Source organism: Chloroflexus sp., from assembly GCF_056331925.1.
Genome location: NZ_JBWGQH010000018.1, coordinates 57,672 through 101,078 on the forward strand (window position 1 = coordinate 57,672; position 43,407 = coordinate 101,078).

The 43,407-nt window shown below is 55.3% G+C and carries 37 protein-coding genes (1 of these 37 cut by a window edge); 15 read left to right on the top strand and 22 right to left on the bottom strand.

The window, feature by feature from the left end:
• Together AC01ZF_RS10970 and AC01ZF_RS10975 are read left to right on the top strand one after the other, a co-directional pair.
• Positions 1 to 747: the 3' portion of an ArsA family ATPase gene (locus AC01ZF_RS10970; RefSeq protein ID WP_428113661.1), read on the top strand. It extends 378 nt beyond the left edge of the window; 747 of the gene's 1,125 nt are visible here — the last part of the coding sequence; the start codon falls outside the window, past its left edge; it ends in the stop codon at positions 745 to 747.
• Between the two features lie 28 nt (positions 748 to 775).
• Positions 776 to 1,576 carry an SDR family NAD(P)-dependent oxidoreductase gene (locus AC01ZF_RS10975; protein WP_424677243.1) on the top strand — a complete coding sequence of 267 codons (801 nt, stop codon included), beginning with the start codon at positions 776 to 778 and terminating at the stop codon, positions 1,574 to 1,576.
• 29 nt (positions 1,577 to 1,605) lie between these two features.
• On the opposite strand, the gene AC01ZF_RS10980 is transcribed toward AC01ZF_RS10975, so the two are convergent.
• The 6 genes from AC01ZF_RS10980 to AC01ZF_RS11005 form a co-directional block, all read right to left on the bottom strand.
• The gene (locus AC01ZF_RS10980) at positions 1,606 to 4,137 is read right to left on the bottom strand and encodes a sensor domain-containing protein (protein ID WP_476575356.1); all 2,532 of its coding nucleotides are present in this window, start codon (positions 4,135 to 4,137) and stop codon (positions 1,606 to 1,608) included.
• 139 nt (positions 4,138 to 4,276) lie between these two features.
• Positions 4,277 to 5,821 (bottom strand): circadian clock protein KaiC, encoded by a 1,545-nt coding sequence (kaiC, locus tag AC01ZF_RS10985; RefSeq protein WP_476575357.1) that lies wholly within the window; start codon positions 5,819 to 5,821, stop codon positions 4,277 to 4,279.
• Between the two features lie 40 nt (positions 5,822 to 5,861).
• Entirely contained in the window at positions 5,862 to 6,143 is a 282-nt protein-coding gene (locus AC01ZF_RS10990) for a circadian clock KaiB family protein (RefSeq protein WP_424677240.1), read from the bottom strand.
• Positions 6,144 to 6,182: 39 nt separating this feature from the next.
• Positions 6,183 to 7,355, bottom strand: a complete 1,173-nt coding sequence (locus tag AC01ZF_RS10995; RefSeq protein ID WP_424677239.1) for a PAS domain-containing protein — start codon at positions 7,353 to 7,355, stop codon at positions 6,183 to 6,185.
• Between the two features lie 191 nt (positions 7,356 to 7,546).
• The gene (locus AC01ZF_RS11000) at positions 7,547 to 8,815 is read right to left on the bottom strand and encodes a cystathionine gamma-synthase family protein (RefSeq protein ID WP_424677238.1); all 1,269 of its coding nucleotides are present in this window, start codon (positions 8,813 to 8,815) and stop codon (positions 7,547 to 7,549) included.
• 34 nt (positions 8,816 to 8,849) lie between these two features.
• Complete coding sequence (locus AC01ZF_RS11005) at positions 8,850 to 10,088, bottom strand: DUF445 domain-containing protein (RefSeq protein WP_476575358.1); 1,239 nt, start codon at positions 10,086 to 10,088, stop codon at positions 8,850 to 8,852.
• A gap of 118 nt (positions 10,089 to 10,206) precedes the next feature.
• Between AC01ZF_RS11005 and AC01ZF_RS11010 the strand changes: the two genes are divergently transcribed.
• On the top strand, positions 10,207 to 11,220 hold the full coding sequence (locus AC01ZF_RS11010; protein WP_476575359.1) for a mechanosensitive ion channel family protein: 1,014 nt from the start codon (positions 10,207 to 10,209) through the stop codon (positions 11,218 to 11,220).
• A gap of 113 nt (positions 11,221 to 11,333) precedes the next feature.
• Here the strand turns inward: AC01ZF_RS11010 and AC01ZF_RS11015 are convergent, their stop codons facing one another.
• Genes AC01ZF_RS11015 through AC01ZF_RS11030 form a run of 4 tightly spaced genes read right to left on the bottom strand, consistent with a single transcriptional unit; the run spans position 11,334 to position 13,758 of the window.
• Positions 11,334 to 11,813, bottom strand: coding sequence for a protealysin inhibitor emfourin (locus tag AC01ZF_RS11015; protein WP_424677235.1), 480 nt, complete (start codon positions 11,811 to 11,813; stop codon positions 11,334 to 11,336).
• 36 nt (positions 11,814 to 11,849) lie between these two features.
• Entirely contained in the window at positions 11,850 to 12,791 is a 942-nt protein-coding gene (locus tag AC01ZF_RS11020) for a CPBP family intramembrane glutamic endopeptidase (protein ID WP_476575360.1), read from the bottom strand.
• Positions 12,792 to 12,809: 18 nt separating this feature from the next.
• Positions 12,810 to 13,454: an SdpI family protein gene (locus AC01ZF_RS11025; RefSeq protein ID WP_424677233.1), complete on the bottom strand. Its 645-nt coding sequence runs from the start codon at positions 13,452 to 13,454 to the stop codon at positions 12,810 to 12,812.
• The gene (locus tag AC01ZF_RS11030) at positions 13,447 to 13,758 is read right to left on the bottom strand and encodes an autorepressor SdpR family transcription factor (protein WP_424677232.1); all 312 of its coding nucleotides are present in this window, start codon (positions 13,756 to 13,758) and stop codon (positions 13,447 to 13,449) included. Before AC01ZF_RS11030 ends, AC01ZF_RS11025 begins: the two co-directional genes overlap by 8 nt.
• Before the next feature lie 173 nt (positions 13,759 to 13,931).
• On the opposite strand from AC01ZF_RS11030, the gene AC01ZF_RS11035 reads away from it, so the two are divergent.
• The 3 genes from AC01ZF_RS11035 (at position 13,932) to fabG (ending at position 16,403) form a co-directional block, all read left to right on the top strand.
• Positions 13,932 to 14,411: a hypothetical protein gene (locus AC01ZF_RS11035; RefSeq protein WP_424677231.1), complete on the top strand. Its 480-nt coding sequence runs from the start codon at positions 13,932 to 13,934 to the stop codon at positions 14,409 to 14,411.
• Between the two features lie 12 nt (positions 14,412 to 14,423).
• Positions 14,424 to 15,530, top strand: coding sequence for a PHA/PHB synthase family protein (locus AC01ZF_RS11040; RefSeq protein WP_012615932.1), 1,107 nt, complete (start codon positions 14,424 to 14,426; stop codon positions 15,528 to 15,530).
• A gap of 132 nt (positions 15,531 to 15,662) precedes the next feature.
• Positions 15,663 to 16,403, top strand: coding sequence for a 3-oxoacyl-ACP reductase FabG (gene fabG, locus AC01ZF_RS11045; protein WP_424677229.1), 741 nt, complete (start codon positions 15,663 to 15,665; stop codon positions 16,401 to 16,403).
• Between the two features lie 201 nt (positions 16,404 to 16,604).
• Here fabG and AC01ZF_RS11050 read toward each other — a convergent pair whose 3' ends face one another.
• Positions 16,605 to 18,368 carry a 5'-nucleotidase C-terminal domain-containing protein gene (locus AC01ZF_RS11050; RefSeq protein WP_424676820.1) on the bottom strand — a complete coding sequence of 588 codons (1,764 nt, stop codon included), beginning with the start codon at positions 18,366 to 18,368 and terminating at the stop codon, positions 16,605 to 16,607.
• Positions 18,369 to 18,802: 434 nt separating this feature from the next.
• On the opposite strand from AC01ZF_RS11050, the gene AC01ZF_RS11055 reads away from it, so the two are divergent.
• The 4 genes from AC01ZF_RS11055 (at position 18,803) to AC01ZF_RS11070 (ending at position 22,296) form a co-directional block, all read left to right on the top strand.
• Complete coding sequence (locus AC01ZF_RS11055; RefSeq protein WP_428113801.1) at positions 18,803 to 21,124, top strand: transketolase-like TK C-terminal-containing protein; 2,322 nt, start codon at positions 18,803 to 18,805, stop codon at positions 21,122 to 21,124.
• A gap of 176 nt (positions 21,125 to 21,300) precedes the next feature.
• Positions 21,301 to 21,459, top strand: coding sequence for a hypothetical protein (locus AC01ZF_RS11060; RefSeq protein WP_424676822.1), 159 nt, complete (start codon positions 21,301 to 21,303; stop codon positions 21,457 to 21,459).
• A 5-nt stretch (positions 21,460 to 21,464) separates the two neighbouring features.
• The gene (locus AC01ZF_RS11065) at positions 21,465 to 21,770 is read left to right on the top strand and encodes a hypothetical protein (protein ID WP_424676823.1); all 306 of its coding nucleotides are present in this window, start codon (positions 21,465 to 21,467) and stop codon (positions 21,768 to 21,770) included.
• The gene (locus tag AC01ZF_RS11070) at positions 21,736 to 22,296 is read left to right on the top strand and encodes a TerB family tellurite resistance protein (RefSeq protein ID WP_424676824.1); all 561 of its coding nucleotides are present in this window, start codon (positions 21,736 to 21,738) and stop codon (positions 22,294 to 22,296) included. The genes AC01ZF_RS11065 and AC01ZF_RS11070 overlap by 35 nt, the downstream gene beginning before the upstream one ends.
• Before the next feature lie 130 nt (positions 22,297 to 22,426).
• Here AC01ZF_RS11070 and AC01ZF_RS11075 read toward each other — a convergent pair whose 3' ends face one another.
• The 4 genes from AC01ZF_RS11075 to AC01ZF_RS11090 are packed head-to-tail and all read right to left on the bottom strand — an operon-like array spanning position 22,427 to position 26,815.
• Positions 22,427 to 23,302: a nucleoside/nucleotide kinase family protein gene (locus AC01ZF_RS11075; protein WP_424676825.1), complete on the bottom strand. Its 876-nt coding sequence runs from the start codon at positions 23,300 to 23,302 to the stop codon at positions 22,427 to 22,429.
• A gap of 9 nt (positions 23,303 to 23,311) precedes the next feature.
• Positions 23,312 to 23,965, bottom strand: coding sequence for a fructose-6-phosphate aldolase (fsa, locus tag AC01ZF_RS11080; protein WP_012615939.1), 654 nt, complete (start codon positions 23,963 to 23,965; stop codon positions 23,312 to 23,314).
• 12 nt (positions 23,966 to 23,977) lie between these two features.
• Positions 23,978 to 24,736: an SDR family NAD(P)-dependent oxidoreductase gene (locus AC01ZF_RS11085; RefSeq protein ID WP_424676827.1), complete on the bottom strand. Its 759-nt coding sequence runs from the start codon at positions 24,734 to 24,736 to the stop codon at positions 23,978 to 23,980.
• A 15-nt stretch (positions 24,737 to 24,751) separates the two neighbouring features.
• The gene (locus AC01ZF_RS11090) at positions 24,752 to 26,815 is read right to left on the bottom strand and encodes a M15 family metallopeptidase (protein ID WP_428113795.1); all 2,064 of its coding nucleotides are present in this window, start codon (positions 26,813 to 26,815) and stop codon (positions 24,752 to 24,754) included.
• Between the two features lie 551 nt (positions 26,816 to 27,366).
• Here AC01ZF_RS11090 and AC01ZF_RS11095 point away from each other — a divergent pair.
• The 3 genes from AC01ZF_RS11095 to AC01ZF_RS11105 all read left to right on the top strand — a co-directional run bounded on the left by AC01ZF_RS11095 (position 27,367) and on the right by AC01ZF_RS11105 (position 31,245).
• Entirely contained in the window at positions 27,367 to 28,251 is an 885-nt protein-coding gene (locus tag AC01ZF_RS11095; RefSeq protein WP_424676829.1) for a CAP domain-containing protein, read from the top strand.
• 204 nt (positions 28,252 to 28,455) lie between these two features.
• A complete protein-coding gene (locus AC01ZF_RS11100; RefSeq protein ID WP_424676830.1) occupies positions 28,456 to 29,628 on the top strand; it encodes a DUF3048 domain-containing protein in 1,173 nt (390 codons plus the stop codon).
• Between the two features lie 267 nt (positions 29,629 to 29,895).
• Positions 29,896 to 31,245 (top strand): golvesin C-terminal-like domain-containing protein, encoded by a 1,350-nt coding sequence (locus AC01ZF_RS11105; protein ID WP_424676831.1) that lies wholly within the window; start codon positions 29,896 to 29,898, stop codon positions 31,243 to 31,245.
• A gap of 105 nt (positions 31,246 to 31,350) precedes the next feature.
• Here AC01ZF_RS11105 and AC01ZF_RS11110 read toward each other — a convergent pair whose 3' ends face one another.
• Both AC01ZF_RS11110 and mnmE read right to left on the bottom strand, forming a co-directional pair.
• Positions 31,351 to 32,553, bottom strand: coding sequence for a phosphoglycerate kinase (locus AC01ZF_RS11110; protein ID WP_428113773.1), 1,203 nt, complete (start codon positions 32,551 to 32,553; stop codon positions 31,351 to 31,353).
• A 54-nt stretch (positions 32,554 to 32,607) separates the two neighbouring features.
• Complete coding sequence (mnmE, locus tag AC01ZF_RS11115) at positions 32,608 to 33,966, bottom strand: tRNA uridine-5-carboxymethylaminomethyl(34) synthesis GTPase MnmE (protein WP_424676833.1); 1,359 nt, start codon at positions 33,964 to 33,966, stop codon at positions 32,608 to 32,610.
• A gap of 9 nt (positions 33,967 to 33,975) precedes the next feature.
• Here mnmE and AC01ZF_RS11120 point away from each other — a divergent pair, with 9 nt between their 5' ends.
• Positions 33,976 to 35,070, top strand: a complete 1,095-nt coding sequence (locus AC01ZF_RS11120) for an alpha/beta hydrolase (protein WP_424676834.1) — start codon at positions 33,976 to 33,978, stop codon at positions 35,068 to 35,070.
• Here the strand turns inward: AC01ZF_RS11120 and AC01ZF_RS11125 are convergent.
• From AC01ZF_RS11125 to AC01ZF_RS11145, 5 genes are all read right to left on the bottom strand, one after another.
• Entirely contained in the window at positions 35,056 to 35,643 is a 588-nt protein-coding gene (locus tag AC01ZF_RS11125; protein WP_424676835.1) for an ATP-dependent Clp protease proteolytic subunit, read from the bottom strand. The two genes, AC01ZF_RS11120 and AC01ZF_RS11125, sit on opposite strands and share 15 nt — an antisense overlap.
• On the bottom strand, positions 35,643 to 37,214 hold the full coding sequence (locus AC01ZF_RS11130) for a response regulator (RefSeq protein WP_428132319.1): 1,572 nt from the start codon (positions 37,212 to 37,214) through the stop codon (positions 35,643 to 35,645). The genes AC01ZF_RS11125 and AC01ZF_RS11130 overlap by 1 nt, the downstream gene beginning before the upstream one ends.
• Entirely contained in the window at positions 37,207 to 40,041 is a 2,835-nt protein-coding gene (locus tag AC01ZF_RS11135; RefSeq protein ID WP_424676837.1) for an ATP-binding protein, read from the bottom strand. Before AC01ZF_RS11135 ends, AC01ZF_RS11130 begins: the two co-directional genes overlap by 8 nt.
• Before the next feature lie 98 nt (positions 40,042 to 40,139).
• A complete protein-coding gene (locus tag AC01ZF_RS11140) occupies positions 40,140 to 40,505 on the bottom strand; it encodes a response regulator (protein ID WP_424676838.1) in 366 nt (121 codons plus the stop codon).
• Positions 40,480 to 42,417, bottom strand: a complete 1,938-nt coding sequence (locus tag AC01ZF_RS11145; protein ID WP_424676839.1) for a histidine kinase N-terminal 7TM domain-containing protein — start codon at positions 42,415 to 42,417, stop codon at positions 40,480 to 40,482. Before AC01ZF_RS11145 ends, AC01ZF_RS11140 begins: the two co-directional genes overlap by 26 nt.
• Before the next feature lie 182 nt (positions 42,418 to 42,599).
• On the opposite strand from AC01ZF_RS11145, the gene AC01ZF_RS11150 reads away from it, so the two are divergent.
• Positions 42,600 to 43,202: a CDP-alcohol phosphatidyltransferase family protein gene (locus AC01ZF_RS11150; protein ID WP_424676840.1), complete on the top strand. Its 603-nt coding sequence runs from the start codon at positions 42,600 to 42,602 to the stop codon at positions 43,200 to 43,202.
• The last annotated feature ends 205 nt before the right edge of the window (positions 43,203 to 43,407 follow it).

A 43,407-nucleotide genomic window follows, 5' to 3' on the forward strand; every position in this document is an offset into this window, starting at 1 on the left:
GCCGGCCCACCCGATGTCCTCTTGCGGGCCTTGTCCGTCCCTGACACCTTCCGCTGGATCGTGCGGCAACTGTTTGGTCTCGACCGTGGCCCCGGTCAATCAAGCGAATCGTTAGCACGGGCTGCATTACCGGCCAATCTCTTACCATTCGAGCAGATTGGCCGGATGCAAGAGGCGCGGGTGCGGTTTGAGCAGTTGCGCGACGCTGCGCTCGACTCGGCACGGGTACGAGCACGTTTGGTCATCCATCCCGATCAGGCCGGCTTGCGGTCAGCAACGGTGTATGCACCGGCGTTACCACTGTTCGGTCTTACCTTCGATGCCTTGATTGTCGGCCCATTACTACCGACGGTCAGTGATGGGCATGGGTTGGCTGCATCGGTGCTCGAGCAAGAAACGGTACTAGCAGCGCTAGCAGCGCGTTGGCCGAACGTACCACTCTTCCACTTACCGCTGCTGGCGACTCCTGGTAGCGTGGCACATTTCGCTACCATCGGGCAGAGCTTGTTCCACCCACCTATCCCTCTCCCACCACCGATCACGATCGGTCCAATCCACGATCCATTCATGAGCCTGTATTTACCCGGCGTTGCCCGCGAAGACCTCAGCATTAGTGTTAGCGGCGACGAATTGATCGTATCGCTTGGTCCATACCGACGCCATTTACTACTCCCGACAACGTTACGTGGTGTACCGATCCGTGCAGTACGTGAGGGAGATCGACTGACTATTCGCCGACGAGAGTAGTACTCGTTTTGTGTTAAATGAGGGAATCATGGCGCACAACACCACCGATCTGAGCAGAATGAAAGCTGTTGTCACCGGGGGCAGTCGCGGCATCGGGCGCGCAATTGCCGAAGCTCTCGCGCGCGCCGGGGCAGAGGTCGTTATCTCATCGGCCAACGCTGCCAATCTGGCTGAGGCCGAACACGCGCTACAGGCCGCCGGTCTCAAGGTCAGCGGTGTACGCTGCGATGTCAGCAATCGCTTAGCAGTTGAAGCGTTAGCTGCTACCGCGGCTGAACGCATGGGACGGATCGATCTGTGGGTCAATAACGCCGGGATTTCAGGACCGTTCGGCTATGCGCTCGACGTACCGCCGGAAGCGTGGGAACGGGTCATTCAGGTCAATTTGCTCGGCACGTACTACGGTTGTCGGGCAGCATTGCCGTACATGATTAAACAGCGCAACGGTCAGATCATCAATCTTTCAGGCGGCGGTGCCAAACGCGCCCAACGTTTTCTTTCGGCGTACAGTACCTCAAAAGCGGCGATTGTTCGTCTAACCGAAGCCTTTGCCCGCGATTACCAGGATCACCCCTACCTACGATTCAACGTACTGACGCCGGGCATGGTACCAACCGATATGATCAATCACTTCGAGACGGTTGGCCCCGGCGGCGAAGCGATCAAGCAACTACCACGGGTGTTACGCATCTTTGGTACTACTGCTGAAGAGACGGCTGCATTAGCACTGCGCATCGTCCGTGAGGGCAAAAACGGTCAGATTTTTGAAGTGATGCCGCGCCACCGTGCAATCTGGCGTCTGTTGAAAGCCGCAGTTCGCCGATCGTAAATCCATCGGCGTGTGGCTGCGGCAGAACGTTACACCTTCCGCCGCAGCCATGCCACCGTCTCATCTGGCGGTAACGGTTGCCCGATGTAATAGCCCTGAAACAGATCACAACCGGCGCACAGTAATAGCTGAAACTGACCTTCTGTTTCAACTCCTTCAGCGACCACCTGCATCCCAAGATGATGCCCCAAAGCGATAATGGCATCGATGATGCTACGCTCAACGGTTGCATCGCGCTGATCAAGGCGCATTACGAACGAACGGTCAATCTTTAAGATGTTGATCGGCAAGCGGTGCAAATAAGACAACGATGAATAGCCGGTACCAAAGTCATCAATTGCCAGCGTTACACCTAATCGCCGCAACTCCGTCAATTGACGGCGTAGATCTTCGATCTGTCCCATTAACATCGTTTCGGTGAGTTCTAACTCGAGCCAGCCGGCGGGTAGCGCGGCCTGTGCCAAAATATCAGCCACCTGTCGGACAAAATCGACGTGGGCAAATTGCAACGCCGACACATTAGCCGCCACCGGAACGAGCGGCAACCCTTGTCGTTGCCATTCACGCACCTGGCGAGCCAGTTCAGTTAGTACCCATATACCAATCGGGATAATCAAACCGGTCTCCTCAGCCACAGAAATAAAGCGCACCGGTGAGACCATCCCCAGCTCGGCACTATTCCAGCGCAAGAGCGCCTCAAAGCCGGCTATGTTACCACTGCGATCAACCTTAGGCTGGTAATGCAACAGTAACTCGTTGCGCTCGACTGCCCGTCGCAAGAGTGTCTCGATCTGCAATTGTTCGAGCAATGTGTTCGTGATCGTCGCATCAAAAAATTGAAAACTGTTCCGCAAGGTATGCTTGGCCCGATACATCGCGATATCAGCAGCCCGTTGCAGCGACACCACATCACTTCCATCAATGGGGTAAAGGCTCGCCCCAATACTTGCACTCACGAAAATCTCGTGGCCGTTGATAAAAAAGGGGTGATCGAGTGCTTCGTGCAACCGGCGGGCAACGGTTGCAACATGTTGGGGTGATGTTATTTCGGGCAGTACCAATAAAAACTCATCACCTCCATGGCGGGCCAATGTGTCCGTCGCTCTTAAGCATAACTCAAACCGACGCGCAACCTGTATGAGGAGCAGATCACCAATTGCATGACCAAGCGTGTCATTGACATGCTTGAAACGGTCGAGATCGATAAACAGCACGGCTACCAATGAGTTATTTCGGCGGGCTAGATCAATGGCTTGTTGCAAACGATCTTCAAACAACAACCGGTTGGGTAAACCGGTGAGTGCATCGTGATGCGCCTGATAGGCCAATTTATGGAGCGTGGTATGCTGTTCGAGCGCAATAATCGTCAATTGCTCAATCTGATCGATAGCTTGTTTCTCATCGGTGGTTAGCGGCGTATCGTTCCGTCGGCACAGCAACAACCAACCATCCGCCTGATCGCGATTGGTACGGACAACCGCAATCCAAGCTCGATTCACGACATGGAGCTGTATGAGTTCCTGCATGCGTTGCCCGACCGGCGAATCGAGCGGTAACTCAGCGATCCGCTGACGAGAGTACGGTGACATCGTCAGTATCTGCTCGGCCAACCGATCAAGGTTTGGTTGATCGTCATGCACAATCTCGTGATGATAACTCACAAAAACACCTGCGGAGCGTATCGCATACGCCGCATAAACCAGATCGGGCATCTGCTCACCGATAAGCTGTAACAACTCACGCGCAATCGTGCGCAAATCGTACTGACGTGCGATCAGTTCGAGCACCCGACGACGGACCAGAGCAATCTGGTCAGCCTGATGCCGCGCCGATACATCTTCGAGCACAATGACTACACGCACCCGTGAACCGGCACCAAACCGCACCGCCCGCACCGACAACCAACGTCGCGTGGAATCGACCGCAGCAACCTCGCTCTCATATCGTTCCTGCGCGCTCGCCAACAGTTGCTCAATCGCGGCAGCGATCACAACTGCCGGTCCCCGACCCAATTGGCACGCCGCCAGGAAAGCAGCGCCGACAGCACAATCAAACGTATCAACCCCTAGTAACGGACCGAGCTGGAGCCAGCGTACATTCGCTGCCAACACCCTGCCGTAGCGGTCGAGAATTGCAATCGCCGACGGCAGCGCATCGAGTGCTGAATGAAGGAGCTGCTGGGTCTCAATTAACAACTGCTCGGCCTGTTTTCGCTCGGTAATGTCGTGCAACACTGCCAGCATTGCCGGCAAACCATACCACTCGATCGGTTCAACCCGCAGATCGACAATAACAACCGATTGATCAGGACGCACAATCTCTACATCAACGGTGAGGTCAGGTTGGAGGGGAAAACCTAACGAACTACCTTGTAGTTGCTCGGCACGGCGACCAAACAAGCGCAGCGCAGCATCGTTGGCGAACAAGACGGTACCGGTCATATCCAGTACCAATAACGCATTGACATTATTGGCAACAATTGTTTGTAACGAGCGTTGGTCGGGATACGGTGTTGGATCAACAGTACCGTCTTGTTCGCAGTCAGATTGATCAACCTGCACTGGATCAACTCCTATGCCCGTTCATACTCATAATCATCTCGATGATATGGGGATAACAGTACCGAACCACTGGTATAAGAAGACCGGTATCGTTCAGGATATTCCTCAACCAATACGGTACTACAACGTGCAACATGCATTAGCTTGAGGAAGAAGATTCACTGTTGGAACTGTCGCTTTCACTATCTCGAAACATGGCACTCAGCCGCTCAATTTCACTCGGTGCAATATGGGTAAACTGACCAGACAGAATACCAGAGATGTTACGGAATGGACGCCCGATATGCATCCCACGACTATCTATCGTAAACTCACGGATATCTTTGTCATGGCTGGAACCACGCATCTTGAGCACGGTTATCCCACGGCGCATTTCACCGAACAGCTCGACATAGCGCAGCAGAATGATCGAGTCGGTGATGGTAGAGATATGCGCCTCAGTAATCGACGAGCCACCGAGCAACGTTGGCGTAGTCGCCGTATAGAGACCGGCCATCTCTTGATGTTTGATAAACGAGGTCAGACCAATCACAAACTCGCGGAAACCTTTAATCGTCGCGACTCGTTCGAGGGCCGAAAGGCTATCAACGGCTACGCGCTGCGGGCGGAAGCGATCGATCTCCGCCTTCATAAAGATCAGTTGATCTTCCAGACTGGTCACTTCAGGATAATTGCAAATGACGCGCAGCAACCCATCGCGCTCCATCTGCTCGAAGTCAATCCCCCAACCGATTGCATTACGGAAGAGCTGATCGCGGCTCTCTTCAAAGGCAAACAACAGCGAGCGCTCATTCTGACGGACACCGGCAGCCATAAAGGTCGTTGCCATCAAGGTCTTACCGGTACCGGTTGCACCGCTCACCAACACAATCGAGTCACGGAAAAATCCGCCGCCGCACATCCGATCAAGCTCGGCATTCCCCGACGTTGTGCGGACACTTGACGAGCGCTGCTTCAACTCGATAGCCGAGAGCGGAATAACGTGAATACCCTCGCCGGGGATGACGGTAAAGGGGAAACTGCCCTTCTGATGCGAGGTACCGCGGAACTTGAGAATCTCGACCGTGCGCCGACGCTTCTCGTCTTCAAGCAGGTTCCGCAAGATCACCACATCATCCGAGACAAACTCCTCGACGCCATAGCGAGCGATTTCACCGTATTCTTGCGTGCGTTCGGCGGTGAGCACGGCGGTCACCCCTAAACGACGCAGCGTACTCACAATGCGGAATAGCTCATTCCGCACCACACGCGAATCGTTGAGGCGGGTAAAAATCGCACCGAGCGAATCCATCGATAAACGCACGGCACCGATACTACGCACCGCGTGCTCGATCCGAGCCAGCAATGCCCCAAGATCATACGCTCCCAGTTCAACCAGCTCTTCTTCGGGTTGTGGCGACACATCGACAAACGCCCACTTACCCTCTGCCTCCCAGCGGGCAATATCCCAGCCAAAACCGAGCATGTTGCGTCGCAGCGCCTCAGGTGTCTCTTCAAAGGTGACAAACACTCCCGGCTCACCACGTTTGATCCCGGCGGCCAAAAATTGCGCGGCGAAGACGGTCTTCGCGCTACCTGCCGTCCCCGAAACGAGGGTAGTACGGCCCTTCGGTAAGCCACCGTTGGCGATATGATCAAAACCGGTAATACCGGTTGGGAGCCGTTCAATCTGATCAGCGCACACCAGTGTTCTCCTTTATCAAAAGCCTATTGGCGAACGTGGTTCAAGCTCGTGGCGGTAAGTTTAAGACATTGAGCAAATCGGCTACACTCGACAGATCACCGATCACACGCCGGTATGGTGGTGGTGAACTTTTGATCAGGGTTGGTGTAGCCAGAATCTTTTGATTCTCAGCTTGCTGAGGGTCAGCAAGCACATCAATGATCGTCAACTCACACTCATACTCGGCCAAATCGTGATCGATCATGTGGCGGAGCGTATGAATGGCTCGCTCGGCACGTGGTGTCTGACCGGCGATATAAAGATGCAAAACAATCTTACTCACAGTCTATCATCCCGACAGCAGGCACGATTGTCACCACCGCTAACGTTCTAGATCGTGAGACGCCACGTCACCGGCGGCTAACGTGCGATAGTACGATGCCAAATGCCCCATCAATTCAAGCAATATGAGGCGACCTTCTTCAAAATAGGCTTGCAATTTCTTCGGTGTGTGGTACTGACTCCGATCACGCATTGCTTGTAAATGTACCTCGATCAAATCGCGTGGTGTCGCCCAAACCGAACCAAACCATTCACCCAACATACGCACCGACCATGACGGCATCGATGTGCGATGGATACGACTAGATAATGCTTCTTCCAGCAGCACACCATACCGTTCGAGACCTTGGTTGAAGAGATGGGGAGCCCGTAGGCGTAGCGGTTCGAGCCGCGAACGCACCAGATCGTCGGGACGCGACATTGCCTCAACGTTGATCAATTCGCGCTCCATTTGGCGGACCTGCTCACGCAGCAATGCTGCCTCAGCAGCCATTTGAGCCGCGCGGCGTTGGGCTGTAATATCTTGGTGAGCCACGACTAAACCGCGCTGTTCACCGCGCAACGGCACTGCCCGCAAGGCATACCAACGCTCACCTTGTGCTCCCGTATCGGCATACTCATAGGTAAACTCGGCTTGCTCACCGGCAAGCACCGTCTGCAAACCCTGAACTACCTCCGGAGCAGCAGTACTCAACCCAATCGCTGCGCAGGCCGCTGCGTATTCGACGCCCACCCCAACTGCCGTAACGTCGGTACAGCCATGCTGACGCGCCAACGCGATCCATGCATCATTCACGGCCACAATTTTACTATGCTCATCGAGGACCACAATTTCACTAGATAGGGAATTGAGAATGGCAATGCTGAACGCTTCAGCAGCTCGCAATGCCGCTTCAGCCTGTCGCTCGAACGTCACATCACGCAACGTGATCAAGAGCGCATCCTGTCCCTCCCAAACAATCGACAGCACCCGCATTTCAGCAACAGCAAAATCACCGTTGGGACGTAACACTTCAACTTCTGCGCGTTCTCCAAGGACGAGCGGGAACCCAAACAGTTGCCCGTGTAACTCTGCACCGTGACGGTTGAGCAACTGTTCGGCTGCCCGATTGAGGAAGCGTACTGTACCGCTCCGATCAACAATGATCACGCCATCAGCATCGTGGCTAACAACTGCGCGTAGGTTTTCTTCGGCTGTCGAGGGTGAGAACATCTCGATGTCGCCTACCTCCGTGCTTTCATTCGATACAAAGCTATCAATTCCCAAACGTGTTTATCTGCCGAAACTGCCAACGTTCGTACAATGGCCGGCTGACATTCCGCAATAGCATGATGAAACTATCTGCAATTTGTGTCAAGCCAGCCATTGTGAAAATGATCACTGTATTCGTAATTTTTTATACTTCAGACTACACGTAGCGCTTGATTCAGATCGGCTATTAAATCTTCAGGATGCTCAACCCCAACCGATAGTCGAATCATCGCCGGGCCGATCCCGAACACGACCCGCTCTTCCGGGTCGACATCAGCATGGGTCATGGTTGCCGGATGCTCGGCCAACGACTCGGTCCCTCCCAAACTCACCGCCAAACGGATCAGTTGCAGATGGTTAAGAAAGCGAAACGCTTCGGCTTCACCCCCATGCAGATCGAACGAAATCATCGCTCCCGGACCCAAACACTGCCGCCGGTAAATGTGATATTGGGGATCATCACTGTCGAGATGACCCAAATAATAGACCCGTGCCACTTTGGGATGGCCGGCTAGAAAATCGGCTACACGCCGTGCCCCGGCCTGTTGCGCCTCCATCCGCACCTTCAGCGTTTCCAGCGACCGCAAGAGCAGCCAGCCGGTGTGGGCGCCCGCCATCGTGCCCATAATTGTGCGCATACCCTTGACCTGTGCGATCAGCTCGCGGCTACCGAGACACACACCGGCAATCACATCACTATGCCCACCGATGTATTTGGTCGCCGAATAGAGCACCAGATCGGCGCCGTGCGCCAATGGATGCTGCCAGAGTGGGCCAAGGAAGGTGTTGTCAACCGCTGTCAACACCCGGCGCGGCGCCCGTTTCGCCAACGCCGCGAAGCCAGCAATATCCACCAGCGCATTGGTCGGGTTGGCCGGCGTTTCGAGGTAGATCATCCCCACTGCGTCAAACAACCCGGCCCGCCGGAGCTGAGTCTCGACCTGTTCGGGTGAAACGCCTGAGACAAAGCCGTACCGCCGGATACCAAAGGCCGGCAAAATGTGTTTGAGCAGGTAATCGGTGCCGCCATACACTGGCTCGCTATGCACAATCACATCACCGGGGCGCAGAAATGTCAGCAGGGTCGTTGTAATCGCTGCCATTCCGCTCGCGAACACTGCTGCCGCTTCAGCTTGATCCCACAACGTTAGTCGATCTTCCAGTATTTCGAGATCGGGATTGTTATGTCGACTATAGATCAGCCCAATCTCCTCTCCTTCGTGGGGAAGGCGCAGACCATAGGCAATCTCGAAAAAGGCTTTTCCCTCTTCTGCCGACTGAAAAACGAACGTTGATGTTTGAAAAATCGGACACTTAATCGCGCCTTCTGACAGTGCTGGCACATAGCCATAGCTCATCATCAGGCTTTCCGGATGCAGCCGATGGCCGTCAATAGTGGTTTGTTTGCTCTGTTTGGTCATACACGCCTCCCTGCGCATGAGCACCATCGCTCGGTTACGGTAGCAATTGTGCAATACTGTAGATGATGAGACCAACTAAACCCCCTACAATGGTACCATTAATGCGGATAAATTGCAGATCGCGCCCAAATTGTAATTCGATCTTGCGCGTCACTTCCGCCGTATCCCAGCTATGTATGATCTGAGTCACGAATTCACCGATTGCCCGCCGGTAACGTCGGACCAAAGCTGCGACTGCCGCAGTGAGCCACCGCTCGATTTTTGCCCGCCATTCAGGATCACGTTCAAGGATGTCGGCAAATTGGGTAACGGCCGGCGCGATTGAACGACGCAACGGTGAGGCAGGCGTCACGCTTTGCTCGAGCAACGTCAGTTTGACATCACGCCAACTCGCCTCCGCCCATTCACGGAGGAGTGGATGCACCAACACTTCGCGCTTCAACGCTTCGCCTTGTTGCTGAATCTGCGGATCAAATTGCAGATTAACGATCCAACGATCGATCAGCGCGGTAAATTGCTGGTAGAGCGGATGATCAGGATCTTCACGCAATTCGCGTAACAAACGCTGTACACCCTCCAATAACCGTTCGTAGATGCGTTGGTCGACGATCCGCGGGACCCACACCGGCAACTCACCGGCGATACGACGCCGGATTTCTACTTCGTTGCTCGCTATGACCTCAGCTAATAAACTCACAATCTGCATGAGCACATCGCGCTGATGCCCACCGGCCAGCAATACGCCTAATAAACGTCCGAGCAACGGTGCCACCGGAATCGTTTCTAACCAACGGCTCAAACCGTTCGCCAGCGCCTGACTCACATCCTCATCGTTCACCACCCGCAACACGCCACTCACCGCCTCCGCAGCGAGATCGGCTACCTGTTCACCCCGTTTGGGGTTCCGCAACCAATGCGCAAGGCGAGTCGCCGGGTCGTGGCGACAGATGCGCTCGGTAATCTGATCGGGATCGAGAAAGTTCGTCTCGATAAAACGACCAAAACTCACCGCAATGCGTGTTTTGCGGGCTGGAATGATTGCCGTATGCGGGATCGGTATGCCTAGCGGATGACGAAAGAGCGCCGTAACCGCAAACCAGTCTGCAAATGCACCGACCATCGCCGCTTCGGCAAAGGCACGGACATACGGTATCCACGGCATAGCATCACGCCAGATACTGGAACCCACAAAGAGCATGCCCGCCATAACTAAGAGACCGGTCGCTAGTAGTTGCATCCGGCGCAGATCTCGCAAACGTTGTTGATCCTCCATACCGGTTTCCTTGCATCAGAGCGGAGAGACATGCAATGTATTATAGAAGCTGTTATTCACTCACCGCTAACGCCTGCGCTCGACCGATCACATCCTGCAACTATGATATGATAACCGTATGATTACTAACGAAATCAATGGCTTTGCACCTGTCATTCTCGTCGGTATTGCCCTTGTCATCAGCATTACCGTTGACTGGATCGTCCGACGGCGTATCCAACGGTGGGCCGACGCTCGTAACCGGATCGTTATCGAAGCCATTGCCATCGCACTCGGCGGACAATTCACCTTCTGGACCTTGTTTCTGATCTTCCAACAAGTTGCCAACCACTTCCTCGCCGAGTCGACCATCACCGCCATCCAGCCTCTTCTCGATCTCGCCGGGATAATGGCGATCACAATCTTGATCGTGCGTTTGATCACGAATCTGGTCGACTCGTACCTTCGTCATCGCCAAATCGGTAACATTTCGCTCATCCAGAATCTGCTACGCGGGTTAGGCGCACTTGCGGTCGGTGGCACCCTCTTAATAAGCTATGGTGTGCCGCTTAGCCCGGTGCTCACCGTTATTGCCGGTTCGAGCCTTGGTCTGACCCTTGCCTTACGAGAACCGTTAGCAAACTTTTTCGCCGGCGTACAGATCATCGTCTCGAACCGGGTCAAGCCCGGTGATTACATTCGGCTCGCTTCCGGTGAAGAGGGATTTGTCACCAATATTCGCTGGTCCGACACGTACATTCGTCAGCTCGCTAACAACATCATCATTATTCCTAACGCACAGATGATTACACAGATCGTGACGAATTTTAGCCGCCCTGAACCGGAGCTAGCGGTGCTGGTTGATGTTGCTGTGAGTGCAGAGGCCGATCTGGAGCGTACCGAAGCTATTGCTTTGGAGGTGGCTCGTGAGGTGTTAACCACGACGACCGGTGGAGTCGCCACGTTTGAGCCGCTGGTGCGCTTTAACACGATCGACGCTACCGGCATCCGCTTCACCGTCGTCTTACGTGGACAAAGTTTTACCGATCAGTTTCTCCTGCGCCACGAGTTCATTAAACGATTACACACCCGTCTTCACCACGAGGGGATCGCTACGCCTACCCACATGGTACGGTTGTTCGCAGAAACATAACGGGCGGGCCGGCATGTATCTGCCAACCCACCCGACACCAGGCGACGATCTACCGCACGGAGTAGAGCAACCTGTGACCATCATCGCGCCGTCGCATACGCTCCCTCTCTGTGCTAAGACAACGGTAACGAACGATGTGAGGTGATATCCGAAATGATCGCGTTCAATACTTCAAGCAATGACCGGCACTCGGTAGGAACATTGGCGTCGGTGAAGCGCATAACTACAGTATCGATCTGAATGAGATAGTTCAACCGATCGCAACAGGGTGACGTAGGGACAGGTGTTGTTGCGAGACGTTCTCCATTCAGGGCAGCGATGATTGTCTGCAATCTGTTACGTTGCGCAGTGCTGAGTGTTGCGGTCATCACCGTTTTCCCCCGCTGGAGACGAACGTTCCCTGTTTCCAGATCGACCGTTAACCGATCATCAAACCCGGCAAATCCTCCACTGCACTCGAAGACGAGCAGCTTGTGAGAGGGTGAACCAGAACTACAAGCAGCAACGAACACAATGCTGTACAAAAGAACAACAAACGGGATGAGACGCAGACGTAAGAATCTACGCTGCATATAACGATAAAACTTGATCATTGCAGATCGACCTTCTTTGCGCAACGTACAATGATGTTAATACGTCGGTTTGACCGTCATCACTCCTTGCAAAGCTCGATCCGGTGGATCGGCAACCGGCAACCGATGGGTCAAAACAAGCGCCACAATGATGACCACCCACAACGGCCAACCGGTGATGCCCAGCGCCGTCGCCCAGATCGTGTCAACTGTCGCCCCTTCGCGGGTAAACAGCGCAATTGCGCCACCAAAGGCATTGATGCTGCCATGCCCGATCACCGCCGGCCAGACGCTTCCTGTCGCCAGCCTCGTCCACCCCAGTATGATGCCTACCAACACGCAGAACGCCGTCATCATCACCACGCCAAGCGCCGGATTAGTCGGGTAGTTGTAGCCGAGCAGGATGATCGGCGCGTGCCACAAGCCCCAAATCACGCCGCTGATGATCAACGCCGGCCATTGGCCGAGCGGCAACAACTGCGGCAAGAGATACCCCCGCCAGCCCCATTCTTCGCCAAACACTGGTGCCGCGTTGAGCAATGGCCCGGCGACCAATGCCACCCCTAGTTGCGCGATCACGATCGGCCATAACGAAATATTGGTTAGCGCCTCACCCGCACCCGCTGCGTTGAGCAGGGCGCGAAATCCAGACAATGACAAATCGAGATCGTAGACGCCGAACAATGCGCTGACAAACGGTGAAACGACCATCATGAGTCCGGGTACCGTCCACGCAAACAGCCAGTACCAGCCCCAGCGCCGGCCTTTGCCGATCCCCAACCCGGTCGCTTTCACGATTCCTCCCGGCGGCGGGCTAATCCAGCGGGTTACGATCAACGTCGCCAATGCCGGCGTGACCATCATCGCCAGCATCAGCGGCAACGCCAGCGGATTGGCCAGACCGGCCTCGCTCAGCCACAATGGCGCGCAGCACAACCACGCCAAGCCCACACTTAAACCAACAAACCAACCTAACCCACGCCAATTCAGCGCAGCCATCAGTGTTTCCTTTCGCGGCTAGCCGGCCCGGTGCAGCCGCCGCCACACAATGTACGAATACGGGATGGTCGCCAACGCCGGCACAATGATCAACGGAAAACTGGTCGCAAACAGCCAATCTTCCGGCACGAACAGGCTGACCAGCGCCGACGCCAAGCCGCCGGCCACGAACAAGCGCGCACCGACCCGGTGCGTGATCCGCCACACCTCCGGATCGGCCAGCGTCCACGGGGTGCGAATGCCGACAAAATAGTTTGGCGTCACCCGGCCTAACTCGTTTCCTAAGACCGCAATCAGCAGCGCCGCCCCAATGCTGATCAGCCGCGGGACGCTGATCGGCCAAGCGACCGCTCCACCAACGGTGATGACATGAATCACAGCAAAAAAGATGATGAGGCTATTCATAATCAGCGCGTATGTGCGCGCAAAGGCGACATACCCCTGCCCGTGCGGATCGATCCGCGGCAAGATCGGCGCGAGTGCGGCCATGAGCGTAGCGATCGCCGGTGGAAAGAAGGCCACAAACCACCGGCTGCCATAGCCATCAATTTCACCGGCTGCATTCCAGTGAATTGGCGCCGGATCGGGGATGAAGGGTAGCATCACTGCGCCAAACACCCACATCAGCGCCGTGATGACAATCATGAACCGCAGATTACGCATGGCCGCCCTCCTTTCGTTGTGTATCGGCATCTGCGCCAACCTTGAACAGGTCCATCAACAGAGTCAACACCTCTTGCAACACGGTTGTATTCAGGCGATAGATCATATGTTGGCCATGCCGCTCGGCAGTCACCAGATCCGCCGCCTTGAGCACGCTGAGATGGTGCGATACGCTCGGCGCCGAGATCGCAAACCGTGCCGCAATTTCGCCCGCTGTCATGTCGCGCTCGTTCAGCATCTGGAGAATCGCTCGCCGGGTCGGATCCGACAAGGCGTGAAGCGTGCGGGTGATGGCTTGTTCCATAGATAGTTAGCCAATCTTCTAAATACTCTCAACCCTTAGTATAGATAGCTTCACTGCATCATGTCAAGAGGAATGTATACTATATGTAACCATGCTGTAACTACGTTGACTACCCTACGCACAGAACCGCGCATTTACGCGCCTTGATGGCGCGCCATCAAAGGAGATTGGCAATGACACAGCCACCGAATGGCTTCGACCCAAATGACCCGATTGGGACGTGGCGGGCATGGCGTGACGCCAGCCTCGACGCATGGGCCAAGAGCCTCACCGCAATGGTCAATACCGAGACCTTCTCACAAGCAATAGGCGCCCAACTCGATGCCCTTCTCGCCGTCTCTGGCCCAATTCAGCAAGCAGTACAACAGTACATGGAACGGTATCTGGCCCAAGCCCAGATGCCTTCGCGCAATGAGGTAATCTCATTAGCCAGCCGGCTCACCAACATCGAGTTTCGGCTTGATGATATGCAAGCCCAACTCGATGAGTTGACCGATATGGTCCGAGCCTTGGCCGCTGCTGGTCCAATGACACCGACCGATGTGAGCATGATCGGTGAAAAACTCACCGCAATTGAAGAGCAATTGACCGCCATCGCGGCTGCCCGTCCGACTGCTCGTAACCGCAAGACGACGACTGAAGATAAAGAGTAGGAGTGTTTTGCCATGACTAGTGCAGATGCTGCACCGATCGATTTCGAGCGGATGACCGAGCAGTTGCTGAAGGAGATTGAGCGCACCACGAAGAGCAGCGATATGGCTGCCCGGATTGCGACCAATCGTATCAAAGTCGCGGTCGGTCAGACGCCAAAAGAGCAGATTTGGGCGCTGAATAAGATGCGCCTGTACCACTACTATCCGCAGGTGCCGCCGGAGCAGCGCAAACCGATCCCACTGCTTTTGGTCTTCGCGCTGATCAACCGGCCATATATCTTCGACTTGCGTCCCGGTAACAGCTTCGTCGAGTTCATGCTTAAGCATGGCTACGAAGTCTATCTGCTCGACTGGGGTACCCCCGGCCCGGAAGATGCACATTACGATTTTGAGGACTTCTCGCTGAAGTTTTTGCCCCGTGCAATCCGGGCTATGAAGCGTCACAGCGGCAAGAACGAGTTTAGCATGTTGGGTTGGTGCATCGGAGCGACAATCGTCACCATTTATGCAGCGATGCGCCCCGATGATGGGCTGCGTAACCTGATTTTGCTGACTGCGCCAATCGATTTTAGCGACAAAGAGGGGAGTACCTTCAGCCGCTGGCTCAATACCGAGTACTACAACGTCGATGAACTGGTGCGCCAGTTCGGGAATGTGCCCGCCGCTATCATCGAATACGGCAATAAGATGCTGAAGCCGGTCGAGAATTATATCGGCACCTACTTGAAGCTGTGGGATAACCTCGATAACCCGGCTGTGGTCGAGGCATGGCTTGCCATGAATACATGGGTGACCGATAATGTTGATTTTCCCGGCGCTGCGTTCCGCCAATGGGTCGTTGAGTTCTTCCGCGAAAATCGGCTGATGGAAAATAAGCTCATGATGGAAGGGCGCGTCGTTGATCTTGCCAATATCAAGGCAAACTTGCTTAATGTGATCGCCGACAAGGACCATATCGTCCCCAACTGCCAGTCGCGCTCGGTGATGGATCGCGTCGGAAGTAAGGATAAGAAGCTGATCGAACTGAAAGGTGGTCATATCGGCATTATGGTCGGTAGTGGTGCCAGCAAGCGAGCATGGCCTCAGATCGAATCATGGCTGAGCGAGCGTAGCAACTAGCATTCCCGTCACGTCAGTCAGACACTGTTTGGCATCGTCGTTGTCTGCTAACGACGATGCTAGGGCTCTTTGTTTTCTCAATTTCGTCGCAGCCAGCATTTTTGACGCTTGAAAAACCAGAAGGAGAACGGTATGCGCCTGAGCGGAAAAGTTGCTATCGTAACCGGCGGTGGGCAGGGCATTGGCCGTGCCACGGCGCTCCTGTTCGGCAAAGAGGGAGCGAAAGTTGCCGTCGCCGATATTAACGAGGAAGCAGCCACAGCGACTGCTAACGCGATTCTTGAGGCTGGCGGACAGGCGAAGGCCTTTGTAGTGAATGTCGGGCAAGCAGCTTCGGTGGAGGCGATGGTCAAGGGAGTTGTCGAATGGGCCGGTACCGTTGATATTCTCGTGAACAACGCCGGTATCACCCGCGATGCTCGTATGGTCAAGATGACCGAAGAGCAGTTCGACGCGGTGATTAATGTCAATCTGAAGGGCGTTTGGCTCTGCACCAAGTATGTCGCGCCGATTATGCTCGAAAAGGGCAAAGGCTCGATCATTAACGCCGCCTCGATCGTCGCTTTCAACGGTAATTTCGGCCAGACCAATTATGTCGCCTCGAAGGCCGGCGTGATCGGGATGACAAAGACGTGGGCGCGCGAGTTCGGACCAAGTGGTATCCGAGTAAACGCGGTGGCTCCCGGCTTTACCCAGACTGATATGATCGCGCATGTGCCCGAAAAGGTGCTCGATGAGTTTAAGGGTCGCACACCGCTCCGCCGGCTGGCCACGCCCGAAGATGTAGCATATGCTTACCTCTTCCTCGCCTCCGACGAGTCAGGTTTTATCACCGGTGAGGTGTTGCCGGTTGATGGAGGCTTAGATCTGTAGTACGGCCACCCCTCGTGAGTGCCCGTTGGGGCCCCCTTGTGGGTGCCCCCCTCGTGAGTGCCCGTTGGGGCCCCCTTGTGGGTGCCCCCCTCGTGAGTGCCCGTTGGGGCCCCCTTGTGGGTGCCCCCCTTGTGGCTACCCCCTCGTGGGTGCCCGTGCCCGTGTTGGGGCACCCCTTGTGGGTGTCCTCGGTAGTACCTCTTACTCCCTCTCACTACGTTGCAGCGCTGCACCACCTGCCAACGCCGCCACACCCAAGCCGGCCAGCCATGCTAACGGTGCGAGCTCGCCACCTGTGTTAGGCAGCGTTGCCGGCACCGGCTGCGTCGGCGTCTCTGGCTGCGCCGGTGTCGTTGCCGGTGCTGCACCGATAGCAATGCGCCCATCAACCGCCGGATTGACCGGTGAATTGGCCGCAATGTATTCCTCTACCACATCGGCCAAAATGAAGCCGGTGTCAACCTGATTGCGCCCGCGGGTAAAGACGCTGTAGCCGTCGCCGCCGGTCAGCATAAAGTTGTTGGTCACAACAACATAGTCGGCGTTCGGGTCAATCGGTTTACCATCGACGGTTACGCTGGTTACCCGACTCGTCGCAGGTAGCGACGGATCGTAGGTGAAGCGCAGCCCGGCCACTTGCGGGAACCGACCGGCGCCGCTCTCAACCTGGCTTACGCCATTGTTAAGCGCTTCGATGATCTGTGCCCCGGTGAGTGTTACGAGCGCCAGCGTATTACCGAACGGCAAGACCTCTAAAATCTGGCCGACAGTTACCGGACCGGCAGGGATCGACGCTCGGATACCGCCACCATTGGTAATGGCAATAGTGGCTCCTGAATTACGTGCCTTCGCCAGCATCGCCTCGGCCACTAGATTACCCAGATTGGTCTCGCGTGAGCGGATGTTGGTTCGGTTACCATCGAGATCAACTGCGGTTGCGCCAACCACGCGGGCACGCAACTGATCGAGAGGGCCACGGAACACGGCAATCCGATTCTCGAACCCTTGATCTGCCGGTAGCGACGGTAAGATTTCGGTTGGATTACCCTGCAAATCGATCACCGTACCGGCAGCGTTGAAGGCCACGGTGATGTCACCTAACCAGCGACCCCACTCCCAGTCGGTCACAACTACCACCGGCTTACCATCCGGCCCAGCGATGAGTTCGGGGTACGGCGGTGTACGTACATTGTTCATCGGCCCCATCGGGGTGTGCGAGTGACCGCCGATAATCAGACTCATCCCACCAACTTCGCGTGCAATCTGGCGATCAACATTAATACCGACGTGGGTCAGAGCGATGATCGTGAAGACACCTTCCGCCTTCAGCGCAGCAACCTGCTGCCGCGCCGCTTCAATCGCCGATGTGAAGCTAATGCCGGAGCCGGCGTTCGAGAGCACGCCGGTGTCTTCTGGGGTGAGGCTGAAGATGCCGATCTTCCGGCCATCTTTTTCGATAATCGTGCGCGGCTTGATTAAGCCGGCCAGCGGATTGCCGGCGGCAACCGCAATATTCGCGCTCAACACTGGGAATTTGGCCCGCGTGATGAAGTCAACCAGCGCCTGCGGCCCCTTGTCAAATTCGTGATTGCCGACGGCCATCGCCTCATAGCCAATTGCGTTATAGAACTCGAGATCGGCCATGCCGTTGTATTGGTTGAAGTAGAGCGTCCCTTGGAATACATCACCGGCATCAACCAGTAAGGTCGGCATTGCCGTCTCGCGACGGATCTTGTCAATTAATGCTTTACGGCGCGAGACACCGCCGTGAACCGGATTGTTACCACTGAACACCGGTTCAATCCGGGCATGGTGATCATTCGTGTGCAGAATCCGCATGCGAAACGCAGGGTTTTCCTGCGCCAACGCTAGCCGGAAGCTGCCATCACTGTAGATCGAAAGCAATGCGCCAGCACCGAGAGCAACCGTCCCTTTGAGAAACCGCCGACGTGAGATCTTCTCCATAAGGTATGGTCTCCATTTCAAGTCACGAACAACCAACGCTCGCTACACCGCCAATCGTCACGGTGTCGGTTAACAGAGAACACACAGACCGCGAGGTACAAACCGACATTTATGCTGGTATGGGCATGCGCATAGTACCGTAGATACGACATTTTGGCAAGTGAATCAAGGAGCGTTTCTACCCATTCTGAAGCACTTAAACGATTATTCAATCGCTCTTAATCGTTTCTTGATACAACTGCATCTCATTGCGATGATGAACATACATTTGGACGGCGGGAGTTAGACGCTCGCAGCAAAGAGAGCGCCATCGTTCCAATTATGTCGTGTCATAGGTGCCTGTTGGGGACCCCTCGTGGGTGCCCTTGGGTGCCCGCCAGCATAAGGTATAATATCAGTGACCCCGACAACACTGACTCGATAAGGAGCAATGTATGCCCCGCACTGAACTAACGCCCGCGCTGATCGGCGCCATCGAAGAGGTGCAACAGCGTGTGCTTTGGTTGGCGACCTTAATGATCTACCACGCGAACCATGTCCGCCATAATCCCGACGGGGTGAAGGTGGGTGGTCATCAGGCTTCGTCGGCTTCGATGGTCACGATTATGACTACACTCTATCTGCACTACTTGCGTCCCGGTGATCGGGTGTCGGTCAAGCCGCACGCTTCGCCGGTCTATCACGCGCTGCAATATTTGTTGGGCCGGCTCGATGCGCGCTACCTCACCCAATTGCGCGCGTTTGGCGGCCTCCAAGCGTACCCTTCGCGCACCAAAGACCCCGATCCGCCCGATTTTTCCACCGGCTCGGTCGGCCTCGGTGCAGTCGCCCCGGCCTTTGCCGCCCTCAGCGCACAATACGCCGCCTCTCATTTCAACCGGCCCGCCACCCAACGCTTTATCTCTCTCGTTGGCGATGCCGAACTCGATGAGGGCAATGTCTGGGAGGCTGTGATCGATCCGGCGCTCGCCGAACTCGATAATTTGCTCTGGATCGTTGATCTGAACCGGCAGAGTCTCGACCGAGTAGTACCTGGCATCCGCGCCGCGCACCTTAAGCGTCTCTTCGCCGAAAGTGGTTGGCGTGTATTGGAAGCTAAATACGGTTGTCGTCTGCAAACACTCTTTGCCCAACCGGGTGGCGATGTGCTGCGCACTCGCATCGACGAGATGAGTAACGAGGAGTATCAGGCTCTCATCCGTTTGCCCGGCCCCGACCTGCGCCCTCGCCTGATCAACGGTGACGAGCGGCTTGCCCGCTTGCTCGCCACCGTTCCCGATGAGGAGTTGCCGGCGACGCTGGCAAATCTCGGCGGTCATGATGTGATGGAATTACTCAAGACGCTTGCTGCCGCCGATGCTGAACCGCGCCGGCCAACCATCATCTTTGCCTACACGATTAAGGGTTGGGGATTGCCCATTGCCGGCAATCCGCTTAATCACTCGATGTTGCTCACACCCGAACAGATCGAGGCGCTGCGCGAACAGTTCGGCATCGCCCCCGGTCACGAATGGGATCGCTTACCACCCAACTCGCCCGGTGGCCAGCTCTGCGCTGAAGCCGCGGCCCGTCTGTATGGCGCGCCCGATCACACTGCGCCTGCCGTGACTATTCCCCTGCCCGACGAGATTGCCGTGCCGGCCAGTGGCATGGTCAGCACCCAAGACACCTTTGGCCGCTTTCTCGTGCGCGTCGCCGATATTGCTGGTTTGCGCGAACGGATTGTGACCGCATCGCCGGATGTGTCAGTTTCGACCAATTTGGCCGGCTGGATTAACAAGACTGGGGTGTTTGCCCGCCACGAAGAGCCGGATTTTGAGACTGAAGCCTATCGCATGTTGCGCTGGCGACGCTGGCCGGGTGGGCAGCATATTGAGCTGGGCATCTCTGAGATGAACCTCTTTATGCTGCTGGGGATGTTTGGCTTGGCGGGTGATCTAATTGGCGAACCGCTGATCCCGATCGGCACTGTCTACGATCCGTTTGTCTGCCGCGGCCTCGATGCGTTTATCTACGGCCTCTATTCGGGAGCGCGGTTTATTGTCGTCGGTACTCCCAGCGGCATTACTTTATCGCCCGAAGGCGGCGCGCACCAGTCATCGGTCACAGCCTCGTTAGGGATTGAGTTGCCCAATCTGGCGAGCTTCGAGCCGTGTTTTGCCCTTGAAACGACGTGGCTGCTGCGCGAGGCGCTCCGCCTCTGTATCGATCCCAACGGATCGGCGAGCTATCTTCGCCTTTCGACCCGCCCCATCGACCAAAGCCTACTCCAACCGGCCCTCGACCGGCTCGGTGCCGCCGAACTACGCCAACAAGTTCTGCGTGGCGGCTATCGGTTGATCGACCGCGCCGATTACCACGATCATCTACGTGCGCCGGTCGTGCAGATCGTCACCGGTGGAACACTCGTGCCCGAAGCGGTAGCAGCAGCCCAGTATCTGCACCGTGAAGGGGTAGCTGTGAATGTGATCAACCTCACCAGCGCCCGCCGTGTGTTCGAGCAATGGAAACAGGGCAGCGATATGAGCTGGCTCATCCCGCCCAGCGAACGCAACGCGCCCATCGTGACCGTTCACGACGCCGCTTCACACGCGCTGGCATGGCTCGGCTCCATCCACGGCGCACCACTGCGCGCCCTGGGTGTTGACCAATTTGGTCAGTCGGGAGCACGTGATGACCTCTATCGCGCATTTGGGCTTGATCCATTCTCGATTGCAGAAGCCGCTTTTGAACTGATCGATAGGTACGTGCTCTGAGTACGTATACCAATTGCCCCGACTGGTCATATCCGCAATTTACTAGCCGAAACCGTTCTTTTCTTTGGCTGTAATACTCCCGTAACACATTTCACAAACACGGATGAGCCGTTATAGAGTAAGCGTGTGAAGACCGATCGGCGGCTACTATTGTCTTTTGACCCAGGAGCAGTCTCATGCTTCCAACTAATGATCCACAGAACGAATTGCAACATCACGTTATTGATCTGATGACGAACATCTTTAGCCGGGTTATTGAAGAGCGAAAGCGCCATTATGCGCAGCAACCGAAGCCCAACAAGACATACCAGGGATCATCTCGGCATATGCCGTAAGCAATATGGCTATCTCGGGTGGCTTAGGATTGATTCCTGGTTCGTTCGGGCTGTTAGCGGTAGTCCCGGAAATTGGCCTTATCATTCGCAATCAAGTAGCGATGCTCTATGACATCGGGATGGCTTACGGTAAAGACAATGTCATCACCGTTGAATTACTGCTGGGAATTTTCGGCTCAGCCTTAGGTGCGGGCGGTATATCGTTGCTCACCAATGCATGCGAGCAAAATCCTCGTCCGCCGAGCCTCGCTTCGCGTCATTCAGCAGGTTATCAAATTGCTCGCCTGGCAAGTCACCCAACGCTTGATTAAGGCGACGATCAGCAAATGGCTCCCTATCGTCGGAGCTGTGGCAGTGGCCGCGTGGTCGTACTCCTCAACCAATCAAATCGGCCAAAAAGCGGTCGAGATATTTAACAAAGACATTCAGATTGTGTCAGAACAGGATGCACAACCTGAGGAATGGTTAAATGCCTTTGCACAGCGCATCTGCTATGCACAGTACCGCATCCGAATAGCAGACCTCAACAACTTGGTCAAAATCGACGGCAACGTCACGCCGGAAGAACAGACCTTTTTGTCCCAAACGTTCCAAGAATCGGGCCTGAGCGATCAACAAGCGCGTATCTTGCTCGCTGTGCTCCACACCAATACCAATTTCACAATTGATTATGAAGCCTTAGCTGCCCAACCTGAGGAGATAGTCGGTTTATTGATGAAGATGGTGGCATTAGCACGCTGCGATGGTGAACTGCATATCGCCGAGAAACTGTATATCACGCAGATGGCACAACGGCTGGGCATCGCCGAAACCGATCTGAACGAACTTTTTCGCTAGTGTAGCCTAGCCATACCTCAACTCCTACCCATCGGATAGGTTGGATGATAGTTACCAGACCGGGGCAGGCATGAAGCCGCCCCGATCACCTCTCAATCAGGATGCCTGCTTCTGGCCGCTTCCCAGCAGATCATTGCCAGCCTCCTGTCTGGCGTAGTAATATCACAGCTACTAAGGTCTGGGCAAAGGTCAAGGTTGCTATGGTCGGATCTGTTGCCTCATCGCGCGGTAGTTGCCCCTGCACCGGTAAGTATGCTCGCAAAGCCGCACTCACCCGATCAAGCACTGGATCATTTTCGGCCATCACGAGCATCGCCGGTATCCCGTCGTCATCGGCAGCGACCGGCCGTAGCTGTACGACCGCCGTCGCGCCAACTGCGTGGACGATACCGGCCAGATCAAACGCCATTGCCCGCCGCCGCAACGACATCTGCATGTCAAGCCCATCTGTTCCCGGAACGAAACGCAACACTACATCGGCCAACGGGCGCTGAGGCGCAATGTAGCGCTGGATGTCACGCTCGCGGGCCGGCCACGCCGCCTGTACTTCGGCCAGTGTATAGCCGCGCTGTTTGACATCCCGTTCTTCGCGCCAGCGCCGGTACAGGTCGGGATGCGGATCGAGATAGACGGTCAAGTCAAACAGCTCAGCTTGTACCGGCGGAGTGAGCGTGAGCGCGCCATACGCGATCACCAGACCGGTTGGCGCAACCCGTTCGCTGCCTCGCGGCGCACCGGTCACGTGGTCGTATACCGGCTTATTGATGGTTTGGCACCTGCGCAACGCCGCCAAATCAGCCGCCATGCGCTCAAGATCGGTCGCCGCCGGATCAGCGTCGGTCAAGCCGAGCGCCGCCCGTTCGGCCCGGCTGTAGCGCAGATAATCATCGAGACTGATCGGCGTCACACCTTGCGCACCCAGTAGACGAATAATCCCACGGGTCAGGGTCGTCTTGCCAGCGCCGCTCGCGCCAATCAGACCAAGCATCAGGGGTTGGTCGTCCATAACCTCTTCTCACGAAGCCGAACGCGATTTCCAATCGGCGAGAAACTGTTCGATCCCACGGTCAGTTAAGGGATGGCGCATTGCCTGCTGCAACACCTTAAACGGGCAGGTCGCAATATCAGCCCCCGCCAACGCCGCTTCGACAATGTGGCGCGGATGGCGGATCGAAGCGGCCAAGATTTTAGTCGTAATCTCGCGATCTTGGCGATAGATGCCGGCAATTTCGCGAATGAGCGCCATGCCGTCAACGCCGGTGTCATCCACCCGCCCGACAAAGGGGCTGATGATAAACGCGCCAGCCCGCGCCGCCAACAGCGCCTGCACCGAGTTGAAGCAGAGCGTGACGTTACAGCGGATGCCGTGCTTGGCCAACTGACTCACCGCGCGTAACCCCTCGGTCGTGCTCGGCACCTTGATAATCACATTCGGATGCCACGAAGCGTATTCAATGCCCTCGCGCACCATACCCTCAGCATCGAGCGAGATGGTCTCGGCGCTGATCGGGCCATCAACCAGTTCGGCAATCTCGGTAATGATCGCCTTAAAGTCAGCACCGCGCTCACGCGCAATCAGGGTCGGGTTGGTCGTCACCCCGCTGAGAATGCCCCAACTGGCCGCTTCCCGAATTTCGGCCAGATTCGCCGTATCGAGATAGATCTGCATTGTGCTCCTCCTCTATTTGGGCGCCATCCGAATCGCGCCATCAAGCCGGATTACTTCGCCATTCAACATCGGATTTTCGATAATATGCTGCACCAGCGCAGCATACTCCGCCGGACGGCCAAGCCGCGAGGGGAAGGGTACCTGTGCGCCGAGCGATTCGCGCGCCGCCGCCGGCAAGCTAGCCATCATCGCTGTATCAAAAATACCCGGCGCGATCGTCATCACTCGGATACCAAACCGGGCCAATTCGCGCGCCGCCGGCAAGCCCATTCCCACCACCCCCGCCTTCGAGGCTGCATACGCTACTTGACCGATTTGGCCGTCGAAGGCAGCGATTGAGGCCGTGTTCACGATTATCCCTCGCTCACCCTCCTCGTTTGGCTGATTGTTCGCCATCGCCTGCGCTGCGTAAAGCATCATCTGAAACGTGCCAATCAAATTAACCTCGATCACCCGTTTGAAACGGGCCGGATCATGCACACCATCGCGCCCCAACATCCGCTCGGCCAACACAATCCCGGCGCAGCAGACCAGAGCATGCAGGCTGCCAACGTTTGTCGCTGCCGCCACCGCCGCCGCACACTGCGCCGGATCGGTAACATCGGTACGTACAAACCGCCCGCCAATCCGTTCGGCCAGCTCCATGCCGGCTGCCTCGTTGAGATCGGCGATCGTCACCCGCGCACCGGCTCCGGCCAATCGCTCGGCTGTCGCTGCCCCCAACCCTGATGCGCCACCCGTGACCAACGCACCCAGACCGTTCAGTTGCATTGCTTGCTCCTTTGCTCAGCGGGCAACTGCCCATTCAAAATGCATCCCATCACTGGCGCCGCGGCCATCGTAATTCCAGTGACCACCCCAGAAAAAACCGAGCGCATTGGCAATCGGCACCAATTCACGCACCGAGCCGCGATCACCTACCAGCGCTGCCGGTTTGTAGAATGCGTTCCACTGTGCATTGATATCAAATGCCGTGCCATACGCATGGTTGCTCAACGTGGTCGGATTGCTGCGAATGGTACGCGGCCACCATGCGCCATCAAATGTTAACACTAACTGCAAGAGTCCTGCATCTTCCCATGCCTGCCACAACCGGCGCAATTGGTCAGCCGCCACCCGATGGAAACGGATCCGCCCGCCGTTAGTATTGCGGAACCGGGCCAATTGCGGTATCGACACCTCGATCAGGTTCTGCGCCGCCCAATCGTTGGTGATGGTAATATCATCGCCGCTCTTGCGCACCCACTCGATTTTACCCAAGATTCGCTCGCGCTGGCCGTTGCGGTCGGTCAGAATGTTGAAATCGGGCATGGGCGGCCAATTCGGATCGCGACGCGGCGGCCCGGCCCGCACCACCTCCGGAGCAGTCAGCACATCGGCCATCCCCCCGGTCGGTTGTTGGGATGGGGATGACGCAAGATCAACCGCTATCACCTGAGATGATGCGCTCGCCGATTGCGTCGCCGGGCTGGTGGCTGTGGCAGAGGGTTGAACCGGCGTTTGTACCACATGCCCGGCGTTCACACGAGACGTTGCCGGTTTCGGCTGCCACGCCAGTACTTCTGGCGGACGCGGCAGATCGCTCATACACCGGATCACGCCATCCCCTCCACGATACAGGGTATCATAAGCGAACACCTGCACCTCATAGGTCATCCCCTGGATCGTCTCACGCACCACCCCGCTCAGCGGCGTGCCCAACTTTAATTCCAACGCCCGCTGGTGAAACGGATCGGTTGGATTGTACGGAACGCCGGCAACGTTGTACGTTTCGGCCCACAGTTGGGCATACTGCGGGCTAGCTGGGTCGGTTAAGCTGAGAAAGAAACAACCGGATTGCTGGCTCATCGGCGTGTAGAGGGTGTCGCCAGCAAAGACTTGCAGCGCAAACGCGCGGTCAGCCGTGACATAATTCCCGCTCAGGGCCGGGCCAAGTTTGGCTTGCAAGGCCACAAAATGGAAGCGCCAATCGGCGCGAAACTCGGTTTTACCCTCGAGCGGCGCGCGCGTCGCGCTCGCTTTCAACGCACTGCGATAGCTCGCCTCAATTAAGGCCCGGCTCACTCCGCCGGCAGGAATTGCGCCGATGTCCGGTCCTAGCAGATTGGACAAACTCTGCACGGCAGCATACTGGGTGCCTTCGTTGAAGATCGTATCGCGGGCAAAGACCTGAAAGTTATACGTCTTACCAGCGAGCGCCACCGGCGGCGGCTCGTTAGGAGCCAGCGGCGCGCCGAGATCAAACTTGCCCCAGTGCAGCGAAAAGGCCTGGTTGAGCCGCAATTGACCACCGCGCTGCCGCCACGTCACCGTCGCCAAACCCACCCACAGCTCCTGTTCGGGAGAGCGCACGCCGCTGCCGAGGATAACACCCTCAGCAGGGGCAACCGGCGCCGCCGGCGGCAAATACGGCAACACCCTCCGCTTCCCGCGGGCATCAGTGATGAGCATGCCAATATCAGCCAACGACAGGCCGTATTGCGCGGCCACCGCCGGCAACCAATCAGCCAGCACTGTGGCTTGCGCCTCGCTCAGATCGGTCAGCGTCGGCGCTGCAAGGCTCACAATCACCGCCACCCGGTCGAGATTATGCACTCGCCCCCGCCAAATTGCCCGGCCCAACCCATGACCGGCCCGCACAGGAGCGACCAGTTGATGCAATGTCCCATCCCGATCAAGGTAGAAATGAGGCAACATCACCGCATCCGCGCTTTGGTAGGCAGCCAGCGCCATCGCGGCATGCTGCGCGTCAGCCACTGCCACCACTAACGCCACCGGACTGCCTTCGCGACTCCTCCCCGCCCGATCCGGTCTTCCCACCGCGATCGCCTGCACCTCAGCGCTGCTCATGGCACGCTCCATCGTTACTAAAAATATTCTCGGCTCATCGTAGCACAGTGCTGTAGAGAAGGCAACGAATCGGAGGGAGACAGCGCGGGGGATAAGGGCCGATGACCCAATCGCAACGCGCGCAAAAGCGCAGAGATGCTAAACGCAAAGGCGCAGAGGAGGAAGTCGCACTAAGTAATGAGTGCTCCGGTAAACCTACTCCGCTGCCGATGCTAAACGCATAGGCGCAGAGGAGGAAGTCGCACTAAGTAATGAGTGCTCCGGTAAACCTACTCCGCTGCCGATGCTAAACGCAAAGGCGCAAAGGGTTTTGGGGAAAACGCCACTCCCATCTGTTATTGCGAGGGGCGCGTAGGGGCAGCACGACGCGCCGCCTGCGCCCCGAAGCAATCCCCCCCTTCAACGCACACAATCCACTATCGGTTAGGAATAGCACAAGGGACTTACTCGCAAAATAGTATAAAAACCCTATTGCCTGCTCCATAGATGAACTGGTACATTACCCCTATAGATTGCGCTAATCTAGTGATGGAACTCGGGAGCTACAACTCATGCGTCGATCTTTGCTCTTGTATCCGATCCTCGTTTGTCTTCTTGTCTTGCTGTCACTGCCGGCCAACGTTGTTGCTCAATCGGAAACGCCTCAAGCTCAACCGAGCACTATCTTCATCCCCCTGATCATCCGCACGGTGACATACCCGCCGCTCTCCTCCAACTGGTTAGAGCGGGTGAACGCCTATCGAGCGCGGGCCGGAGTGCCGTCGGTCACTGAAAGTAGCGAGCTCAACAGCAACTGCTGGGAACATGCACGCTATATGGCCGAAAATAACCAAATCACCCACAACCAAGACCCAAACAAGCCCTTTGCCTCGCCCACCGGCCAGATCTGCGCGCAAAAGGGCAATGCGTGGATTGGATGGGGCAACAGTTGGCAGCCCGCTGACGCAATTGATAGCTGGATGCAATCGATTGGCCATCGCCTCTGGCTGCTCTACCCCACCACGCCAACCCTCGGGTTTGGATTTTACACCACTGCCACCGCAAAATGCAGGGTGAATAACGTGAACTGGCACTGCAACGGCGCCGCGCTCGATGTTCTCTCTCACTTTAATTACAGTGCTGATGCTGATTACCCCGGTTGGCCGGTGCGCTACCCCGGCATTGACCAAACCGATGTGCCGGCGACGCAATATCCGATAACATTGCAATGGAGCTACTTTGGCAGTACGCCGGTGATCAACAGCACAGATCTGCGCGTTGTTGGCGGCAATGCGATTCCGCATACCAGCACAACTAACCTGCCAGTTGGTCATAAAGGGATCGCCGTCACCCCTACCGTCAATTTGCCTGCCAATAGCCTGATCGAAGTATCGATCAGCGGATCGTATGATGGGCAACCGTTTACCTACACGTGGCAGTTCCGCACCGGGAATTGACGAGACGGTCAATGACACCCCAATCCTACCCAGTTGAGCATGCTTGAGTATGGGCGAGTGGCGCAAACTGATAGCATATTGCCCAGCTATCCCAAACATCTATCCTCGCACCAAACCGCTCAACTTGCACTCCGCCAAACCCATGGTATAATAGGCCGCCCGTATTGCTCCGCCACGACCCGCGGCGCATAAGGAACGAGGAGCATGAAGAATAGAATTATTCCAATAGCCCTGTTGCTGAGTCTTGTGCTGATAGGTGCATGCAGTTCGGCGGTGGCAAATGAACCGGTACCGTCGCCACAGCCAACTGTCCCCCAGTTCCAATTGGTAACGAAGACACCAACACCATCGGCCGTCCCAACGCTACCGCTTCTTGCCACTCCTGAATTGACAGCTACACCGGCAGAAACTGCAACTCCTGAACCCACCGCCACACCTGAACCAACCCCAACGCCAGAACTGATTACTGCACCACTCGCCGTTCCACGCGGTTCGGTGACCAGCCGACCTTTCGCCGTGATGTACGACAACCATCCCAATGCTTACCCGCAAACCGGGATGGACGGAGCGGCCATCGTGTTCGAGGCGTTGGCCGAGTTCGGCATTACCCGCTATATGGCCATCTTTATTCCCGGTATCTCACCTGATATACCGGTGATCGGCCCGGTACGCAGTGCTCGTCCATATTACGTCGAGTGGGCCAAAGGGTTTCGAGCGGTGTACGTGCATGCCGGCGGCTCGCCCGAAGGCTTGTTGTTGGCCGAAACATCTATCGAACTGATCAATATGGACGCACTACGCGGCAATGCCAGCGGGTATTTCTATCGCACCCGCGACCGCAGCGCGCCGCACAACCTGTATACCAATAGCGCCAATATCGCCAAGTTTGCTACAGCGAATGATCGGCCAGTGGAAGGATTAGCAGAGATCGGTTTTGTCTATTCACCCGAAGCTCCAGCCGAGGCCCGTCCTGGCAGCCAAGAGTTACGCTACTTCTTTATCTATCGCGAAGCAGCCGTAGGTTGGCGCTATGACCCGGCAACCAACAGTTATCTCTATTTCCGTGGCAATCGTCCGCACATCGATGCTGCCACCGGTGCGCAGTTGCAGTTCAAGAATGTTGTTATTCTCGAAGTGCCCGAACGCCCTATCCCCAACGATCCCAAAGGGCGCATCGAGCAAGATGTGATCGGCGAAGGACCGGCCCGTATCTTCCGTGATGGCCGTATGATTGAGGCTACATGGCGCAAGGCAGCCGGCTATGCCCAGCTCTACTTTGTGGATGCAGACGGTAACGAAGTGCCGCTCGCGCCAGGCTCGGTCTGGATCGCCGCTATTCCCGACCTCGCCAATCTGACGGTTGAGGGCGGGCAATAACATGTATCCACCGAAGATGTATCCACCGGAGCCAGTTGCTCCGGCGGAATTGGGCGGGTGCCGCACGCATGTTGGCTCTGTCGCCAAACTTACACCGAACTCTGTGCCCCGTTGCATAGTAAGCGGCACCCCGGCAGACGCAATCGCAAATAAACCCGCTGTGGGGAAGGCAGCTCCTGATGAGCTGAGCCACCCCACCTAGTGACGGCAGCCCCGCGTCTGCCCGGCTCGTAAGCCGTATGCCGTCAAAAGGAGGTATCACCCTATATGAGAGATCGTATCGTTCGTCGCGGCTTGATTGTCGCTGTGCTAGTGGTCCTCTCAACTGCCATCGCCCATGTGCAAGCCGCTCCTGCTGCCTCGCCGCCCACGCAGTCGGCTGTTGCTCCTACCTACCGCATCTTTGCCACACGCGAGGGTCTCGTCGGTCGTCGTACAGCAAATGGTCATATTATTCAACCACGTGATCGGTTCGTGGCCTTACCATGCTGGTGCGTCCTTTCCCCAAAAGGGACCGACAAATTTAAAGTACGCCTTACGTACAATGGGCGCTCCGTCGTCGTTCCCGTCTGGGATGTCGGGCCATGGAATACCCGTGATGACTATTGGAATCCTAACCGACGTTACGGCGATCTGCCAGTTGGTATGCCCATGGCAGAAGCGGCCTACTTCCACGGCTACAACGGTGGCCGCGATGAGTGGGGTCGGCGGATTACCCTCCCCAACGGAATTGATATTGCCGATGGCACCTTCTGGGACGATCTTGGCATGACCAAAAGTGATTATGTTTATGTCACCTTCCTCTGGCTTGGCGAAGACCCTGGTCCCGGAGGTGCAGTTGAAGTTGGCAACGGTGAGTATACCGACGATCTAGCACAGACGATAGTGACTGCACCCGAAGGTGCGCTTACCGTCGATAACACCGATACCACCTTCAATCCGATCGGTACGGATTGGTACGAAGAACCGTGTGGTCTCAACAAGCAACACCAATGGACATACTCGACGACCGATCCGGCAAAAGCGACGACTGCAGCCACATGGCAAGCACCGAATCTCAGTCCCGGCTTTTATGAGGTCAAAGCGTACATTCCGGCATGTGGCAATTCGGCAACAACCAGCGCCCGTTATCGGATTAGCCACGCGGGCGCGACGACAGAGGTCACACTCGATCAACAGGCGGCTGCCGGTCAGTGGGCATCGCTCGGTACCTACTACTTTGGCGGTCCTGCTAATGAAACGCCCCAGATTTTCTTAAGCGATCTTACCAATGATCGTGGGTTAGCGGTGCGCTACGATGCTATTGCGTGGGAACCACGTACCGATACGACACCGCCGGACACCCAACTCATCTCGATTTCACGTGCCGGCAACGGCTTTCAGGTCCAATGGGGTGGCAATGACGATCTCACCGGCGTTGCCAGTTATGATGTGCAAGTGCGCCTCCTCCCCGACGGGGGTTGGACAGATTGGAAACGCGGAACCACTGAACTAAGTGCGTGGTTCGGGCCAGATGAAGGCAAGCAGTTTGCGTTCCGGGTACGCGCCCGCGACTGGGCCGGCAATGTCGAGCCATGGGAAGAGGCTGCTACCGCCGATACGACCAATCTGCCCTAGGTGACAGCAGCCCGTAGTGCATCATTTGCATTGAGACATAGTAACGGGACACAGCGTTGCTGTGTCCCGTTCATATTGTGATGGTTAGCTTATACCAACGTGACCTTATTCGGCATCCTGCAACGCCGCGACACCGGGCAACACTCGCCCCTCGAGCAATTCGAGCGACGCCCCACCACCGGTGCTAACGTGCGACATCTTCTCGGCCAGCCCAGCCTGCTCGACGGCGGCCACGCTATCACCACCACCAACAATCGTGATCGCACCATTTGCCGATGCTTCGGCCATCGCCTGCGCAATCGCGCGTGTCCCGACGGCAAACGGTTCTAGTTCAAACACGCCCATTGGTCCATTCCAAATCACCGTGCGCGCCGCTCGGATCTCGGCACTATACAGCTCAATTGTCTTTGGCCCAATGTCAAGGACACGCCAACCGGACGGAATCGCGGTCACCTCAACCACCTGGCGCTGGGCATCGGCGCTAAACGCATCGGCAATCACCACATCGACCGGCAACAACAACCGCGCATCCCGCTCTTCAGCTTTCGCCATCAGTTGCTGCGCAACCGGTACGCTTTCCGGCTCAACCAATGAGTCGCCGAGATTCAACCCCTTCGCCAGCAAAAAGGTATTGGCCATCCCGCCACCGATCAGCAACGCATCTACTTTGCCTAGCAGATTGTCGATGACGCCGATCTTGTCGCTGATCTTCGCGCCACCGATTACCGTCACAAACGGACGTTGCGGATTGTTCAGCGCACCACCGATGTACGTCAGCTCTTTCTCCATCAAGAAACCGGCGACAGCCGGCAGATAATGCGCCACTCCCTCTGTACTCGCATTGGCGCGGTGGGCGGCGCCAAACGCATCGTTTACAAACACATCACCGAGCTTCGCCAACTCGGCAGCCATCGTCGGATCGTTTACCTCTTCACGCGGATCAAAGCGGGTATTTTCGAGCACCAACACTTGACCCGGCTTCAGCATCGACACCGCTGCCTCGGCTGCCGAACCAGTAATTGCTTCGGTCTTCTTGACTTCGGTTGCTTCCGGGAGCAACTCGAAGAGCCGTTCAACCACCGGACGTAAGCTGTACTTGGGATTAGGCTTACCTTTGGGACGCCCTAAATGGGACATCAAGACAACTTTAGCACCATGCTCGAGCAAATACCGGATCGTCGGTAATGCTGCGCGAATACGTGTATCATCGGTGATTTGCCCCTGATCATCGAGTGGCACGTTAAAATCAACTCGCACAAGCGCACGCTTCCCGGCCCAATCCACGTCGCGGATGGTCTTCTTGTTCATGCGCATTCCTCCTTTTTCGCCATCTAACGGCACACTGCCATTGTAACACAGCCCCTACTTACCAATGCAGAACCGGCTGAAGATCACATCGAGCAAATCTTCACCTACCGTCTCACCCGTGATCTCACCAAGCGCATTGGCCGCGCCGGTGAGATCAGCCGCGAGTAGATCGGTCGCTGCATTGGTATTGAGTGTTTCTTGGGCAGCGCGCAAATATTCGGCAGCACGTCGTAATGCAGCGCGGTGCCGTGGGTTACTGACCAGATGGGTCGCTCCCACTGCCGGTAACGTTCCACCTAAAAGGGTTGTGGCTATCTTCTTCGCCAACTCGTCGATCCCATGCCCATAACGCGCCGAACAAGCGGCTACCGCAACCCGATGCGGATGTTCAGGCGCTGTCGGCGGTGGAATCGCCGGATCGTCACATTTGTTCCAGACGATGATCGTAGGCTTATCAGCCGTGGTCGTGAGCATTGCCTCATCTTCGTCGGTCAACGGTTGCTGAGCATCGAAAACCAAGAGGGCCAGATCGGCACTTGCCAAAGCAGCCGCTGCCCGCTCAACCCCGATCTGCTCCACCGGATCGGTACTGGTCCGCATCCCCGCCGTGTCGATTAACACCACCGGCACACCGGCCAGATTTGCAGTCTCTTCTAACGTATCGCGCGTTGTACCGGGAATAGGGGTCACGATTGCCCGCTCAACTCGTAAGAGAGCGTTGAGTAAGCTTGATTTACCAACGTTAGGCCGTCCGACCAACGCCACTCGTGCCCCGTTCCGCAAGACGATTCCTTGCTCGGCACTCGCTAATAGTCGCTCGACCGTCGCCAAGGCCTGGGCAATAGGCGCTGTCACGGCTTGCGGTTCAATCCCCTCTTCGGGGAAGTCGATCAGGGCGGTGATATAGGCCAGCGGTTCGAGCAACGCCGCCCGCGCTGCCCGTACTTCGCGCGCCAACCAGCCACCAAGTTGGGCCTGCGCCACCGCCAGCCCCGCACTCGTTTGTGCCCGGATAACATCGAGTGTCGCTTCGGCTTGACTCAGATCGATCCGCCCATTGAGAAAAGCGCGCATGGTAAATTCGCCGGGATTGGCCAACCGTGCTCCGGCAGCCAACGCTGCTTCGAGAGTCAACTGCACCGGCAACGCCCCCCCATGACACGAGATTTCAATCACGTCTTCGCGGGTAAAGCTGTGCGGAGCAGCCATAAATGTCAGTAACGCCTCATCGATCACGTTACCGTCCGGCCCAATCACGTGACCATAACGCACCCGATGACTCCGCAACCGTCCTGGCCGTATCGGTCGAAAGATCTTTACGGCAATCGATTGAGCATCCGGCCCACTTAACCGTATAATGCCAATGCCGCCCTCACCCGGCGGAGTTGCAATCGCTGCAATCGTGTCACTCATTGAGGTCCTGTGCGTCTGTTAACTACCCTTTTCCGCTTGATCACGCTCTTAAATACTCTTGCTACCTTGAGCGGCTTGCGTGGTCTCTCATGGAGCGAACGTCTCGCTCTACCATTAACCATCTTGATCTGGCGCCAACCGGCTGCCGGTTGGCGATCACATCTGTTACTCATCATACCGGCACTCGTAGGCCAGCTCATCCTTGCCACAGCCCGCCGCCGTGATCTCGATCCACGTCGACGTTTGTACCCCGGTCGGTACCCAGATCGGGTCATTACCCGTCTTGACCTACCGGCTCGCCACGGTCCGGTACCGGCACTCCATATTGTGCCACGCGGCGGCGCCACCACTGCAATATTGGTAACGCACGGCTCCGGCTGTGACAAAACCTTTTACGCCTGGCGATTAGTAGATGCGTTAATCGAGCGTGGGATGGCGGTGGTGTTGATCGACCTCGATGGGCATGGCGAAAGTCCACGGCCACAAGCCTATCCGCAGATGGTTGAGAGTGTCGCCGATCCGCTACGATGGTTACAACAGCGCTACGAGCGGATTGGCGCAATCGGTATGAGCCTCGGTGGCGCCGTTCTCGCTCGCGCCGTTGCCGACGGCACACCGGTCGATGCGTTAGCGCTATGGGAGGTCCCGCCACGGTTACGCCTAAATAGCCGTGAATATCGGCAGGTACAAATCCGCGAAGCCCTCGCGATTACCCAACTACGACTGCTCCACCTCTTCACAGACGGGGCAATCGACCACGTGATACGGGCATGGCAGACGAGTGGCATTCGTGCAACCATTGGTACGTGGGATTTATTCGACGCTCTTAACCTACCGGACAGCCTCCACATCCTTGGCCGGCATCATACACCGCTGTTGTTAGTCTACGCCGGACGCGATGCAGTCGTCCCGCCAGCAGCCGCTGCCGAAGTTGCAGCTCTCACTGCCGGCTGGGCCGAATACCATTACTTGCCTTTTGCCAGCCACATCTCGCTGCCGATCGATCTTGCCTGCATCAACCTCACCGCTGATTGGCTACAACAGCGGCTGAACCGGCTCACCAATGCCGCGAATTCACCGGACTATCGCCTAACGCGGGGCTAGAATGGCATCGATCAGACCATATTCTACGGCCTGCGATGCCGTCATATAAAAATCTCGACTGAAATCGGCCTCTAACCGCTCGACCGTCTGACCGGAATGTTTCGCCATAATCTCGCGCAGCAATCGCTGTAGGCGCAACATCTCGTCTACAGCAATCTGTACATCTGGCGCATACCCCTCGACGCCACCGCCTGCCGGATGCGAATGAATTGTCGCATGCGGCAACGCAAACCGTTTTCCTTTTGCTCCTGCACAGAGCAACACCGTTGCCATACTCGCTGCCCGACCTACGCAGACAGTACAAACATCGGGAGTCACTAACTGCATCGTATCATAGATCGCCAATCCGGCCCGAATCACTCCGCCGGGGCTATTAATATACATCCAAATATCACGTTCAGGGTCTTGCTGTTGCAACACCAATAATTGTGCCACTACTGACGAAGCTAACTCGTCATCGATCGACTCACCGATAATGATCACTCGCTCCTTCAACAACCGTGAGAAGATATCCCAACTGCGCTCGCCTCGGCTAGTACGCTCAACAATTGTTGGTACCGGAATAGAAGGCATCACACTCCTCTTTCTGGACTATCAATCAACAGACAACTGCCGTTTATCTGCTTCGATTGCCGTTTTAAGGTTGCTGCACGCATCGCAATCTCGTAAGGCTGTTGATATTGGGCCGGCGCGACCGGCACTACGGCAATCGAGAGACTGAGTAACGGATAGCGACACGGATGTCCTTGCCGGTCATGACCGAAGATATAGCCCCGTTCTCGATCCTCTGCCGAATAAAAATAGGGTATAGTCGCATCAAAGCGTTCGATCACCGCTTGACCGATCCGCTGCAATCGTTCGATAGTTGTCACCAGCACAAAATCATCACCACCGAGATGGCCTAAAAAATCCTCAGCTCCCCCTTGCCAATGTACTACATCGGCCAACAGCCGGGCAGTGTGCAAAATAATCGCATCACCCTTAAAAAAACCGTAGTGATCATTATACCCCTTAAAATTGTCAAGATCGACATAGCCGACAGCAAATGGTTGCTTCCGAGCGAGCCGCTCGCGAATAACCTGTTCGATCACTACATTGCCGGGCAAGCGTGAAATCGGGTTCAAACTGCTCTCTCGCTCACTACGACGCAAGATCGAGCGAATGCGGGCCATTAACTCAGCGGCGCTACAAGGTTTTACTACATAGTCATCAGCACCGAGTTTCAAACTGCGCACCTTTTCATCAAGTGCGCTAACTGCCGACAACAGTATCACAGGAGTCAATCGTGTTTTCGGTGTTGCACGCAAACTTTGCAATACCTGCAAGCCATCACCATCAGGCAACAGCCGATCGAGAATGATCAGGTCGAAAAACTGCTCGGTAATTACACGCAGTGCAGTTGCTCTATCGGATGCGGTTACCACCACAAAGCCGGCATCGGTAAGCTGCTGACCAAGGATCATGCGAATGTCCGCCTCATCATCAATCAGCAGGATGCGAGGGAGACCTCGTTCACCATGATGAGTAGCAAGCAACCGTTGGAGTTGATCCAGTAACGGCTGCCGCACATCAATCAGCGGTATGCCCCTAACCGGCGGTATGTCGTAACCCACAAGGGCCACCACAATATCGCGCGTCTCCGGATCGGTCCGAGCAATTTGCCCACACATCACCGGCTCAATATCTCGTACATCATTGGCAATCACCAACAGACGGGGCCGTCGTTGCCGTGCCAGATCAAGACCATGCGCCCCGGTTTCCACCCGTTCTACTTCCCAACCAGCAGCCAATAACACATTTGTCAATTCATCGAGTATGCCCCCACCCACCAGCACGGCGAGATCCATGCTCGTCGTTTTCATCACCGGTGAGGGCGACGATGAGCGTGCTGAACCTTGAGCTACCTCAATCGGTACCCGCACCACGATAGCATAGTCTTCAACATCAACATGCCTAGCCAACTGTTGCCCAAACTGCCGCAAACGTTCAGTCGAGCGTTGCAACGCAGCAATTAAATTCACCAATCGCTGATCATCACTCTGACCATAATGATGAGCAAGCAACTCAACCGCACTCTGCAACGCCGTTAGCGGTGATGCAAACTGGTGAATGAACTTCTCCACTTCAGAAGATGGCCTACTCATTGGCAACCTCATTTGCTTGAATAACCGACGTAATAATCGCAATCAGCCGCTCCGCAGTTGCCGGCTTTTCCAAGAAGCCTCGTGCGCCGAGTGCAAACGCTTGTTCTCTTGCATCAGGACCTAGATCATTCGCAGTTAACACCACAACCGGAATAGTGGATGTTGTTGGATTAGCCTGCAAACGCTGTAACACCTCTAACCCATCCATTCCCGGCATCCGCAAATCGAGCAAAATCGCATCTGGCCGGACATGCTGCACTAAATCAAGCGCTTCTGCACCATCACTGGTAGATAAGACACGCATCTGATGGCGTTGTAAAATCCGTACTAACACCGGACGCACATTCGGATCATCATCAACCACCAACACCAGCGGTTGTGGCTTCATAATTTGACGCCGGACAATCGTTGCAACGTCGTCAACTGAACGATCAAACGAAAGGGTGATCACATCACGCGGCAGATTCGTAACCGGCTGGTCACTAATAACGATCATGGGGATCAGGGAGTAGAGCACAATCGCGCGAATTTGAGCCACCAGGTCGCCTAAATCACCAGAATCGATCACCACGATACAAGCCGGTTGGCGTGCAGGCAAGCTCTTGATCAGATCGCGAATATCTATCTTGGCAACTTCCCACTCAGTCGTAACGTTCAGAGCTGCATACAGCTTCTCCGTCCAGGGATGATCGGTGCTGACAATCACTATCAAAGGCGGCCGGCTCTCAGACGACGGTGGTTGCAACTTCGCCAGCGGCAGAGTAAAGTTGAAGATACTGCCTTGCCCCGGCTCACTCTGAACCCAAATCTTGCCACCGTGTAGTTCGACCAACTCTTTCGAGATTGCCAAACCAAGACCGGTGCCACTCCGCTCACGGTTATTTGCCTGATTAAGCTGACGAAACTTCTGAAACAAGAACTGCTGATCGGTATGTGGAATGCCGGGACCCCAATCACGCACACTGAAGCGAACGACCGATGTCTCGTACACAACGCTTAACAAAACGCGCTGGCCTTTGGACGAAAACTTGATCGCATTAGACAGTAAATTAACCACTACCTGCACAATTCGATCCTGATCGGCGTCGACGAACGGCAGATTAGGCGGTACATCGAGAGCAATCGTCACGCCGTGCTGACGGGCAAATGAGGTCAATTCTTCAACCGCACTCCGACAGATCGCGAGCGGTGATACCGGTTTACGCTGCAACTGCAACTTTCCCTGCTCGATCTTGTTCACATCAAGAATATCGTTTACCAGGCGGATCAAGCGCTGCGTGTTATTCAATGAAATTTGCAGCATCGTCCGCACTTGCGGCGGCAAACGATCCCCTAAACCGGTTTTGCCCCGCTCGTCATCTCCCAGCACTAATTGCAACGATCCTTGAACACTGCTCAGCGGTGTGCGCAATTCGTGCGATACTATCGAGATAAATTCATCTTTCAAACGCTCAATTTCCCGCTCACGAGTAACATCACGGAAGATCAGAATCCGACCAAGATACTGCTCACGGCGATTGATAACCGGTGCCGAAAAGCAATGTAGCCGACGTGACTTAGGATAGACGACTTGAAATTCTTCCCAACCACGATCGGTCTCTGAACCGAGCAATTGCCCCAACCAAAACCCGAGTCGCACACTATTCGCAAACACACGACTAAAGACGAGAAGCAGATCATCGTATGATTTTTCCTTGATATCCGCTTCGGTAATACCGAAAAAATAACAGGCGCGCCGGTTGATTATCACGACCCGCCGCTGACGGTCAAGCACAACGATACCATCGTTGGTTGTCTCAACCACCGCTTGCGCTCGATCCAGCTCAATTTGCAACTGTTCAAACAGGCGCGCGTGTTCAACCGCGATCCCAATTTGTCGGACAAGAATCCGTAGCCATTGCCATTGTCGCTCATTAAAACTGCTCCCCGGCCATGGAATCAGTTGTACCACACCGGCTTGCCAACCGCCGGCAACCATCGCGAGCGTAAGCATTCCATCAAGCGCATATGAACGCATAAAGGCATGCAATGGCGCATACTGGGACGAAACCGTTGGATCGGCAACCAGATACGTGATGTCACTCCCAGACTCAAAGAGCGATGTAGCCAATGCATGGGTATAACCCGCCAAGGTTTCATCACCCCATAGACGATGAACGATTGTCGCTAATGGCGTCGGGAGCGATCCGGTTGTCACCCGCTTTAACGTCAGGCTATGCGTTGCATCGTCATATAAATACAGCGCACCCGCTGCCGCACCGACCGTTTCAATCAATTGACTCAAAGCGACTTCAACTAATTGATCTAAGGGAGGATTGTAAAGTAGTGATAAACCGTCAATAACATTCAGTGATGAACCATCATTCTGTTGCACATCACCGGTATGGGCAAGGATTGATCGTGCATATCCAGCATCGTCAACCAGAAATTGCAAAACACTAACATATTGCTCCGCCACCGGTTCTACCCAACCACAAATGCACAATGCCTGAACTTTTCCATCATCAACGAGTGGTAATATAACAATTTGAACTGGTGGTTGGATAGGCCAAATTGTGTTCGTCAACGCCGACGCCAGCGGTGTCGATTGCTGCCCCGGTGTGAAAACAATCGGTTGACGGAGTAACAGTAAATCGTGCTGTAAATAGTGTGGGATAGTAAAGGTTTCTGGAACCGGTGAATCTGGCGTAATTCGATCAACAAACAGCTTGAATTGACACGTTTCAGGCACAAACTGATAAATCAGGGCAACATGCGCTGCCGTCAAACTCCGTATCCCATCAAGCAATACATGCCATACCGCTTCACGAGAAGCGGATCGATACATTTGTCGGCATAATACCGCTAACAACCAAGATTGCTTAGAATCACGCACATCCGCCAATACGTATTCACCTGAAACAGGTATCTTAATCGAACCCGACCTTAGGTACTTGCTAAAATTGTCCGAACTTCATCAATAAGTTGGAAAACGTTGAATGGCTTCTCAATCAACCCCCGTACCATTGGTGGTAAGTCTTTTAGAGACAAACTACTTTTTGGCTTGGCTGTCAGAAGCAAAATTGGTATCTGTCGCCACACAGGGTGATCTTGGATACGTTCACACAGCTCCAAACCATCCATCTGCGGCATCATTACATCGATAAGCAGTAAATCGAATGTATCATTGGCAAGCCGCTCCAGCGCCTCGTATCCATTATTCACAACAGTGACGGTATGACTTTCGTCTTCAAGCACCATTTTGAAGATGAGCTGCAAATCCTCCTCATCTTCGGCCAGTAGAATCTTCATACTCATGCTCTTCCATCAAAAGAATTTGACGAGCAACTTCCTCAATCGCCGCTCGTTGTTTACGGTAAAAATCCGACTCACTCATCGCCAAGCGATTCGCCACGTCTCGTACCGTCTGACGACGTAAAAACCGACCTTCGAGTAAATTATACAATAGCCATTCCTGTGCTGTGGGATCAATCTGATCATCAGGCCGTAGATTAGCAATCGCTTGTCGCAACACCGTCTGCAACGCTTGGGTCGGACTTCCGCCTTGCTCGGCCAACACGCGCCGCACACTGCGCAAACCGATCAGCGGACTTTCAGCCAGCTTCGGCCCACCCCAAAACTGGGTCAAGGCCTCTTTTACCAACTGTGAAAACTCTGGATGTAATACGACATCTTCATCGAGTGTAGTCAGGGTCAGCGGAGTCGTCTGTTCCAACCGTGAACTCAACCGCTGCAACGATTGCATCTCAGGGGCTAAACCGCGTAACGCATCAAAAATCTGACGTTGCATCTGGGCCGTTGTTAGCGCTAGCTCAATCTGATGAGCTAATCCGGCCACCATGCGTCGCATCTCGAGTGAAGTGCCACCATTACGTCGCAATTGATCGGTCGTTGCTTCAAGTCCAATCGCCCCCAGAAACATTCCATCAGGACTACGCAATGGTAGTAGGCAAAATGAACCGACCACTAAGAACGAGCCGCTATCCAAACTCGCACTCGCATCGTGTGGCATCGCCTCTAATCGTGGAATAAGATCGCCGATTGGATGTTCACTGACTAACCGACGAACCTCGCGGCGCGATCCCCAGATTGCCTTGATACTAAATCCATCTTCTCCTGGCGCAATAATAAAACCGGTCTTCACCTGCAAAGGAGTACAAATCGCAACCAACGAATTCTCGAGTAATGTTCGTAAATCGGCCCGCGTAAACACACTGCGCGGTAAATTACGTAAGTAATCGATTTCAGCATGATCTTGGCGATAAATTAAGGCGTCGAGGTACGGTTTTACCTGCGTGACAAAGATCGGCATCAAGACCGTCATCACCATAACACCAAAAGTGATCAGGGTTTCCGCCGGCAAGCCTAACATTTGTGCCATTACCGGCACAGCCTGAATAAACAGAATCGTCGCAATGCCAACAAACGGCCCGTACAACCACCAGCGCACGAAATCTTGTTTGATCAAGCGCTCAGGAATAAGCACACCTTGAAATGCTACCGAATACGTCATCACTGTAATCATTGCAATGACGATCAGGCTCGCTAACGCTTGGAGCATGAGGATAACGCTCACCGGTAGCATACTTGGTGAGGCCACCAGCAAAAAAGGGAACACACCAATACCAGGAGCAGCGAACGTTGCCCCTAAATAGCCCAATCGCCGCCGCTGTGAAGGCGTTAACGCCACGCGCCGTACCATCAGAATTGCCAGCAAGGCCGTCCCCATCGCAATGATAAAGAAGATAACGTAGAACCAAAAGAGCGGCCCAGCTTGAAATTGCGCAATTGGCCCACTTGGTATCCCGGTGTGAATAACCAGATTTGTACCAAGAACCACGAGCAAAAAGATGATAAAACTACTCAAATAGGCAAAGTAAACGCTACGTCGCCAGCGTTGGGCGATGGCGTTAGCATTACCAAAAGCTAACAAAGCATTAGCAAAGTGGATATACCCCGCCGGTACCAGGACTATTCCGAGCCATTGTGCTCGACCTAAAAACTCAATGGTGGCCGGACGCTGGGCACGAGCTAACAAGAGATCACCACTATACGCAATGATTACACCTGCTAACAAAACACTGAGCGCACGCACGATGTCACTACGCCAGTTCTGTAAAATAATGTATGACAGCAGTGAAAAACTGACAATCAAAACCGCAGCAAAGAGAATTTCATTGATGCGTTCAAGAAAAGGTACCATATCGGTGTAGCTATGACATATCTAAGCGATCGAGCTGTCGCTATTAACGGTAGCATGGTTAGTCTGAATTATACCATGATAGGTAGCAAAAACCGGTTATCAAAATATTATGTCTATTAAACACAGAAGGCCTGTATGTTATAATCGAAGGTGCAGAGTAGGTTAAAACCAGAGAATGTACCATGCGACAGCTTCCCAATTTACTCGGCCTTTTTCGCATTCTTACCACGCCATTGCTTGCGTGGCTCATTCTTGTCGCGACACCAACCGCTTATGTAGGAGCGGCTTTTTTGCTGCTCATCATGGCACTCAGCGACATGGCAGATGGCCGCTTAGCCCGTCATCTCAAAGTTGTCTCACCACTCGGTATCTTTATCGATACGATCAGCGATAAGATCTTTGTGGCCGGTGTCATTATTCCAATGATCGAGGTCGGTCTGTTGCCGGCATGGGTCGCACTCGCGATAATTATCCGCGAATTTGTTGTCTCCGGCCTCCGTTCTTTTGCTGCTGCTGAAGGGGTGGTGATTTCGGCACGTCGCTTTGGAAAACAGAAGTTGGTGATTACGGTCGTAGCCCTGATCTGGCGACTATTAGCGGCCAACGCCGAAACCGGCGGCTTCCTTGGTCAATTCGCCGGCGGAATATTGATACCAATCCTTAATCTCTGGGTTGTATCGATGGGGTTAGCACTCGTCTGGACGCTGGGATCGGGAATCGAATACTTGTGGCAAGCATGGCCACTCTTGCGCCGCGGTTGGGCTCCCACGCCATCGGGGCGATAACCAGTAGTTAAGTCACCCCGACGTATAACTGTACCCCTCCCTACCCGCAGCACTGGTTCGCCGAGCGTATCGCGCCTACCAAGCAGTGAATCCACCGCCGTACCGGCCATGACGCTTGCGGGTCGCTCGTCCCTACCCTTCCCAAACACACCACGAGGGCAGTCGTGCGACTGCCCTCGCGTGGATTTCGGTTGGGGGGTGCGTG

What these genes read in the sequence shown, in the direction of transcription:
- AC01ZF_RS11000 (WP_424677238.1), bottom strand. Translation starts at nt 8,815, where the DNA reads ATGACCAAACAGAGCAAACAAACCACTATTGACGGCCATCGGCTGCAT.
- fabG (WP_424677229.1), top strand. Translation starts at nt 15,663, where the DNA reads ATGCGCCTGAGCGGAAAAGTTGCTATCGTAACCGGCGGTGGGCAGGGC.
- mnmE (WP_424676833.1), bottom strand. Translation starts at nt 33,966, where the DNA reads ATGAGTGACACGATTGCAGCGATTGCAACTCCGCCGGGTGAGGGCGGC.
- AC01ZF_RS11130 (WP_428132319.1), bottom strand. Translation starts at nt 37,214, where the DNA reads ATGAGTAGGCCATCTTCTGAAGTGGAGAAGTTCATTCACCAGTTTGCA.
- AC01ZF_RS11125 (WP_424676835.1), bottom strand. Translation starts at nt 35,643, where the DNA reads ATGCCTTCTATTCCGGTACCAACAATTGTTGAGCGTACTAGCCGAGGC.
- AC01ZF_RS11055 (WP_428113801.1), top strand. Translation starts at nt 18,803, where the DNA reads ATGCCCCGCACTGAACTAACGCCCGCGCTGATCGGCGCCATCGAAGAG.
- AC01ZF_RS11040 (WP_012615932.1), top strand. Translation starts at nt 14,424, where the DNA reads ATGACTAGTGCAGATGCTGCACCGATCGATTTCGAGCGGATGACCGAG.
- AC01ZF_RS11095 (WP_424676829.1), top strand. Translation starts at nt 27,367, where the DNA reads ATGCGTCGATCTTTGCTCTTGTATCCGATCCTCGTTTGTCTTCTTGTC.
- AC01ZF_RS11110 (WP_428113773.1), bottom strand. Translation starts at nt 32,553, where the DNA reads ATGAACAAGAAGACCATCCGCGACGTGGATTGGGCCGGGAAGCGTGCG.
- AC01ZF_RS10975 (WP_424677243.1), top strand. Translation starts at nt 776, where the DNA reads ATGGCGCACAACACCACCGATCTGAGCAGAATGAAAGCTGTTGTCACC.
- AC01ZF_RS11065 (WP_424676823.1), top strand. Translation starts at nt 21,465, where the DNA reads ATGGCTATCTCGGGTGGCTTAGGATTGATTCCTGGTTCGTTCGGGCTG.
- AC01ZF_RS11075 (WP_424676825.1), bottom strand. Translation starts at nt 23,302, where the DNA reads ATGGACGACCAACCCCTGATGCTTGGTCTGATTGGCGCGAGCGGCGCT.
- AC01ZF_RS11135 (WP_424676837.1), bottom strand. Translation starts at nt 40,041, where the DNA reads ATGTATCGATCCGCTTCTCGTGAAGCGGTATGGCATGTATTGCTTGAT.
- AC01ZF_RS11005 (WP_476575358.1), bottom strand. Translation starts at nt 10,088, where the DNA reads ATGGAGGATCAACAACGTTTGCGAGATCTGCGCCGGATGCAACTACTA.
- AC01ZF_RS11145 (WP_424676839.1), bottom strand. Translation starts at nt 42,417, where the DNA reads ATGGTACCTTTTCTTGAACGCATCAATGAAATTCTCTTTGCTGCGGTT.
- AC01ZF_RS11150 (WP_424676840.1), top strand. Translation starts at nt 42,600, where the DNA reads ATGCGACAGCTTCCCAATTTACTCGGCCTTTTTCGCATTCTTACCACG.
- AC01ZF_RS11060 (WP_424676822.1), top strand. Translation starts at nt 21,301, where the DNA reads ATGCTTCCAACTAATGATCCACAGAACGAATTGCAACATCACGTTATT.
- AC01ZF_RS11020 (WP_476575360.1), bottom strand. Translation starts at nt 12,791, where the DNA reads ATGGCTGCGCTGAATTGGCGTGGGTTAGGTTGGTTTGTTGGTTTAAGT.
- AC01ZF_RS11140 (WP_424676838.1), bottom strand. Translation starts at nt 40,505, where the DNA reads ATGAAGATTCTACTGGCCGAAGATGAGGAGGATTTGCAGCTCATCTTC.
- AC01ZF_RS11010 (WP_476575359.1), top strand. Translation starts at nt 10,207, where the DNA reads ATGATTACTAACGAAATCAATGGCTTTGCACCTGTCATTCTCGTCGGT.
- AC01ZF_RS11015 (WP_424677235.1), bottom strand. Translation starts at nt 11,813, where the DNA reads ATGATCAAGTTTTATCGTTATATGCAGCGTAGATTCTTACGTCTGCGT.
- AC01ZF_RS11050 (WP_424676820.1), bottom strand. Translation starts at nt 18,368, where the DNA reads ATGGAGAAGATCTCACGTCGGCGGTTTCTCAAAGGGACGGTTGCTCTC.
- AC01ZF_RS11105 (WP_424676831.1), top strand. Translation starts at nt 29,896, where the DNA reads ATGAGAGATCGTATCGTTCGTCGCGGCTTGATTGTCGCTGTGCTAGTG.
- AC01ZF_RS11030 (WP_424677232.1), bottom strand. Translation starts at nt 13,758, where the DNA reads ATGGAACAAGCCATCACCCGCACGCTTCACGCCTTGTCGGATCCGACC.
- AC01ZF_RS11025 (WP_424677233.1), bottom strand. Translation starts at nt 13,454, where the DNA reads ATGCGTAATCTGCGGTTCATGATTGTCATCACGGCGCTGATGTGGGTG.
- AC01ZF_RS11100 (WP_424676830.1), top strand. Translation starts at nt 28,456, where the DNA reads ATGAAGAATAGAATTATTCCAATAGCCCTGTTGCTGAGTCTTGTGCTG.
- AC01ZF_RS11090 (WP_428113795.1), bottom strand. Translation starts at nt 26,815, where the DNA reads ATGAGCAGCGCTGAGGTGCAGGCGATCGCGGTGGGAAGACCGGATCGG.
- AC01ZF_RS11085 (WP_424676827.1), bottom strand. Translation starts at nt 24,736, where the DNA reads ATGCAACTGAACGGTCTGGGTGCGTTGGTCACGGGTGGCGCATCAGGG.
- fsa (WP_012615939.1), bottom strand. Translation starts at nt 23,965, where the DNA reads ATGCAGATCTATCTCGATACGGCGAATCTGGCCGAAATTCGGGAAGCG.
- AC01ZF_RS10995 (WP_424677239.1), bottom strand. Translation starts at nt 7,355, where the DNA reads ATGTTCTCACCCTCGACAGCCGAAGAAAACCTACGCGCAGTTGTTAGC.
- AC01ZF_RS11035 (WP_424677231.1), top strand. Translation starts at nt 13,932, where the DNA reads ATGACACAGCCACCGAATGGCTTCGACCCAAATGACCCGATTGGGACG.